At 52.3% G+C, this 57,671-nt stretch carries 52 protein-coding genes, 1 pseudogene and 1 riboswitch (1 of these 54 running past the window's edge); of the genes and pseudogenes, 25 read left to right on the top strand and 28 right to left on the bottom strand.

Going from position 1 to position 57,671, the window contains the following annotated elements; translation table 11 throughout:
• From V0288_RS04060 to modA, 5 genes are all read right to left on the bottom strand, one after another.
• Window positions 1-260: the 5' portion of a DUF6391 domain-containing protein gene (locus V0288_RS04060; RefSeq protein WP_332863745.1), read on the bottom strand. The gene continues 370 nt to the left of window position 1, outside the view; only the first 260 of its 630 coding nucleotides appear in the window; the start codon lies at window positions 258-260; its stop codon lies off the left edge, out of view.
• Complete coding sequence (locus V0288_RS04055) at window positions 257-1,378, bottom strand: hypothetical protein (RefSeq protein ID WP_332863744.1); 1,122 nt, start codon at window positions 1,376-1,378, stop codon at window positions 257-259. The genes V0288_RS04060 and V0288_RS04055 overlap by 4 nt, the downstream gene beginning before the upstream one ends.
• Window positions 1,379-1,387: 9 nt before the next feature.
• A complete protein-coding gene (locus V0288_RS04050) occupies window positions 1,388-2,104 on the bottom strand; it encodes a 16S rRNA (uracil(1498)-N(3))-methyltransferase (RefSeq protein ID WP_422661892.1) in 717 nt (238 codons plus the stop codon).
• Between the two features lie 656 nt (window positions 2,105-2,760).
• Entirely contained in the window at window positions 2,761-4,602 is a 1,842-nt protein-coding gene (modB, locus tag V0288_RS04045) for a molybdate ABC transporter permease subunit (RefSeq protein ID WP_332863742.1), read from the bottom strand.
• A gap of 148 nt (window positions 4,603-4,750) precedes the next feature.
• On the bottom strand, window positions 4,751-5,551 hold the full coding sequence (gene modA / locus V0288_RS04040) for a molybdate ABC transporter substrate-binding protein (protein ID WP_332863741.1): 801 nt from the start codon (window positions 5,549-5,551) through the stop codon (window positions 4,751-4,753).
• Between modA and V0288_RS04035 the strand changes: the two genes are divergently transcribed.
• The 6 genes from V0288_RS04035 (at window position 5,537) to V0288_RS04010 (ending at window position 11,573) form a co-directional block, all read left to right on the top strand.
• On the top strand, window positions 5,537-5,902 hold the full coding sequence (locus tag V0288_RS04035) for a hypothetical protein (RefSeq protein ID WP_332863740.1): 366 nt from the start codon (window positions 5,537-5,539) through the stop codon (window positions 5,900-5,902). The genes modA and V0288_RS04035 overlap by 15 nt on opposite strands.
• A 43-nt stretch (window positions 5,903-5,945) precedes the next feature.
• Entirely contained in the window at window positions 5,946-6,374 is a 429-nt protein-coding gene (locus V0288_RS04030) for a TOBE domain-containing protein (RefSeq protein ID WP_332863739.1), read from the top strand.
• A gap of 449 nt (window positions 6,375-6,823) precedes the next feature.
• Window positions 6,824-7,822: a LysR family transcriptional regulator gene (locus V0288_RS04025; protein ID WP_332863738.1), complete on the top strand. Its 999-nt coding sequence runs from the start codon at window positions 6,824-6,826 to the stop codon at window positions 7,820-7,822.
• Window positions 7,823-7,974: 152 nt separating this feature from the next.
• A complete protein-coding gene (locus tag V0288_RS04020) occupies window positions 7,975-8,121 on the top strand; it encodes a hypothetical protein (protein ID WP_332863737.1) in 147 nt (48 codons plus the stop codon).
• Window positions 8,122-8,273: 152 nt separating this feature from the next.
• The gene (sbcC, locus tag V0288_RS04015; RefSeq protein ID WP_332863736.1) at window positions 8,274-11,297 is read left to right on the top strand and encodes an exonuclease subunit SbcC; all 3,024 of its coding nucleotides are present in this window, start codon (window positions 8,274-8,276) and stop codon (window positions 11,295-11,297) included.
• A gap of 21 nt (window positions 11,298-11,318) precedes the next feature.
• Window positions 11,319-11,573: a MoaD/ThiS family protein gene (locus V0288_RS04010; RefSeq protein ID WP_332863735.1), complete on the top strand. Its 255-nt coding sequence runs from the start codon at window positions 11,319-11,321 to the stop codon at window positions 11,571-11,573.
• Window positions 11,574-11,625: 52 nt separating this feature from the next.
• Here V0288_RS04010 and V0288_RS04005 read toward each other — a convergent pair whose 3' ends face one another.
• The 3 genes from V0288_RS04005 to V0288_RS03995 all read right to left on the bottom strand — a co-directional run bounded on the left by V0288_RS04005 (window position 11,626) and on the right by V0288_RS03995 (window position 13,658).
• Window positions 11,626-11,859, bottom strand: a complete 234-nt coding sequence (locus tag V0288_RS04005) for a hypothetical protein (protein WP_332863734.1) — start codon at window positions 11,857-11,859, stop codon at window positions 11,626-11,628.
• Window positions 11,834-12,349 (bottom strand): CdiA C-terminal domain-containing protein, encoded by a 516-nt coding sequence (locus tag V0288_RS04000; RefSeq protein ID WP_332863733.1) that lies wholly within the window; start codon window positions 12,347-12,349, stop codon window positions 11,834-11,836. Before V0288_RS04000 ends, V0288_RS04005 begins: the two co-directional genes overlap by 26 nt.
• A gap of 121 nt (window positions 12,350-12,470) precedes the next feature.
• Window positions 12,471-13,658, bottom strand: coding sequence for an aspartate aminotransferase (locus V0288_RS03995; RefSeq protein ID WP_332863732.1), 1,188 nt, complete (start codon window positions 13,656-13,658; stop codon window positions 12,471-12,473).
• A 148-nt stretch (window positions 13,659-13,806) separates the two neighbouring features.
• On the opposite strand from V0288_RS03995, the gene V0288_RS03990 reads away from it, so the two are divergent.
• The 3 genes from V0288_RS03990 to V0288_RS03980 all read left to right on the top strand — a co-directional run bounded on the left by V0288_RS03990 (window position 13,807) and on the right by V0288_RS03980 (window position 17,794).
• The gene (locus V0288_RS03990; protein ID WP_332863731.1) at window positions 13,807-15,096 is read left to right on the top strand and encodes an FAD-binding oxidoreductase; all 1,290 of its coding nucleotides are present in this window, start codon (window positions 13,807-13,809) and stop codon (window positions 15,094-15,096) included.
• A gap of 9 nt (window positions 15,097-15,105) precedes the next feature.
• Window positions 15,106-16,464, top strand: coding sequence for a (Fe-S)-binding protein (locus V0288_RS03985; RefSeq protein WP_332863730.1), 1,359 nt, complete (start codon window positions 15,106-15,108; stop codon window positions 16,462-16,464).
• 109 nt (window positions 16,465-16,573) lie between these two features.
• Window positions 16,574-17,794, top strand: coding sequence for a DUF4377 domain-containing protein (locus V0288_RS03980; protein ID WP_332863729.1), 1,221 nt, complete (start codon window positions 16,574-16,576; stop codon window positions 17,792-17,794).
• A 119-nt stretch (window positions 17,795-17,913) separates the two neighbouring features.
• Here the strand turns inward: V0288_RS03980 and V0288_RS03975 are convergent, their stop codons facing one another.
• Genes V0288_RS03975 through V0288_RS03960 form a run of 4 tightly spaced genes read right to left on the bottom strand, consistent with a single transcriptional unit; the run spans window position 17,914 to window position 21,179 of the window.
• Entirely contained in the window at window positions 17,914-18,618 is a 705-nt protein-coding gene (locus tag V0288_RS03975) for a hypothetical protein (RefSeq protein ID WP_332863728.1), read from the bottom strand.
• Complete coding sequence (locus V0288_RS03970; protein ID WP_332863727.1) at window positions 18,606-19,037, bottom strand: RusA family crossover junction endodeoxyribonuclease; 432 nt, start codon at window positions 19,035-19,037, stop codon at window positions 18,606-18,608. Before V0288_RS03970 ends, V0288_RS03975 begins: the two co-directional genes overlap by 13 nt.
• A 3-nt stretch (window positions 19,038-19,040) precedes the next feature.
• The gene (hisA, locus tag V0288_RS03965) at window positions 19,041-19,802 is read right to left on the bottom strand and encodes a 1-(5-phosphoribosyl)-5-[(5-phosphoribosylamino)methylideneamino]imidazole-4-carboxamide isomerase (protein WP_332863726.1); all 762 of its coding nucleotides are present in this window, start codon (window positions 19,800-19,802) and stop codon (window positions 19,041-19,043) included.
• A gap of 36 nt (window positions 19,803-19,838) precedes the next feature.
• Window positions 19,839-21,179 carry an ArsB/NhaD family transporter gene (locus tag V0288_RS03960; protein WP_332863725.1) on the bottom strand — a complete coding sequence of 447 codons (1,341 nt, stop codon included), beginning with the start codon at window positions 21,177-21,179 and terminating at the stop codon, window positions 19,839-19,841.
• A gap of 215 nt (window positions 21,180-21,394) precedes the next feature.
• A riboswitch (cyclic di-AMP (ydaO/yuaA leader) is annotated at window positions 21,395-21,544 on the bottom strand.
• Window positions 21,545-21,799: 255 nt separating this feature from the next.
• Here V0288_RS03960 and V0288_RS03955 point away from each other — a divergent pair.
• Window positions 21,800-22,375 carry a DUF3172 domain-containing protein gene (locus V0288_RS03955; RefSeq protein WP_332863724.1) on the top strand — a complete coding sequence of 192 codons (576 nt, stop codon included), beginning with the start codon at window positions 21,800-21,802 and terminating at the stop codon, window positions 22,373-22,375.
• Window positions 22,376-22,620: 245 nt separating this feature from the next.
• On the opposite strand, the gene cobA is transcribed toward V0288_RS03955, so the two are convergent.
• On the bottom strand, window positions 22,621-24,150 hold the full coding sequence (gene cobA / locus V0288_RS03950; RefSeq protein WP_332863723.1) for a uroporphyrinogen-III C-methyltransferase: 1,530 nt from the start codon (window positions 24,148-24,150) through the stop codon (window positions 22,621-22,623).
• Between the two features lie 154 nt (window positions 24,151-24,304).
• Between cobA and V0288_RS03945 the strand changes: the two genes are divergently transcribed.
• Window positions 24,305-24,721, top strand: coding sequence for a ketosteroid isomerase family protein (locus V0288_RS03945; protein ID WP_332863722.1), 417 nt, complete (start codon window positions 24,305-24,307; stop codon window positions 24,719-24,721).
• Here the strand turns inward: V0288_RS03945 and V0288_RS03940 are convergent.
• Complete coding sequence (locus V0288_RS03940; RefSeq protein ID WP_332863721.1) at window positions 24,718-25,152, bottom strand: hypothetical protein; 435 nt, start codon at window positions 25,150-25,152, stop codon at window positions 24,718-24,720. The two genes, V0288_RS03945 and V0288_RS03940, sit on opposite strands and share 4 nt — an antisense overlap.
• 384 nt (window positions 25,153-25,536) lie before the next feature.
• Window positions 25,537-26,337, bottom strand: coding sequence for a beta-carboxysome assembly protein CcmO (locus V0288_RS03935; RefSeq protein ID WP_332863831.1), 801 nt, complete (start codon window positions 26,335-26,337; stop codon window positions 25,537-25,539).
• Between the two features lie 215 nt (window positions 26,338-26,552).
• Between V0288_RS03935 and V0288_RS03930 the strand changes: the two genes are divergently transcribed.
• The gene (locus V0288_RS03930; protein WP_332863720.1) at window positions 26,553-27,632 is read left to right on the top strand and encodes a RuBisCO accumulation factor 1; all 1,080 of its coding nucleotides are present in this window, start codon (window positions 26,553-26,555) and stop codon (window positions 27,630-27,632) included.
• The gene (gene csaB / locus V0288_RS03925) at window positions 27,625-28,674 is read left to right on the top strand and encodes a polysaccharide pyruvyl transferase CsaB (RefSeq protein ID WP_332863719.1); all 1,050 of its coding nucleotides are present in this window, start codon (window positions 27,625-27,627) and stop codon (window positions 28,672-28,674) included. The genes V0288_RS03930 and csaB overlap by 8 nt, the downstream gene beginning before the upstream one ends.
• Window positions 28,675-28,679: 5 nt before the next feature.
• Here csaB and V0288_RS03920 read toward each other — a convergent pair whose 3' ends face one another.
• The 5 genes from V0288_RS03920 to V0288_RS03900 all read right to left on the bottom strand — a co-directional run bounded on the left by V0288_RS03920 (window position 28,680) and on the right by V0288_RS03900 (window position 34,817).
• Window positions 28,680-29,243 carry a Uma2 family endonuclease gene (locus tag V0288_RS03920; RefSeq protein WP_332863718.1) on the bottom strand — a complete coding sequence of 188 codons (564 nt, stop codon included), beginning with the start codon at window positions 29,241-29,243 and terminating at the stop codon, window positions 28,680-28,682.
• A 46-nt stretch (window positions 29,244-29,289) separates the two neighbouring features.
• A complete protein-coding gene (locus V0288_RS03915) occupies window positions 29,290-29,496 on the bottom strand; it encodes a DUF6887 family protein (protein ID WP_422661889.1) in 207 nt (68 codons plus the stop codon).
• Between the two features lie 40 nt (window positions 29,497-29,536).
• Complete coding sequence (locus V0288_RS03910) at window positions 29,537-32,668, bottom strand: NACHT domain-containing protein (RefSeq protein WP_332863716.1); 3,132 nt, start codon at window positions 32,666-32,668, stop codon at window positions 29,537-29,539.
• 301 nt (window positions 32,669-32,969) lie between these two features.
• Window positions 32,970-33,605: an SAM-dependent methyltransferase gene (locus V0288_RS03905; protein ID WP_332863715.1), complete on the bottom strand. Its 636-nt coding sequence runs from the start codon at window positions 33,603-33,605 to the stop codon at window positions 32,970-32,972.
• A gap of 114 nt (window positions 33,606-33,719) precedes the next feature.
• Entirely contained in the window at window positions 33,720-34,817 is a 1,098-nt protein-coding gene (locus V0288_RS03900) for an iron-containing redox enzyme family protein (protein WP_332863714.1), read from the bottom strand.
• Between the two features lie 358 nt (window positions 34,818-35,175).
• On the opposite strand from V0288_RS03900, the gene V0288_RS03895 reads away from it, so the two are divergent.
• Complete coding sequence (locus V0288_RS03895; protein ID WP_332863713.1) at window positions 35,176-36,336, top strand: RuBisCO large subunit C-terminal-like domain-containing protein; 1,161 nt, start codon at window positions 35,176-35,178, stop codon at window positions 36,334-36,336.
• A gap of 140 nt (window positions 36,337-36,476) precedes the next feature.
• Here V0288_RS03895 and V0288_RS03890 read toward each other — a convergent pair whose 3' ends face one another.
• Together V0288_RS03890 and V0288_RS03885 are read right to left on the bottom strand one after the other, a co-directional pair.
• Window positions 36,477-37,364: an AEC family transporter gene (locus V0288_RS03890; protein ID WP_332863712.1), complete on the bottom strand. Its 888-nt coding sequence runs from the start codon at window positions 37,362-37,364 to the stop codon at window positions 36,477-36,479.
• A gap of 9 nt (window positions 37,365-37,373) precedes the next feature.
• Window positions 37,374-38,234 (bottom strand): formylglycine-generating enzyme family protein, encoded by an 861-nt coding sequence (locus tag V0288_RS03885; protein ID WP_422661891.1) that lies wholly within the window; start codon window positions 38,232-38,234, stop codon window positions 37,374-37,376.
• 214 nt (window positions 38,235-38,448) lie between these two features.
• Here V0288_RS03885 and crtR point away from each other — a divergent pair, with 214 nt between their 5' ends.
• Both crtR and V0288_RS03875 read left to right on the top strand, forming a co-directional pair.
• Window positions 38,449-39,342, top strand: coding sequence for a beta-carotene hydroxylase (gene crtR / locus V0288_RS03880; protein ID WP_332863710.1), 894 nt, complete (start codon window positions 38,449-38,451; stop codon window positions 39,340-39,342).
• A gap of 303 nt (window positions 39,343-39,645) precedes the next feature.
• Window positions 39,646-41,286 (top strand): alpha/beta hydrolase, encoded by a 1,641-nt coding sequence (locus tag V0288_RS03875; RefSeq protein WP_332863709.1) that lies wholly within the window; start codon window positions 39,646-39,648, stop codon window positions 41,284-41,286.
• Window positions 41,287-41,303: 17 nt separating this feature from the next.
• Here the strand turns inward: V0288_RS03875 and V0288_RS03870 are convergent, their stop codons facing one another.
• The 4 genes from V0288_RS03870 to groL form a co-directional block, all read right to left on the bottom strand.
• Complete coding sequence (locus V0288_RS03870) at window positions 41,304-42,395, bottom strand: glycoside hydrolase family 10-like protein (protein WP_332863708.1); 1,092 nt, start codon at window positions 42,393-42,395, stop codon at window positions 41,304-41,306.
• A 7-nt stretch (window positions 42,396-42,402) separates the two neighbouring features.
• Window positions 42,403-42,762 (bottom strand): hypothetical protein, encoded by a 360-nt coding sequence (locus tag V0288_RS03865; protein ID WP_332863707.1) that lies wholly within the window; start codon window positions 42,760-42,762, stop codon window positions 42,403-42,405.
• Window positions 42,763-43,020: 258 nt separating this feature from the next.
• Window positions 43,021-43,707 (bottom strand): C40 family peptidase, encoded by a 687-nt coding sequence (locus tag V0288_RS03860; RefSeq protein ID WP_332863706.1) that lies wholly within the window; start codon window positions 43,705-43,707, stop codon window positions 43,021-43,023.
• A 135-nt stretch (window positions 43,708-43,842) separates the two neighbouring features.
• Entirely contained in the window at window positions 43,843-45,516 is a 1,674-nt protein-coding gene (gene groL, locus V0288_RS03855) for a chaperonin GroEL (RefSeq protein WP_332863705.1), read from the bottom strand.
• Window positions 45,517-45,810: 294 nt separating this feature from the next.
• Here groL and V0288_RS03850 point away from each other — a divergent pair, with 294 nt between their 5' ends.
• The 4 genes from V0288_RS03850 to sigC all read left to right on the top strand — a co-directional run bounded on the left by V0288_RS03850 (window position 45,811) and on the right by sigC (window position 50,917).
• Window positions 45,811-46,785: a LysR family transcriptional regulator gene (locus V0288_RS03850; protein WP_332863704.1), complete on the top strand. Its 975-nt coding sequence runs from the start codon at window positions 45,811-45,813 to the stop codon at window positions 46,783-46,785.
• A gap of 57 nt (window positions 46,786-46,842) precedes the next feature.
• Entirely contained in the window at window positions 46,843-47,907 is a 1,065-nt protein-coding gene (locus V0288_RS03845; RefSeq protein WP_332863703.1) for an anthranilate phosphoribosyltransferase family protein, read from the top strand.
• Window positions 47,908-48,320: 413 nt separating this feature from the next.
• Complete coding sequence (locus tag V0288_RS03840; protein ID WP_332863702.1) at window positions 48,321-49,364, top strand: S1 family peptidase; 1,044 nt, start codon at window positions 48,321-48,323, stop codon at window positions 49,362-49,364.
• 320 nt (window positions 49,365-49,684) lie between these two features.
• On the top strand, window positions 49,685-50,917 hold the full coding sequence (sigC, locus tag V0288_RS03835; protein ID WP_332863701.1) for an RNA polymerase sigma factor SigC: 1,233 nt from the start codon (window positions 49,685-49,687) through the stop codon (window positions 50,915-50,917).
• A 118-nt stretch (window positions 50,918-51,035) separates the two neighbouring features.
• Here sigC and V0288_RS03830 read toward each other — a convergent pair whose 3' ends face one another.
• Window positions 51,036-51,494 carry an aminotransferase class III-fold pyridoxal phosphate-dependent enzyme gene (locus tag V0288_RS03830; RefSeq protein WP_332863700.1) on the bottom strand — a complete coding sequence of 153 codons (459 nt, stop codon included), beginning with the start codon at window positions 51,492-51,494 and terminating at the stop codon, window positions 51,036-51,038.
• A 121-nt stretch (window positions 51,495-51,615) separates the two neighbouring features.
• Between V0288_RS03830 and V0288_RS03825 the strand changes: the two genes are divergently transcribed.
• Complete coding sequence (locus V0288_RS03825) at window positions 51,616-52,914, top strand: homoserine dehydrogenase (RefSeq protein ID WP_332863699.1); 1,299 nt, start codon at window positions 51,616-51,618, stop codon at window positions 52,912-52,914.
• Window positions 52,915-53,006: 92 nt separating this feature from the next.
• The gene (locus tag V0288_RS03820) at window positions 53,007-53,849 is read left to right on the top strand and encodes a peptidoglycan DD-metalloendopeptidase family protein (protein WP_422661890.1); all 843 of its coding nucleotides are present in this window, start codon (window positions 53,007-53,009) and stop codon (window positions 53,847-53,849) included.
• 108 nt (window positions 53,850-53,957) lie between these two features.
• Here the strand turns inward: V0288_RS03820 and V0288_RS03815 are convergent, their stop codons facing one another.
• The gene (locus tag V0288_RS03815) at window positions 53,958-54,539 is read right to left on the bottom strand and encodes an NADPH-dependent FMN reductase (protein ID WP_332863697.1); all 582 of its coding nucleotides are present in this window, start codon (window positions 54,537-54,539) and stop codon (window positions 53,958-53,960) included.
• A gap of 101 nt (window positions 54,540-54,640) precedes the next feature.
• Between V0288_RS03815 and V0288_RS03810 the strand changes: the two genes are divergently transcribed.
• The 3 genes and pseudogenes from V0288_RS03810 to V0288_RS03800 all read left to right on the top strand — a co-directional run.
• On the top strand, window positions 54,641-55,456 hold the full coding sequence (locus V0288_RS03810; RefSeq protein ID WP_332863696.1) for a SirB1 family protein: 816 nt from the start codon (window positions 54,641-54,643) through the stop codon (window positions 55,454-55,456).
• Window positions 55,457-55,489: 33 nt separating this feature from the next.
• Window positions 55,490-56,428: a glycosyltransferase family 2 protein gene (locus tag V0288_RS03805; RefSeq protein ID WP_332863695.1), complete on the top strand. Its 939-nt coding sequence runs from the start codon at window positions 55,490-55,492 to the stop codon at window positions 56,426-56,428.
• Window positions 56,429-56,626: 198 nt separating this feature from the next.
• Window positions 56,627-57,671: pseudogene (locus V0288_RS03800) on the top strand (hypothetical protein); the annotation flags it as partial.

Here is a 57,671-nt window from a genome sequence, read left to right as displayed (position 1 = left end):
TACAGGTAGAATCCCCGATCGGTGGACAGTCCCCCGAGGGCCTCGTTATCCGGTTGGCTTTCCGGGCCGGACCCGCGGGCCGCGGCCATCTCGCTCAAGACCCAGACGGTCGCGTGTTCGAGCGCGTGAACCTGCCGGGCCGTCAACAATTCTTTCACCCCCGGCAGGAAACCGATCTGGCGCAGGAGATCGCTGTCTTGGTTCGGGGAAGGTTGGAACCAATCCTCAAAAAGCGAACGCGGGTAGGTAGTGGAGGTCATGGTAACGCGGGTGGGGGGGATTTTTCTAGAAAGATCAGACCGCTATACAGTTGAAAGGCCGTATCCCAGTAGGTCTCTTCTATTCGTAACAGATCCAGACGGGGATCGATCGCTTTCAGGAGCGGGTAAAAATCGACGGTGGTTTCCGCGAAGGGTTGGAAGTCCGACCGGACGGGAATCCCGGGAAGTTTCTGTTTCAGGTAGCGATCGAGTTGATTCCAGTTGTCGCGGTTGGTGGTCTGTGCCTCGCCGGCCGCGGGCCGGCCGGCAAACGCGTGGCCCCGTTGAAAATTGTAATGGCGATCGCAGATCCGGACGATGGCGTTTCGCGACGGGAGATGGAGATCGATGACCCGCGCGTAATCGAGAACGCCGATCTTGCGGATCTGTTTCCGTCGCGCGTCCACGTCCACGCACTCGCCGAAAATGGGCAGTAATCCCTCGACGATCGCGCTCGCGTCCGACCAATCGAAGGAGAAGAGTGCCTCGCTACCCGGCACGGGTTCGTAGACGATGCTGGCCCGCTCGTCCGCGTTCTCGAAATGAAGGGCGAGATACACCTCCGGCCGCCCGATCGCCGCCACGGGAGCGCAGAAACAGGGAATTCCGGCCGCCCGGAAGTCGTTCACGTAGACCTGGAGTTCCCCCAGCGGGCCGACACGATACAAACGCCACGCCCGACTCGGTAACTGTAAGCGCGCGGTGTAGGGATCGAGTCCCATGATCCTACCGAATTCTTTGGCGGCGGCCTGCTTCTGCTCGCTCGGGATCGGTTCGAGGATTAAAACGCCGAGCTCTTGGTTTTCGGGAGCGGCCTTCGCTTGTTCGAGGGCGCTCTGTCTCTGCTGTTTTTGTTCTCGGATCTCGGTTTGTTCGATGAGTTCGATCCGGCCGATTCCCTGTCGGATACTGGCGATTAATTTCGGGTTGGTGGTTAATCGGAGGAGTTCGCGGTACTCGCGGGCCGCGATCGCCAGTTCTCCCGATACTTCGTTCAAACGGGCCGCGTAAAATTTCAGCCAGGGATTATCGGTTTCGACGTTCTGGAGTTCTCGGATCAGTCGATCGGCGGTCTGGTAGTCCTGGCGATCGATCGCCTCGGCGACTTCTTTAATCATGATCGGGTGTTAGCCTTCTAGATAAGCGTTGATCAGGGAGAGAGCGACTAGGGGAGCGGTGATCGTTCGCAACACGCGTTTTCCCAAAGACACGGCCGTGAAATTAGCGGCGATCGCCCGATCGATTTCCCCGTCGGTCCAACCGCCTTCCGGGCCGATGGCGAGGGTGATTTCCGCCGGTTTTCGGTCGGGAAGTCGGGAGACAAGGGAATCGACTTTCTTACGGGTAACACAAATATAAGAACTTGTCTGTGGTTTCGATCGATTTTCAACAATTTCTAAAGTTTCTAAAAACGGGCGCGGTTCCTCGATCGTCGGAACGATCTGGCGCTCCGATTGTTCCACGGCTTCGGTAGCGATTTTCCGCCAGCGATCGAGTTTTCCCGCGCTCGGGGTGACTAGCCCGCGACGGGTGAGCAGGGGAACGATCCGGGTGACTCCTAACTCCGTGGAACCACGGACAATATCCTCGAATCCGTTTTTCGGGATCGCGACCATCAGGGTAACGGGAACCGGGAGTTCGTTCGAGCCGGCGATCGGTTCGAGGAGACGCGCGCGGTTGTCGAGGATTTCCGCTAACCAGGACTGTCCCCGGCCGTCGAGCGCGATAAATCGATCGTTCGTTTTCAACCGGAGAACTTTTTTTAAATAATGTTGTTGTTCGGCACCGAGGGCGATCGTGCCGTTTTCCAGTTGGCGGAAGTCGAGAGTGAGGCGGTAATACAAGGTTTTTGTTTTCAATTTTATCACGGTGATGAAAATCACGGATTGCCGATCGGGTCGGCCGTAAAATTATTTTACAATCCCGATTTTCTGTTTATGGTAATTGATTGATTAGGCATCGTTCTCCTCTCTCTACTCCTGCTATTTATCGCCGGAGCGGCTTACGGTTTCTGGTGGCTGATGGAAACCCGAGATCGGCAACAGGAACGAAAATCGTCCCCTCCTCGAAGGAGAACAACGTCCACCTCTCGAAAAAGCTCGGAACCCGATCGCCCGATCGTATCGATCGATAAAAAAACGATCGATCGAAATCCTTCCCGCTCTGGCGACAACTCCCCGGACGAAATCCCTCGTGCCTTGCAAAAACAATTATTAAAAATGGTCGGAAACGATACCCGAATCGAAAAAAGATTGATCGATAATCTACAAGAAAAATATCCTGACAAAAATTTAGCCTGGTGTTACGAGAAAGCGATTTTTGATTTAGAAAGAGATCGAAGAATTTAGCCAAAATCGAGAACCGGCGTTCGCTGACAGACTTTCGCCTGTAGATCGGGTACAAATTTGAGAGTTTTCAGCAAGAGGTAAAGGGGTATAGCGCGTGGCGCGTCAAATTCTTAACCCGAACCGAGGATTCGAGAAACCGGGGAATCGAACGCTCATTCCAATAACAGTAACCGGGGCGGATCTAGCGTGACGAACCACGGAAAAGGTTTATCCTTAATCTCTCGCCATCTCTCCTTATAAAGCTCCGCCTGTAGATGAAAATCTCTCTCGTCACCGGAAGGCTGATTCAGTTTGAGATAGAGGGTCACGCGATGGGGCGCTTCGAGAGTATTCGCCACCCAGCAGGGAAACGTATTCGGTTTCGTCGGATCGTTGCCGAACCGGATTTGATGGGCGCGGATTCCCGTGTAGGCGAAATTTCCGGGAAGTTCCCCGACACTTTGTAGGGTAACCTCCCAGTCGATCGCCTCGAACTCGCGGCCGGCGATCGCCCGAGCGCGGGAAAAATTCTTACAGCCGGTGATCCTCGCGAGCGCGACACTATCGGGTCTCTCGAAAATCCCCACTTTAGAACCGTTGGCGATCGCCCGTCCCTTTTCCATAACGATCAGGTTATCGCAGATCCGGTAGGCTTCGTCCAGGTTGTGGGTGACGAAAATCGTTATCCCGTCGTAGTTGGCGAGGGTTTTCACCATCTGCCGCTCTAACTGTCCCCGTAGATGCGTGTCGAGCGCGGAAAAAGGCTCGTCGAGTAACAGCGCTTCCGGACGACCGGCGAGGGCCCGCGCGATCGCTACCCGTTGTTGTTGCCCCCCCGATAATTGATGGGGGTAACGGTTTTCCATGCCGGGTAACTGCACCAGTTCCAACTGCGCCGCCACTCTCTGTCGGATGATTTTCGGGTCGAGTTTTTTCGACAGACCGAAGGCGATATTCTCCGCGACCGTGAGATGGGGGAAGAGCGCGTAATTCTGCACCACGAAACCGATCCGACGATCGCGCGCGGGGAGGTTGATGCCTTTTTCCGAGTCGAATAATACCCGCCCGTTGAGAGCGATCCGACCTTTCGAGGGCGTTTCCACCCCGGCGATCGATCGCAGGATCATACTTTTCCCCGACCCGGAAGCTCCCAACAGTCCGAGGGGTTGATTGTAAGAAGTGAACGCCACATTTAAAGAGAATCCGGGTAAATGCCGCTCGATATCGGCGAGTAAGCCCGCCGCGCCCTCGTGGAGAGTTTGAGACTGCAAAACGGCGAAATCGCGTCCCTCCCAGGGAGCGATCGGATCGTCGGTCTCGATCGGCTCGATCGTTCCCGCGCCCCTCTGCCCGAGTTGTTTCCGGCGTTGTCCCTGCCAGACATTCACGGCGATAATCCCGGACAGCGAGATCAGCATAATAATCAGCACCCAGAGCCAAGCCTCATTCATCGCGCCCCCCTCGACCGCGAAATAGATGGCCATCGGGATCGTCTGCGTCTGTCCGGGGATATTGCCCGCGAGCATTAACGTCGCGCCGAATTCCCCGAGAGCGCGGGCGAAGGCGAGGGTTAACCCGGCCAACACTCCGGGAAGCGATAACGGTAAAAGTATCCGCCAGAAGATCTTTCTTTCCGTCGCGCCGAGGGTGCGGGCCACCTGTAAGAGGTTGGGATCGACCTGCTCGAAAGCGCCGAGCGTGGTGCGGTACATCAGGGGAAAGGCGACTACCGTGGCGGTAATCACGGCCGCGTACCAGGTGAAAACGACGCGGACGCTCAGGAATTGTAACAACTGTCCGATCGGGCCGTTGCGTCCGAACAGTAGGAGTAAGAGAAATCCGACGACGGTGGGGGGAAGGATTAGGGGAGCGACGAAAATTCCCTCGATCGCCGATCGCCACCGACCGCGATAACCCAACATCCAGTAAGCGGCCGCGATTCCGAGGAAAAAGATGACGATGACCGCGATCAGGGCGGTTTTCAGCGAGATCCAGAGCGGGGAAAGGTCTTGCATCGATCGAGGAAGTGGGGAGATGGGGAGGTGGGGGATTTTTTCGGGAAAAGGGGAAGGGGAAAAGGGAAAAGGCTACTTTTGGGACTTTCACCTCGATCCTTTTCTTGTACCTCCCGCTCCTCGGTGGATTACGCTTCGCTAATCCACCCTACTTAGCGATTCCGAAGCCGAATTTCTCGAAAATGGCTCTCGCGGGAGCTTTGGTTAGATAGCTCAGATACGATCGGGCCGCGGCCTGGTTTTTACTCGTCGCGACCACGGCCATCGGGTAGACGATCGGCGAGTGGAGATTTTCGGGCGCGGTGGCGATCGCTTTTACCCGATCGGAGATCTTCGCGTCGGTGGTGTAAACGATGCCCGCGTCGGCGTTACCGGTTTCTACGGCGGCGAGAACGTTACGAACCGAGTTCGCGAAAACGAGTTTCGATCGAATCCGTTCCAGAATCCCGAGATTTTTGAAAACTTCCTCGCTATACTGGCCGGCGGGTACGCTCCGGGGTTCGCCCGCGGAAATTTTTTGAATATTCGGATTCGTCAGATCGCGAAAACTGTCGATTTTCAGGGTAGAATCTCTCGGAACGACGAGAACCAGTCGGTTCGTCAGCAAATTCCGGCGGGTGTTCGGGAGAATCAGGTTACTTCGCGCCAGATTGTCCATCTGTCGGGTGGCGGCGGAGAGGAAGATATCGGCGGGCGCACCCTGCTCGATCTGCTGTTGCAAGGCTCCCGACGCGCCGAAATTGTAGTTGACTTTGATATTCGGGTTCGCCCGCTCGAATCCCGGATTGATTTCTTGAAGCGCGTCCTTGAGGCTCGCGGCGGCGGAGACGAGTAGGGTGGTGTTCGTTCGCGCGATCGCCATCGGCGGGTTGAAGAGTTTCAGACCCGTGGAAAGAAGTAGGCTAACGGCGATCGCGACGAGGAAGGTGAGGAAATGTCGTCTTTTCATTCGATCGGGGTGAGGTTGGCTAGTTCGGCCCATACCCCCTATCAAAACGGATTTCCCCTTCCGAAATCTGTATCCGATGATGCAGGATACCAACTTAACTGGTATGGCGTGATTCCCCGAGCGATACCTCTCTTGAAAATACTGGCTTTTATGGATTTCGGGCGATCGAGAGCGCGAGAGTCCCGGGAACATAGTAGGTATAGCGATCGCCCCTCTCTCGCCATCGAAATTAAGTTGGTAAAGAACGGGGACGGGAAACGGATTCGTAAGCGATCGGGCGCGTTATCCCCGACGGAATACCGGGAATTTTGGTATTCTCCGACGGAAGACGAGAGCGTGAATAGGGACTAGAATAGTCTTGATCTAGGATTACCAATTTTATTGGTCAGGGACAATGCCCAGAAAAGAGCAGGGATGGATCACCTTTCAATCTACCGAGGAAGAGAGAAAACTTTTAGAGGAATACTGCCAGCAAGCCGGAAGGACGAAAACGGAAATCCTCCGGGAACTGGTGCGATCTTTGGGAAACGCGCCGTCCCCCGATAGTCCGATCGCGTTTCCCCCGAAACCCGCGCGGGTGCAACTTTTGAAAGGAGATGCCGATCTCAAAGCGATGCGACTCAGCGCCCGTAACGTCCTCAAGGGTCAGATCCGGCGCATCATCATGGGGCCGGTAGACACGGAGGTATCGATCGCCCTCGCGCCCGGCGTGGAGATCGCTTCCGTCATCACCACCGCTTCCGCCGAACAACTCGGTTTACGGGTCAAACAAACCGTGTACGCGGTGATCAAGTCCTCCAGTGTCACGTTAGTCGAGTCTTGAGCGGGGTTCGATCGCCTCTCGAACTCGAAGCGGTTCGGCATTGGATAAGGAACGAGTTAACGGGTTTCCGGCGATCGGTTCCTGTACTGCCTTTTCCTGAGAAATGTTATTAATAACCGGGCGCGGACGACGATCGCGTACCGAATCGTTTCTCTCTCTCGAAAAATTTATCGGATCGTCGCGGCGCGATTCTCGATTTTATCCACTTTATCCGCGACGATAACCGGCGATAGACGATCCCGTTGACGGACAGAGAACGCGAACAAATCGATCGGGCGAGATCGCTTAGACCCCCCGAAACCCCGGCCGCGAGTCGGTGAAAAATTGATCCCCGCGTTGTGCTACTGTCATGTCAGTATCTCTATACGCTAGATACGCTAGATACGTTCGCTCAAGATTTATCCTAAAATTGCCGTCCTCGTCGCGCGTTTCCTCATCTTGGGGCTTCTATGACCGATATTCCTTTCACCTTAGACCAATTGAGAATCCTCAAGGCGATCGCCGCCGAGGGAAGTTTTAAACGGGCGGCGGACACACTGTACGTCTCCCAGCCCGCCGTGAGTTTACAGGTACAGAATCTAGAGAAACAACTGAACGTTCCGCTATTCGATCGGGGGGGGAGAAAAGCCCAATTAACGGAAGCCGGCTATTTACTGTTGAGTTACGGCGAGAAAATTATCACTCTCTGTCAGGAAACCTGCCGGGCGATCGAGGATCTCCAGAACCTTCAGGGAGGAACCCTGATCGTCGGCGCGTCGCAAACCACCGGAACCTATCTCCTACCGAGGATGATCGGTCTCTTCCGTCAGAAATACCCGGAAGTCTCCGTACAGTTACAGGTACATTCTACCCGACGCACCTCCTGGGGAGTGGCCAACGGACAGGTAGATCTAGCCATAATCGGCGGCGAGGTTCCCGCGGAGTTACAGGAAACCTTACGGGTGATTCCCTACGCGGACGATGAATTAGCGCTCGTTCTGCCCGTTTTTCACCCGCTGGCGAAAGTGGAGACGATCCAGAAGGAAGATCTCTACCGTCTCAAATTTATTACCCTCGACTCCCAATCGACGATCCGCAAGGTGATCGATAAAGTCCTCAGCCGATGCGATATCGACACCAAACGTCTCAAGGTAGAAATGGAACTCAACTCGATCGAGGCGATTAAAAACGCCGTACAATCGGGATTGGGAGCGGCGTTCGTCTCGGTGACGGCGATCGAGAAGGAGTTACAGATGGGAGTCCTCCACGCGACGCGGATTAAAGACGTGGAAATTCGCCGCACCTTATCGGTGATCATCAATCCCAGCCGCTATCGATCGAAAGCCGCCGAAGCCTTCACCAATGAAATTCTCCCCGAATTTTCCTCCTATCCCGAACAACTCTCCGTCACCGTCGATCTCGAAGCGGTTCCCGTCCCCGCCGCGGCCGCCGAGATCGTCACGAAATAGGGGGCGGGAGTCAGGAGTCAGGAGTCAGGAGTCAGGAGGGAACTAATTAGATTAACAAGAGATAATCTGTCGATCGACTCCCGATCGATTTCCTGAAAATCCGAATTTTTCAGGATTATTAGCTTCTAAAACGAATTTTTACAGAGGTTGGTATGAATACCGGAAAAATTGTCGCGATTATCACCGGGGCGATCTCGATCGCCATCGCCGTCGCCTATTTAGTATTAGTACAGATCCTCGACTCCCGCGGCGCGATGCTTCCCGCCCCGATCGAGGTGATTTTCCCTTTTTCTCTTTAATAAATAATTCTGTACTATTATAGGAAAAAGGCAGGAGGCGGGAGGAAAGGGGAAAGGGGAAAGAATCAAAGGTAGCCTTTTCCCCTTCCCCTTTTCCCCAAAAACTCCCTCACCTCCCCTACCTTCCCCACCTCCCCCCTCCCTATCGCGCGATGATCCCGTTACAACTCACCCTGCAAAACTTCTTCAGCTATCGAGAGGCGACACTGGATTTTCGGGGATTGCATACCGCGTGTATCTGTGGGGCGAATGGCGCGGGGAAATCCTCTCTACTGGAGGCGATGTCTTGGGCGATCTGGGGCGAAAGTCGCGCCGCGAGCGAGGATGACGTGATCCACGCGGGAACCGATCACGTTCGCGTCGATTTTCAGTTCCACTACGGGGAACAGACTTACCGGGTGATCCGCGGGCGGCAACGGGGCGGGAAAGCGGTTTCTCTGGATTTTCAGGTTAAAAATGGCGATAAATTTCTCTCTCTCACGGGAAAACGGATCAAGGATACCCAAGAGCAGATCGATCGCTGTCTGAAACTCGATTACCGTACCTTCGTCAATTCCGCCTATCTCCGACAGGGACAGGCGGACGAGTTTATGAAGCAGAATCCGAGCGGACGGAAGCAGATTCTCGCCGAACTCTTGCAACTCGATCGCTACGAAACCCTCGCGATCAAGGCGAAAGATCTCTCGAAACAGTTCGAGGGACAGATGCAACAGTTAGAAAGAAGTCTCGAACCGATCGAGCGGGGTTTAGAGGAAAGAGGCGAGTTAGAGCGAAGATTACAGGAATTAGAGGCGGAAATCAACCGGATTAACTCGGAACAGGAACTCGATCGAGCGCGATTACAACGGCTAGAGGGGGAACAATACCAGCGGAAAACGTGGCAGGATCGACTCGATTGGCAGGAAAATCAGGTTCGATCGATTTCCGAAGATCTCGATCGACTCTCCCGAGAGCGATCGGGACTGGAGAGACAGTTAACCCAACTCGCCACCACGATCGCCCGCAAAGACGAGATCGTTACCTCCCACGATCGACTCCTCCAGCTACAGCATGAAAACGAACTGCTGTCAAGCAAGTTTCAGGAACTCCAGACGGCGCAGTTGAACAAACAGCAGATCGAGCGGCAGTTACAGCGTCAGGAAAACGAATTTACCCTAGAAATTCAGAAAACCTCGGCGAGATTAGAGTCTCTAGGGCAACAGGAAAAGGAAATCGGGCAAATTCTCGCGCAATCGGCGAATGTCAACGCGGGACTGGAACAGTTAAATATCCAGCGTCAACGGTTAGTGCGGTTGGAGGAGTTATACCTGCAAGTCACCCCCCTACTCGCGCGACGTACCACGCTCAATCTGGACATCGAGAGAGCGAGAGCGTCTTTAGTGGCGAAAATCGAGCAATTACAGCAAAGACGGGAGGGATTACAGGAAGAACTCGATCGAGTGCCGGCATTACGCGACCAAGCCCTACGGGTAGCGGCACAACTGCAAGAGTTGGAGAAAAAACAGGTTTATTACAAACGCGTCGAGGAGAAAGGCAACGCCAGCAAGGGAGCGAAACAGAGCTTAAGCGAGAAACAGCTATTACACGAGGAACAAATCACGGAATTGTCCGATAAATTGAGCCGTTTAAACGTTCCCGACTCGGTTTGTCCCCTCTGCGAACAGGATCTCGACAGTCATCACCGGCATCAGGTGATCGAGAAAACCAACCGACAACAGCAATTACTTCAGGAACAGATCTGGGAGATCCAGGAACAATTGGCGGCGATCGATCGCGATGTCGTACCGCTACGGCAAGAATACAAGCGATTGAAACAAGAATTGCAGGAACAGCCGCTCTTACAGCAGAAATACGGGCAGTTAGAGGCGAGATTAGAAGCCAGCGAGGATCGGGAAATCGAGTTAGAGGAGATCGAGCGCTCGATCTCGGAGTTACAATCGCGGTTAGACACCGGACATTACGCGCTCGATTTACAGGCGGAATCGCGACTGGTCGATCGGGAGATCGCGGGTTTACAATACGATGAACAGACTCACGCGCTCGTTCGCGGGGAAGAAAAACGGTGGCGCTGGGCGGAAATTAAACAGGCGGAGATTAAAAGCGCGAACACCCGTCTGGCGAACTTAAATCTAGAAAAACCGAAGTTAACGGAAAAATTAGAGCGATTAGAACGGGAAAAGCGGGAATTGTTGGAGCGATCGCCCTTACAACAGGAGATCCAACGGTTAGAGCGATCGATTCAAGAATTGGGGTACGATCGATCCCGTCATCAGGATATCCAGAACCTTCTCCGGGAGTTAGAGGGAGTGCGGGTACAGTATCAGGATTTACAGCAAGCCGAACGCTCCTATCCCGAAATTCAAGCCAGAATCGAGGAAGTTCAACGGAGAATCGAACTTCGGGAGGAAGACAGGGAGAAAACCCGCGGGGAAATCGAGGCATTACAGCGACAGTTAGCGAGTCTCACCGATTACCGGCAGGAAATCGCGATTGTCTCCGCGGGTATCGAGAATCGACAGCGACAACACGACGAGTTCGTATTCCAAAAAGGACGGATAGAAGAAGGGATCGCGAGATTAGAAGCGATGGAGAGCGATTATCGGGAGAATCAAGAGCAATTAGCCCGTGTTCGCCGACAGTACCGCGTTTACGTGGAACTCGCCAAGGCTTTTGGAAAAAACGGTTTACAAACGCTGATGATCGAGAATGTCCTACCGCAATTGGAAGCGCAAACCAATCAAATTCTCGCCCGTTTGACGGGAAATCAATTTCACGTTCAATTCGTCACCCAAAAAGCGGGAAAAGGCACGAAAAAACGCCAGCAGAAGTTAATCGACACGCTAGACATTATCATTTCCGACGCGCGGGGATCGCGTCCTTACGAAACCTATTCGGGAGGGGAAGCTTTCCGAATTAATTTCTCGATCCGGTTAGCTTTAGCGAGATTATTGGCACAGAGAGCGGGAACGGCCCTACAAATGCTCATTGTCGATGAAGGATTCGGAACCCAGGACGCGGAAGGATGCGATCGCCTGATCGCCGCGATCAACGCCATCGCGCCGGATTTCGCCTGTATTCTCACCGTAACCCATATACCGCAGTTTAAGGAGGCTTTTCAACACCGTATCGAGGTTCGGAAAAGCGATCGGGGTTCCCAGTTGGTGTTATTGTCCTAATAAAAACGCGATGTATTGTCTATGGAAACGATCGAGATTACCGTCAAACTATTCGCGATCTATCAAGAAACCTGTAAAACCTCGGAGTTAGTTTTATCCTTTCCCGCGGGGACTCCGGTAAGCGGGATTCTGGATCATCTGATCGATCGACATCCAGAATTAGCGCGATGGCGGGAGGTAACGCGTTTCGGGGTAAATCTCCAGTTTGTCGGGGGAGAGACCCGGTTAGAAAACGGCGACGAGGTGGTATTAATTCCCCCGGTAAGTGGTGGATAAATCGGGTGGGAACGCGACCGATGTTTCAGTCATCTGGAGGATGCAGTAAAGCTTATCGCGGGATTAATTCGCCGAAAATCGCTTGTTCTCTTAGGCTTTGATAATTTTGCAATAGCTCGCTTAAGTTCAAGAGATTTTCCAGTTCTCTCGCTTCTTTCGGCGTTAAATCTTGTCGTTCCGCCCCATAGATAATCTCTCCGAGAATAATCAATCTCGACTCCACGGGAATGTTATTTTTAATGCCGACTTCAATCCTTTCTTTAAAACTCTCGAAAACACTCTCCATTATCCAATTCCTCCCTACTTAGTAGCTGTAAACTACCATCATTAAAAACTAAAGCCAGTTTTTGTAAATATTCATCGGTATCCCAAACTAACGCTCTAGTGATACCTCGATTAATATCTCGAATATCGGCACGATTATGATTAATATAATAGGCGACATTCGGGGCACTTTTTTTTCCACTGGCAACTCCTCTTTGAATCGTATTTTTAATACTCACGGCATCGGGACTCAATTCTTTAAACTCCCAAATATCGCCATTTATGTCCGCATCAGGGGTTTTAACACCAGATTCGGCTCGTTCATCGAGTAATGTTACCCGATTCCCCAGTCTAGCGAATACTTCGGCAATAAAGCGTTCGGAATCGTTAATATTATGATTCTCATGAATGAGAACGAACCCACCTGTTTTTTCATCAAAATAGTACCTGTCATAGTCGGAAATCGCGTTGTTATAAATCGATCGACTTTCCTGTCTGTAGCGCGAATTCACCCCTGTAGCTCTTCTTGAACGACCTTTATTCTATATCAATTTATCTCGATCTCGTATTTTACCAGTTTTTACGAGATCGAGAGTTTTAACTCTATTCTGACTGTTTTTAGGGATGAATCATCTACTGATAGCGAATTCCCGCGTCTTTCAAGCGTCGTAGGGCTTCACCCAGGCGATCGAGATCGGCGATTAAACTCACTCTAACGTAACCCTCGCCCCCCTCGCCGAACGCGTTCCCCGGTGTCACCACCACCCCGGTTTTCTGCAATACGGAGAGCGCGAAATCCGTGGAAGTCATGCCCACGGAACAGGGAACCCAGAGATACATCGTCGCTTTCGACGGGGGAACATTCCATCCCAATTCCGCCAATCCCGCGATCAGAAAGTCCCGACGTTGCCGGTAACGATCTTGAACGGCTTTCACGTACTCGTCGGGCAATTGTAGGGCGGTTTCCGCCGCTTTTTGAATTACCGAGAAAATGCCGTAATCGAGATTCGTTTTCAGGGTTCGCAGTCCCTGAATAATATCCGAATTTCCCACCACGAAACCGACGCGCCACCCCGCCATATTGTAGGTTTTAGAAAGGGTGTGGAACTCGACACTAATATCTTTCGCGCCCTCGATCTCTAATAAACTGGTGGGTTGATAGCCGTCGAAACTTAATTCCGCGTAGCAGAGATCGTGAACCAACATGACATCGTAATGTCGCGCCCATTTCACCACGTCCTCGAAAAATTCTCTAGGAGCGACCGCGGCGGTAGGATTGCTCGGATAGTTGAAATAGAGGATTTTCGCCCGTCGCGCCACGTCTTCGGGAATACTGGAGAGATCGATGATCCAGTCCTGTTCGGCTTTGAGAAGAATCGGGTACAGCGTCGCGCCGGCAATTAACGGCCCGCGAAAATGGGCGGGATACGCGGGACTCGGGACTAAAACCACGTCACCGGGATCTATATACGCGAGGGCGAGGTGAGAGAGTCCTTCTTTCGAGCCTAGGAGCGGTAACGCCTCGTTATCGGGGTTGAGTGTCACCCCGTAGGAGCGATGATACCACTTGGCGATCGATTCGCGAAAACTGGCGGTTCCCTCGAAGGGCGGATAACCGTGAAATTGGGGCGTTTCAAAGGCTTCAATCGCCGCCTCGATCACCGGACGCGGCGCGAATCCGTCGGGGTTTCCCATCCCCAAATCGATTAAATCTAATCCTTCCGCGCGCGCGAGGGCTTTCAGTTCATCCAGTCGCGCGAAAACGTAGGGGGGTAACGCGCTTAATCGCCCGGCGCGACGGTTCGTCCAATTGACACTCATTATGATTAGCGTTAAGACCGATGCACGAGATTAATCATTATCGCACGAATTAGCGGTGATAAAGTCGGTTACGAAGAAAGGAATCCGCCGATCGATCGCCCGCCAAAGTACAGTACCCTGAGTAACAGACCCTCCATCACCGATTGCAATGACCAGTTCGATCGCCTCCCATCTCGCCTCTATTTTGCCCGCGGACACGAAGGTTATCCCGTGGGAACAAGTCGGGGAAAGCGATCGAGAGAATATCGAAAACGCCATCACCGGGAATCCCCCCGATTGTCTCGTTTTTCCCGACAATAGCGAAACTTTAGCCGAAATCGTCCGCATCGCGAACGAAAATCGCTGGCCGCTCCTGATTCGCGGCGCGGGGAGTAAACTAGATTGGGGAAATCCCGTGAATTCCCCGCGGATCGTCGTGTGTACGGGACAGCTAAACCGAGCGATCGAACACGCGGTAGGGGATTTAGTAATTACCGTGGAAGCGGGAATGACTCTCGCCGATTTACAGGCTTTTTTAGCTCCTAGTCGTCAATTTTTACCGGTAGATCCTAGTTACCTCGATCGAACCACGATCGGCGGACTCGTGGCTACCGCGGACGCGGGAGGGTGGCGACAGCGTTACGGGGGAGTCCGGGATCTGATTTTGGGATTTTCCTTCGTCCGTCACGATGGGGCGATCGCGAAAGCTGGCGGGCGCGTGGTGAAGAACGTGGCGGGATACGACATGATGAAGCTATTTACCGGCTCTTTCGGCACATTAGGGATTATTTCCGAAGTTACCCTGCGACTGTTCCCGATGATTTCGGACTCGGAAACGTTACTAATCACGGGAAGCGGGGAAAGTATCGCGAAATTGAGCTATATTATCCGTCAATCGGCGTTAACTCCTACCATCGCCGAAATTCTTACCGAGAAAATGGTGAAAGCGTTAACCTCGATCGAGAAAATCGGATTACTGCTACGCTTCGAGAGTATCCCCGAAAGTATCGCCGAACAGGGGAAACAGATCGCCGCTCTCGCCGGACAATTAGACTGTTCGATCGATTACTATCGAGACGGGGAAGAACGCGATCTATGGCAACGATACCGAAACACGATGGATCATCCCGGCGACAAGGACGCGAACTTCTGCAAAATAGGAATACTACCGAGCGCGTTCGGCGCGATCGTCCCCGGAATCGATGGTATCGGTTCGATTAATATCGGTAGCGGTGTCGGTAAACTGATCCTTCCCGCGGGCGCGGATATCGCGAGAATTCGGGGTATGACGGGCGAAAATCAGGGCTATCTCTCCCTTTTAAGCGCGCCGAAGTCGGTGAAGGAATCGATCGAACCCTGGGGCTATACGGGGAACTCGATCGATCTGATGAAAACCCTCAAAAACAAGTTCGATCCGAATCGGATTTTTAATCCGGAACGCTTTATTAATAAAATCTAATTAATCCCTATGCAACTCTCCGAACATTCCGTGAATTTTCAAGAACTATTAGACCGGAAAAATAAAGGATTCGACGCGGAAAATCCGCCCGCGCAAGCGTTGATCGATAGCTGTGTCCATTGTGGTTTCTGTCTTTCCACCTGTCCCAGTTATCGCGTGATCGGCAAAGAAATGGATTCCCCTAGAGGCAGAATCTATCTGATGAACGCGATTAATAAAGGAGAAGCAAGTCTCGACGAAACCACGACACAACATTTCGATACCTGTCTCGGTTGTCTCGCTTGCGTGAGTACCTGTCCGTCGGGAGTCCAGTACGATAAATTAATCGCCGCCACCCGTCCCCAAGTCGAACGGAATCAACCCCGAAATTTAGCCGATCGAATCCTTAGAGCGTTAATTTTTAACTTCTTTCCCTATCCCGTCCGTTTAAAGTTATTCTTACCTCTTCTCTGGCTCTATCAGACGTTAGGCTTACAAACCATTATTAGAAAGTCGGGAATTTTAAAAGCACTCTTTCCCCGTCTCGCCGCGATGGAGTCTATCTTGCCGAAAATCACGTTATCCTCTCTCTTTAAAAACTATCCCGATGTGATTCCCTCCCGAACAGAAAAACGGTATCGAGTCGGGGTAATTCTCGGCTGTGTGCAGAGACTCTTTTTCTCCCCGGTGAACGAGGCGACGGTGAGAGTTCTAACCGCCAACGGTTGCGAGGTGGTTATTCCGAAAAGTCAGGGCTGTTGTGCGGCGTTACCCGCGCACCAGGGACAGGAAGAACAAGCGAAAACCCTCGCACGACAGATGATCGATAGTTTCGCGGGAACGGATGTCGATTATATTATTATCAACGCGGCGGGATGCGGTCACACGTTGAAAGAGTACCATCATATTCTCGCCGACGATCCCGAATATAAAGAGAAGGCGAAAGCGTTTGTTTCTAAAGTTCGGGACGTGCAGGAATTTCTCGCCGAAGTCGGGTTAACCAGCGAACTTTCTCCCGTTACCGACGGCGAATTTCCGCTCGTTTATCAGGATGCCTGTCATTTATTGCACGGACAGAAAATCAGCGTTCAACCTCGTCAACTATTACAGCAGATTCCCAACGTGAAATTAAAGGAACCTGTGGACGCGGCGTTATGTTGCGGGAGCGCGGGGGTTTATAATATGTTACAGCCGGAAGTCGCCGATGAATTGGGACGGCAAAAGGTAGAGAATTTATCGAATACCGGGGCGAAAGCGATCGCTTCCCCGAATCCCGGTTGTTCTCTACAGATTAAAAAACATCTACAACTACAGGGAAAAGATATCCTTTTAATTCACCCGATCGAACTCCTAGATCTCGCCATCCGCGGGGAAAAAATCGACCTTTAGGAAACCTCGATCGCTCTTTTCCCGTCTCTAAATCCTGATAAACCTCATGCGAACGGGGAGATCGATCGGGTCATAATGTAATCATTGACGCGACCGCGGGAACGAGATCATGAAACGAAGAGCGACAGCAATTTTCTTGACAATCGGCTTAAGTTGTGCGTTGGCGGGAGGGAGATCGATCGCTCAAAACACTCCGACAACCCTAGACGGAACCAACTGGAAATTAACCGCGTGGACGGGAAAAACCCCGCTAAAAGAGACGGAAATCACCCTTTCCTTCAGTAAATCGACGCTTGCCGGTTCCGCGGGATGTAATCGCTACAACACCGGTTATCAGGTGGCAGACAACAACCTCAGCGTCAACGAAGCGATCGTCACGTCGCGAAAAGCCTGTCCCGAACCCTGGATGAAACAGGAAGCCCAATTTTTGACCGCGTTGAAGGGAGTTCAACAATACGCCATCACCGGGAAAGGAGACTTACAACTGGTTTATCGCGGTGACGACACGCTCGGCATTTTAACCTTTACCCCCGCGCCGAAAATCACGCGATCGGAGAAGACAATCTGGGTAAACTCGCGAAAAAAGCCCTGTACGGGGGTCGCACCTCAAGAATGCCTACAAATTAAGGAAAAACCCGAGGAAGAGTGGAAATTATTTTATAACTCGATCGAGGGATTCGATTTTAAGCCCGGATTCCAATATCAGTTAAAAGTGGCGATCGAGAGAGTCGAGAACCCACCCGCGGATAAAAGTGCCGAGGAGTGGAAATTACTGGAAATCATCAGCCAAACCCCCGAAAAAGCCGAAACTTCGCCGAAAGACGCGCCGCGGGGATGGCTCGATCGACCCCTGACCAATTGGAATAAAACGGGCGCGAGTATTCCGAAACCGCCGGTAAAAACCGTCATCGACAATCAATGTAGCGCGCAGGTTCGCGAGGGAACCACCCCGTCCGATAAAGCGATCGAGAAATTGGGCTGGCTACTCTACGGCGCGGTGCAATCCTACGGCAAAACCTCGGTAATTTTGGCGATGAGCGGGGTAGATGGAATGTGCCGACCGATGGGTTATCAAGAGTTCGTTTTTGTCGATGGCAAATTCGTCGGGACACTCTCCCCCCGGCCGATGGATTCCCGAACCGACGGTTCCTCGCAGAGAACGATCCTCCAGAATGGCGATCGCCTACTCACCGTCTTCAACCGTTACCGAGACACCGATCCCCTCTGTTGCCCCTCGCAGTTAAGCCGGGTTTTCTACCAGATCGAGACGAAAAACGGCGTTTCTCTCGTGGTTCCCAAGGAAGTCGTCACGGAAGCGACCAGAAGCTAGATCGATCGACGACGGAGAAAGAAAAGACCTCGCGCGCGATTCATCTTTCGCGATCTAAAAGCTCGAAAATCGGGCGAATAATAAAGATGGATCGCTTTTTCACGCGAATTTTACCCGGTTTACGCGTTAGGATTACTCCCGCTTTCGTCAGCGCTCGATCGCCGGTCTTGGAAATACAATAGCAACTGTTCTGTTAATTTAATGAATTCCTCAACAGAATTCGAGGGTAAATTTAGGGGAGTAAATCCGTGAGCGAGCGCGTTTCGTAGGGAAAAGGCGTTTGTAAGCATTTGATATTCGTTCCTGTCAATTACCCCCTCCACGGTTAATTTCTTAATTAAATAACTCGGATTCACTTCCCGAATACTGACTTCCTCTTTTTCGGCGAGAAGTCTTAATAAAGCCTCGATGAGCGACCAAAGATACAAGATCGCCGCTTCTGGATACTGAATCAATTGTCTCGCGTTCGCAAATTTTTTTTCTATCTCCGCTAATTTCCAAGAATAGACAGCCTCGGAATTATTATCTATTTTCTCTGGGTTGATCATGACTAATTGAAATGTCCACCCCGGATGTTTTTTAATCTCTCGACTCAACGAACTTAAATATTGCGCGGTAGCAGAATCTAGAGAGGAACGGGACTTAACTTCAACGATTACCGATTCTTCTCCCCGACGGGCGAGCAGATCTGGACGATAATTTTTCATAAAGTCGGGTAAGTCTTCGGTTTGTGGTTGGAAGATAACCTCGAAACCTTTCGCTTTATAATCATTCGCGACTTTCAAAAGTTGCTCTCCGTGTTGTTTCTCGGTTACGATCGCCATTCTGTGAGTACCTCCCGATCGGATACAGTGCTGACAATAATGTGCAGGAACTCTTTCCCGCGAGCGAAACCTTCTACTAGAGGTTCGGTGATATTTTCTATAGTAAAGTTATTCGATAAATTCCTCCTTCTAACTAAGAGATCGGTTACTTGAGCGTCATCGACGTAGGCTAGACCTTTGATCGCGTCTTGAATCGGTTTGACGATATTATCTACGTCCAATATTCTATCCGGACGTTCGGCATCATAGAAATAAATAATCTGAAGCATAACGGGTTCGGTGGTGGTTTCTTGTTCGTCCGACCAATATTTTTCGGCCTCTTGTCGCACGAAGGCTTTCCACTTTCGGAGTCGATCGCCCTTACCACCTTTACTTTGTTGGGAAACCGGCGGGCCTTCCACGATAAACTCGAATCTCATGGTTCACGCGATGAAATTCGGCGGCACATCCTGCCAGCGACCGGGGCCGATCGCGCGGATCGCCTCACCGAGATCCACCTCTCCCGTGTATAGCGCGCGGCCGACGATTACCCCCGTCACGCCGATCGATTCCAAACCGAGTAAACTGAGTAAATCCGTCAGCGAACTCACCCCCCCGGACGCGATCACCGGAATCTCGATCGCCTCGGCTAATTCCCGTAACGCGGGCAGATTCGGCCCCGTTAACGTCCCGTCGCGGTGGATATCGGTGTAGATAATCCCCGCGACTCCCCGCGATGCCATCCGTCGCGCGAGATCGATCGCCTCTACCTCCGAGGTTTCCAACCATCCCCGCGTCGCCACCTTACCCCCGCGCGCGTCGATGCCGACGAGAATCCGTTTCGGGAAACGTTGGCTTAGTTCGCTAACGAGATCGGGATTTTCTACGGCGATCGTCCCCAAAATCGCGTATTCTACGCCGATATTGAATAAATTACTCGCGCCCGCTACATCTCGCAAGCCGCCGCCCACCTGTACGGGAATATCCACGGCGCGGACGATCGCCTCGATCGTCGGTAAATTGACCGATTTTCCCTCTTTCGCCCCGTCGAGATCGACTAGATGCAAGCGCGTCGCCCCCTGTTCCACCCACTGCAACGCCACGGTGACGGGATTCTCGTTAAACACCCGCGACTGTTGATAATCGCCCTGATACAAGCGGACACATTTTCCTTCGAGAATATCGATCGCCGGGAGAACTTCCATAACCTCTCAACCTTCACGCGGGGGCAAACCTCGATCCTACCGCAAAAAGAAAACCGCGAGATACAGCGCCAGGATTAGCAACTGCGCGATCATCACGGGAATCCCGTAGCGTAAAAAAGTTTTGAACGTGATTTTACTATCGTGTTGTTCGGCGATCCCGGCGGCGACAATATTCGAGGACGCGCCCACCAGTGTGCCGTTTCCTCCTAGCGTCGCGCCGTACATCATCGCGTAGAAAAGGGGCAGGACGGCAACGGGAAAAACCCCCGCGTAATCGGGAGAGAGAATTTCCGGCCCGGCTAAATTCACGTTGACAATATATTGTTTCAGCAGGGGAACCATCGCCACCACGAGGGGAATATTAGGAACGACACTGGAGAGTAAACCGACAAAAAATAAGAGAACGAGGGAACCTAACGCGATATTCGTCCCCAATAATACTGCGAGGATTCCGGATAAACTATTGACCACGCCCGTTTTTTCTAAACCCCCGATGAGGACGAAAATGGACATAAAAAAGATTAGGGTACTCCAGTCCACATCTTTGAGAATATTATGAACGGTATCGATTTTCGATTGATGGGCGAGTAATAAAGCTAGGGTAGCTCCCATGAGGGCGACCGCGGCGGGAGAGAGGGGAACCGGGAAAGTTTCGCCGATCACGAAGAAAAGAAGCACGAAGAAAACAATAATTCCCCCCGCGGCTAGAACTCTCGGATGATTGATACGCGGATGGGGTAAATCTTCGAGATGCTCGAATTTCGCGCGCCAGATATCGGGAAATAACCAGGGGAGTGCGACGAGGATGACAAGAACGGCGATCGCTCCCCCAAAACTCAATCGCTGTAAGTATTCGGTGAACGTGATATTGATAGAATCCCCCACGATATAGGTGGCGGGATCGCCGACGAGGGTTAACAATCCCGAACTATTGGCGACAAAAACCATGAGGATTAATAAGGGGACGAAATCGATGCCGATATCCTGAGCGATCGGGGGAATTAACGGGGCGAGTAACATGACAGTCGTGGCGTTCGGTAATACCGCGCAGATCGGCGTGGTAATGGCGACAATTCCGATTAATAATAATTTTCCTTGTCCTCGCGCCAGCCGTACCATCTGCACAGCCAGATAATCGAAAATTTTCGTCGGCTCGAAGGCTCTGACTAAAACCATTACTCCGAAAAATAGGGCGAGAGTCGCGTAACTCCTACTAATATAACCGACCGCTTCCTGTAAGGTCATGATGTGAGTGAAAACGAGAATTAAGGCTCCGAGTAGCGCGGCGACGGTGAGATGGAGCCATTCAAAAGTAATGACTAGAATAACTCCTATAAATGTAGCGGCGGCGATAAACGTCGGCAGGGATTCTATCATTTTTTTCTCGATTACGCTTAATTATCTGTCAAAAACTCGCTTACAAAAAAAGCCTGCAAACTTCAAAAAACACGATATTTCGTGGCGATTTCTTCGATTTACTTTTTTTTTAACGATCGATCCGGCCGATATCTCCTTTCAAGTTACGGTTCACGAGTAGCACCAGCGACCGAACTGAATCTATCAAGACATTCTCGAAAATGCTGTGATATCTTCAGTCTTCTCCCCACGCCGACGAAGTTAGCTGACGGGCTAGGATAGAGAGATATCCTTCTCCACAGAGATACGCCCCGAAAAATGGTTCCTCCGCTCCGGATCGTCTCGGTGAAAGTACCGGGGAACGATCGGATTAGGCCGACTTACTCTATTTAGTCACCAACGATAGCACAGAAAAATTGAAAAAACGATTAAGTTAGATACCGGGCGGAAACGGTCAGAGAAGGCAGGAGGCAGAAGGCAGGAGGCGGGTTTTGTCCGGGATCTGGTACTCCGAAAACTTTTCCCCGGACAAAGAAAGGCTTGTAACCCGTCGGTTTCCGTTCAAGGTTTCACGCCCCTGCTAGGATAGTAACGAGAAGTTTACCCGCGAGATAGGCGGCGAAAAGACCCCTTAGCCTTTTATGAATAGAAGACCTCGATCGACCCCTCCCCGATCGCGCGATCGCGATTACGCGCCACCGTATACCGATAGTCCCCGTCGGGGTGGGGATAGCTTTCTCGGGAAACTGAACTACGCCATGATCGCGCTCATCGGCGGTATTTTCGTGTTGGGGGTCGGTTTGGGGCTGGTATTCAGTTCGACCGCCAGTTTTAGCCCGGAAAACGTGGCCTCGCGGGAGGTGATCGATCGAAGCGCTCCCAACGCGGAATTATGTGTTCAGTTCGGTTCGAGTGCGATCGTCTCTGACGTGCGGATTTTCGTCACCCTCAACCCCTTTCACGTTTTCGTCACCCAACCGGTGATGCAACCCGGATGCGTCCTCCGGCGGAATAACTGGTCGATTCTCGAACAGCAGAAATTAGTAGACGCGCAACAGGTTAATGATTGTAAGAATCGGATGAATACCTTCGGTTTTACCGGCCCCCTGGAAGGGAAACCGCGTATCGATTGTATCTATCAAAACGAGGCGGCCGGTAATCTTTTCGTCAATCCGGAAGGCGCGGTCGGCCCGCGGCCGACGACGGATAAATTCTAAGGAAAACCGCGACGGGAATCGATCGATCGACCGGTGAAAAATTCTAGTAAGCCGGTAACGGGACGGGTAGAGAGGAGACTGAAAATCTTTTCTACTCGCTTTTTTCTGTAATGATAATTTTGTCAAGAGAGTTTTCACGGAAAAATTCCGTTTTTAGCGAGGATAAATGTCACGAATCGGGCGATCGCGCGCCTCGATCGGGTTCCCGCGCCTCGATCGTTTCCCGAAAACAGGGGAAAAACGGCTTATTTTCCCTCCCGAACCCACTCGATCAGGGCCGAGGTCAAACCTTCTAACGTGTATTCCCGCGCTTCCACATCGACGCGTCCGAGCGATTCCCGACAGGTTTTCGAGGTTTGCGGCCCGATCGAGGCGATACAGACTTTTTCTAGCGTCAATTCCGGCGATATTCCCTCTTTTTCGATTAAAGCGGCAAAATTCCCCACCGTTTTAGAACTCGCGAAGGTGATAATATCCACCTCTCCCGATTGTAAAGCCGACCGCGCTTCCTCGTTCATCCGATCGGGACAGGCGGACTCGTAAGCGGACACTTCGACCACTTCTCCCCCTCTCCCGCTCAATTCCTTCACGATAATCTCTCTTCCTCCCGTTTCCACCCGCGGGAAAAGAAAACGTTTTCCCTCGACGACATCCGGAAACTCCCGCGCCAACGCGTCGGCCACGAAATCCGTCGGCGTAAAATCGGCGTTTAATCCCCGCTCTTTCAAGAATTTCGCCGTTTTTTTACCCACCACGGCGATTTTAATTCCCGCCAATGCCCTAGCATCTTTTTCGAGATCTGTCAAGCGATCGAAGAAATATTCCACCGCGTTCGCGGAAGTCAGGATCAACCAGTCGAAAGTGCTTAGATCCTCGATCGCGCGATCCAATCCCTCCCAACTCGACGGGGGACGGATCTCCAAAGCGGGCAATTCGATAACATTCGCGCCCTGTTGGTGCAGGAGAGTGGTGAATTCGCTCGATTGCTCGGCCGCGCGGGTTACGATGACCGTTTTTCCGGATAGGGGGAGAGAGGGGGGCATAATCGCTCGATCGACAACTTGACCAATAATCAGGATAGAGGGAGACAGGGACACCCGATCGGTTTTGGCGAGAATATTCTCCAATGTCCCGCGCCAGATCTGTTGAGAGCGGCGACCGGCATCGCGGATAACGGCGATCGATTCCCCCGGATCTCTGCCGTTTCGGGTCAAATTCTCGATAATGATCGGTAAAGATCGCCCTCCCATGAGGATAATCAGGGTATCGATCCGCGCCAGAGCCTGCCAGTCGAGATCGTCCGGCTCGTGGCCGCTGAGGACGGCGAAACAGCGGCCGATATCTTTTTCGGTGAGGGGAATTCCCGCGAGTAACGGGGCGGCTAGAGCGGAGGAAATACCGGGGATTAACACGAAATCACAGCCCGCCTCCTGTAATGCCAGCATCTCGGGATAAACCCGACCGAAAACCATCGGATCGCCACTTTTTAAACGAACGACCCGTTTTCCCCGTTGGCAGTGGTGGACCAATAATCGGTTAATTTCTTCCTGTGATGCGCTCGGGATTCCCCCCCGTTTCCCCACCTCGATCTTCTCGCGGCTGTCGGGGACGAGCGCCAGTAACGATCGATCGACCAGAGCATCGTACACCAAAACCTCGGCGATCGAGAGAATTTCGCGGGCCTGTACCGTCAGATATTCAATACCACCGATTCCCGCGCCGGTGAGATAAACTTTCCCTCGATCGGGTCTTTTTCCGTCAATATTCCCGCTCATAGCTCGTTCTCATGTAAAGCGAACTGTCGGCTTGGTTACGCTTCGCTAACCCACCGACAAGCTTTCCCTTTTCCCCTTCCCCTTCCCCCGTGCCATTTGTCCGGGTAAAGCTTTACCATGAACTTAATACTTCTTTAAGAATCGGGACTTAACAATGACGATCGCCAATACGGAGCATTCGCGAATCACGATCGAGGGAATTGACGAACCGACGATCTCCCGGTATTTTGAAACCCTGAACGCGGGGGAATTCGGACAGACCGCGGGATTATTCGCCGAATCCGGGACTTTAATCGCGCCTTTCGAGGAAGGGGTCACGGGAAGAGAAGCGATCGAGGCTTATCTGAGCGAGGAAGCGAAGGGATTGATCGCCTTTCCCCGACAGGGTACGCGGGAAGTTTTCGAGGACGGATCGCTACAGATCGTTGTCGTCGGCAAGGTACAGACCCCTCTATTCACGGTTAACGTGGAATGGACGTTCCGGTTAACCCCCGCGGGACAGATCGAGTCGGTAACGGTGAAATTACTGGCGAACCCGCGAGAATTGCTGAATTTGCGCCAGTTCGCCTAGTGTTGATAGGCGGGACGAGCGAGGGAACGCAGTAACATCTGTCTACCGAGTTCGATGTCTTTCTCGGAGGGAATCCAATCGGGATGGGCGCTCATCAGGAGGCTTTCCACGGTTTCTCGATCGAGCAGATGCCAGGTGAGAGCGCCCTCGACTCTTCCCTCGATCGCGTAGCAATTACCGCTCACACAATGGATCGTGCAGGATTCGGCGATTCTTTCGATTTTTAGGCTTTCCGCGGGCTGTAGAGAGCGGAACTGTCCGATAACGTCTCTCAATTCCTCTAGACTAAAAACCACTAATCCGGGGATCTGTACCGTTTGACGCGTATCTCCGTTGACGTGTAACCAGTAACGACGGGAGGGATCGATCCCTTCTAACCAATCGCTATCGTCGAGCGTGTAACGGGGGGAGAGGACAAAGGCTTCTAGCATGGGAATCGTGGAGATCGGGGGGACAAAATTTTTTCTAATGAGATCGATTAACGATTTCTATCAAAACTATCCACAGATTGTTCCCGATGTCCTTTTTGAAAAGCAAGGCAAGTTAACAAAAGTTTAAAAATCTCCGACCAGATCGCCGTCGAATGTTACGGATCTGTTACCGGGCGATCGCTCCGGCCGACCCGCGAAACGAAAACGGGAACGAGTTTCGATCGGCGGTTTCCTCGCTTTTTACGGGACTTTAGAGCGTTACGGCTTTAGATTCGCGCCGAGAAAAAGATAGTTACCCCCGATCGACCGATCGCGGGTAGTTGAAAGCCGGTAAGAATTTTAACGTGAATTTTTCGGCTCGATCGACGCGATAGCGACCGAATTCTAGCTGTCTTCCGGGATCACTTCCACGGGGACGGGTTCGGCGATTTCCTCCGGTTCGGGGATTTCCTGACGACGACGGACGGGAACCGCGGTTTTTTCCAACTCCGGCAGGGCGACTAACTCCCGTTGTTTCTCGCGGACGGTATTGGGGAGAAGCATCGGTAACGGTTCGGGAGTATCCAACCAGTAACTCGCCACCGGTAACGTGTGTTCGAGATCTTCCAACAGACGGGGGATAATCATCACCGCGTGGAGTTCGCCGATTTTTTCCGCCTCGTGCATTCCCGCCTCGATCGCGACCGCCACATTCGCCACGGAACCCCGGATAATCGCGGTACATAACCCGTCGCCGATAGTTTCGTAGGAGGCTAACTGCACGTCCGCGGACTTCATCATCGCGTCGGCCGCGCCCACCATCGCCGGGAAACCGCGGGTTTCCAGCAGACCGATCGACATATTGCTTAACTTGCTATAACCCCGTTGCGCTTGGGCGATCTCGGCCAGACGGCTACCGATCGGGAAAATCGCCTCTAAATTAGGCATGGGACGGGGAATTACCGACTTAGAAACCAACTGTCCGAACTGCGCCGCGGTTTTCGCCCCCTCTTCCACCGCCAGGCGCACATCGGCGATATTGCCGCGCACGATCGCCGTACAGTGACCGCCACCGATTTTCTCGTAACCCACGAGGGTTACTTCCGCCGATTTCAGCATCATATCCGCGGTTCCGACGATCGCCGGGAAACTGAGGGTAGAAACGAGACCGAGAGCGCTATCTTTGGCGTGGCGTTTGGTTCTCATCGTCCGCTCGCGCGGGGCGGCTTTCGGCGACGGGGGAACGCTTCTGTTAACTTGTAATTTAGACATTCTCTAAAGATCCACTAACCCGATCGGTACGAGGGGGGCGATTGTTAGCTATTCTGGTACTATCTAGTCTATCGTGTTACCCTTAAATACTTCTTACATTTTTTTAGAGATTAGATAAGTTCGATTTATCTCATCGCGATTCTTGAATTATGACAGAACAGCCCGCGGATACAGCTTTTCAAATATCGGAAGAGGAAGCGACGGAAATCCTGCGATCGCTCCTACACAAAGAGGGAAACTGGACCGATTGGGGCGCGAAATGCCAGAAACTACAGAAAGCGGGCTACGATTCCGGGGTCATTTTCGATCGGACGGGTTTTCAGGCCGCCCAACAGAATTTAATTATTGTCGCGTCGCAGGTGTTCGATAGTCTGGTACAGGAGGGCGCGGACGCGGAACTATTGCGTTATTACGAGGGGCCGCGCAGTGATGTCCTCTACGAGTTCCGTATCCTGACGCGGGAACAACGTCTCGCCGCGGCCGTGTTGGGCATGGAGAAAAAAATCGACGTGGACGAGGCCCGAGATATCGCCAAGGCGGTTCAGGATTTCGCCCGTTTATCGCAGGTTCCCGCGGAATTTACCCGCGATCCGGGGGACGCGATCGCCTATCAGTGTTGGAAACGGGGCAAACAGAAGCGGGATCTGGCCGAGAGAGCGAAATTAATCGCTAAGGGATTGAAATTCGCGAGTTCCGCGGGCGCGAGAACGGCGATCGAGTCGTTATTACAGGATTTCTCTACCGCGCCGGCTCGTAGTTCGCCCCTTATGCCGATCCACCGTTTACAGGGAGAGGATGAACTGGCGAGAATGGTTCCCCTCGCGGGACGTTTTCCCCTAACCGCGGGGGAAATCGCGGGGGTGGAAGCGCTATCGATCGAGGAACCTTTCCGGACGGTGACGGTCGGGGGTGAACGAACCCTCGTTCCCCTTCCGGGATGGCAGGCGATTTTAAAATCGATCGATCCGGTGGCGATTCTCTGGCCGAGTGAACGGTTGCCGCGATCGCTGTCGGGGAAACCGGAAGAGGTATTGGTGGTGATCGATCGAACCGTCGGCGAATGGGACGAGAATCGCTATTATCTGGTCGATTCCGGGGATTCTGTCGCGCTGAAGTGGTTCGAGAACGCGCCCGATGTTCCCCCCCTCGGGGAGTTGGTGTTAATTCTCCGGGCGAAAAACATTCTCGACGAGAACAATATTACCGAACCGTGGCAAATGGATGACTAAGACGAAGCGCGCCGTAATTTGTGGGTACTATGGACGGGGAAACGGGGGAGACGAGGCGTTATTGGTGTCTCTCCTGCAAGTTTTGCCGAAATCGATTACCCCGATCGTTCTCTCGAATAATCCCGCCGAAACCCGCGAACGGTACGGGGTGGAAACCTGTCCGACGCGCGACGCGTGGCAGGTGATTCAAACCCTGAAAAAGTCGGATATTTTTATCTGGGGCGGCGGGAGTTTGATGCAGGATGTGAGTAGCGCGATCTCCCCGCTGTATTACGGGGGGGTGATGCTGTTGGCGCGACTGCTGGGGCTGAAAACGGTCGCGTGGGCGCAGGGAATCGGCCCGTTAAACCGTCCTTTCACGCGATGGTTCACGAAAAAGGTAGTGCGGGGATGTGACGCGGTGAGTGTGCGGGATCACGCGTCGGCGCGCTTGGTGGCCGGCTGGGGGATCGATCCTCTGGTCGCGCCCGATCCGGTGTGGGCGTTGGAAGGTACGTCGGTTAAGGGGTTGTGGGATCTGCCCGCGCCGAGGGTGGCGGTGAATTTACGTCCCCATCGGGAGTTGACGGGCGATCGAATTTCTAAACTGGCGATCGCTTTGGCGGATTTCCAGAAAGCGACCGGAGCGTTTATCCTGTTGGTTCCCTTTCAAATCGCCCGCGATCGTCCGATTTTAGAGGAAATCGCCCGTCAATTGCCGTTACACCACAAAATTGTCGATTTAGTCGATCCGAGGGAGTTAAAGGGCTTATTTCGGGGCGTGGAGATGACGATCGGGATGCGGTTCCATAGTTTAATTATGGCGGCGGCGGAGGATTGTCGCTGTTTCGCGCTCAGTTACGATCCGAAGGTGGCGCGGTTGATGGAAGAAGTGGGACTTCAAGGCTGGGATGTCGCGGAGTTACCGGAAGATCCCAACGAGATCAGTAGGACTTGGATCGATTTCTACGCTAACGGGGAAAGGTTAAGCGGCGATCGAGTTCGGTTTTTGATCGATCGAGCTTTATTACACGGGGAAATTCTAGCGCGGGTAGCGAGATAGTCGAATTATTCGGTTAACCACGCGAATAAGTCGCCGAGGGGTAATCGGAATTCACCCGCGAATTCGGGGACGGGTAAAAGCGTTTCAGGATTGTCGAACACTTCGATCGAGGTTCCTTGAAAATAGACGAAAACAGTTCTTTCCGCGGGATCGATTAGCCAACCCGTTCGCGTACCGTGTTTCAGACAATGAAGGATATTTTTCGTTACTTTGGTCTGATTTTGGTCGGGGGAAAGGATCTCGATCGACCAATCGGGAGCGCGGAGAAAAGTATTCGCCACTTCTCCTCTCTCGTCGCGGGGAATATTTTCCCACTGGAAAACGGAAATATCGGGGACGAGCGATCGATCCCCGAAAGTACAGCGAAGTTCATTGAAAGCGCGGGCGATTTTTTTCGGTTTCAGCGTTGCGTTAATCGCTGGTGCTAATTCGGTTTGTATCGTGCTATGTTTTCCCTGCGGCATGGGTTTTTGAATAATTACACCGTCGATATATTCGGATGCGGGTTCGGTTTCCGGTAGTTGTAGAAACTCTTCAAGGGTGAGCTTTTTGGGTGCGGTAGCTACCATTTCAGTGTTTTATCCTCCGTCAATAATTAGAAAGTTTTCTCAGTTTTTACTTATTACTAGAAGAATTTTCTTTTTGTGGATGTTCTCGGAAAATTTCGGGAAAGCGATCGATTTCTTCCGGTGTGTGCCATTGCAGATTCGGATTATCGAGAATTCTATCCGCTAGGGCGTGAAATGCCTCTGTATCTTCTCTATGTTCCAGAAGATAGGCTCTTAATTGCGCTTTAGTCATCGTCGCGAAATCCGGCTTCATCTTTCAAACCCCCAACTTCCATCTTGAGCGATAACGATCTCTACCTCTTCATCCCGATTCTCCGTAAAGCATCGATCGCGCCCTTCTTACCCTGTCGAGCCTGTTGTTGGATAATGGGAAAGGTTTGGGGGTCATCGCGCCAGTGTTCGGCTAAAGCCTCGATCGCGCTCCTTTCACCCTGTCGAGCCTGTTGTTGGATAATGGGAAAGGTTTGGGGGTCATCGCGCCAGTGTTCGGCTAAAGCCTCGATCGCGCTCCTTTCCCCCTGTCGAGCCTGTTGTTGGATAATAGGTAAGGTTTGGGGGTCATCGCGCCAGTGTTTGGCTAAAGCCGCGATCGCGCTCCCTCCTCCCTGTCGAGCTTGTTGTTGGATAATGGGTAAGATTTCGGGGTCATCGCGCCAGTGTTCGGATAAAACGAAGATCGCGCTCTCTTCGCCCTGTCGAGCCTGTTGTTGGATAATGGGAAAGGTTTGGGGGTCATCGCGCCAGTGTTCGGCTAAAGCCTCGATCGCGCTCCTTTCGCCCTGTCGAGCCTGTTGTTGGATAATGGGAAAGGTTTGGGGGTCATCGCGCTGTCGAGCCTGTTGTTGGATAATGGGAAAGGTTTGGGGGTCATCGCGCCAGTGTTGGGCTAAAAATAAGATCGCGCTCCAGTCGCCCTGTCGAGCCTGTTGTTGGATAATGGGAAAGGTTTGGGGGTCATCGCGCCAGTGTTGGGCTAAAGCAATGATCGCTCTCCATGCTCCGTGTTTGGCGAATTCTTGCAGGATTGATAAAGTTTCGGGATGGGTTTTGGCGAGCGCTGTTAATTGATCGATCGCTTCTTCTCCATCTCCGTACCAATAGCCGGGACGTTTTGCAATCAATTGAAGTACCTTCCATCCCACCGGATCATCTTGCCAAGTCCTAGCGATGCTAGAGACGGCTTTTGGATAAATCTCGAACCCAGTTATTGACGAGCTTATTTTATTTTCATCCCAAAGAGCTTTTAGATGCTCCAATAGACTCTGACTGATTTCAGCAAAAACTTGACGGTTCCTCACTTCAGAAAAACAGTCCACGGCTAGAAATAAATTGGCAAACTTGGCAGACTCGCCATCTCGATCGATTAGATAATGAATCAACTCCTCTGTAATTTCCTTGGGAAACTCCGCGCTCAACATCCCGATGAGTAGCCGTAAGACCTCGTGCCATGAGCTATCCTGCCAGTGTTGACCGAATACCTCATTTTTTAGCTCTTCTAGAGTCATGCCACCTTCCAGACCCCGACTCTTAAAGCGCTCGTAAAACTCACAGGCACAGAAATACTCTAAAAAAGTTCGATGCACGAAAGCGAAAGAATTCCCTCCCAAAGAACAAAGGATGAAATTTCGATAGCGCAACTGCTCGATAATTAAAACGGTCAGATCCGTTGACTCTCGTTTCCCGATTCCTGTCGATTCGAGATATTGACCGATGATTTTTTCTAAATCTTCTCCATAGATCAGATTTGCCGCTAATCCCTTCTCTCCCGCTTGCATTCCATTGGCAACGGCGCGTAATATCTCTTTTTTGTCCCGAAGTTCGATATTGTATAGATACTTTTTCAATTCGGGATCTTTTAACTCATCCTTGGTTTCAAAATCCCATTGATGCAGGAGAATTTCCGATGCTTTCTCGTACAAGTTCGGTCGATCTCTCGGTAGTTCCTGTGTGCGGTTGAGGATCGCCATCATGGTTAACAGGAGAGGATTTCCCGACAATTCTCGAATCGCTTTCGATTCCGTGATCGCCCTTTCTAACCGTTCTCGCTTTCTCGTTTTATCTTCCCGCTCTTCAAAAGCGAGATCGTGCCAACGCTGGACAAAATCCTGCACCTGATCCTTATCGAGATCCTGTAACATGAAATGATCGAATTCCGCATCTTCTAATTCTTGTGCGGAATACCCTAACCAGCGAGAGGTGACAACGATCCGCACTTGCGGATAATCATAACTAAAACGTTTGATATCGGTAATAATTTCGTTCCGTAATTGCGGATCGAAGACCTCATCTAAACCGTCAAAAAGAGCGATAGCTTGACCGTTTTTTAGTTGTTGGTGCAAAGAGTGCTGGTTGAGATGACAGAAAAGATTCCCCCGATGGAAAAACTCTAGAAAGTCTTGACATTTTTTCTCTTCCTTGTCTCTTGCGTAAATACGAAGTTCCACCAAAAGCGGTAAGGGAGATAAGGTTCGATCGCTCCCTATTTTCTCCGTCCACCCCAAGGCGATATATTGCAAGAAACTCGATTTTCCCGCTCCCGGATCGCCTAAAAATACCGTCTTTAGATAGTCGGGAGAATCGATAATCTCTAAAATTGACCGTGGTTGTTGATTAAAATACTTTCTCCTTTCCCGTTCTAACTCCGCTTCGATCCTTGCCAATTCCGATCGACTGATTTCACCCCTATCCACGAGATCTTGGAGAATATCTTTCGGAATCTCGTGAAGTTGCGGGATAAACTGTCGGCAGGGTCTGACATTTTGCGGAACGAAAATATTCCAGAGTTTTATTTCCTCGCGGGTGATGGTATCCAAAAATTCTAATTTTAGTTTCCCGTATTCCTTCTGTATCCCTCGCGCGTAGCGTTCCAAGTCATAATCCGTGGGGATTCCCGCGATTTCTCGAAGGTTCTGATTATCCTCGATCTCTAGTTGAAGGGTAAAAATCGGCCGTAATTTCTCGGAACCCTCCACGATCTCTCGAACTTTGCGAAGATAAAACTTCCCTAACTTTTCCCAATTAAATCCATGCGGTAGGGAACATAACTGGAGAACTTGCCAGCTTCTCGCGAGAGTGACCGTATCGATCGCCGGACAGTTAACCACGAAAGCACTTCCTAACACCGGTTCCACGGCTGGATCGTGAAGAAAAATAGTCAAGGATTTTTCATAATTCTTAACTTGATCTTCCGCTACATCCGCCATTTCTAATTGTTGCTGGAAAAGTTCCAAAAAAGCTTTAATCGCTTTTCCGTAGGCTTCTTTCCGCACATCCTTTTCGGGAAGACGGAGAACTTTACCGAGCGCGTTCTTAAAAAACTCTTTTCCGTAGTCCTTCGCGCCTTCTTTCGCCAACTCCTGCATGAGTGAACCGAAAGCGAATCCCGCGGCCTGGGTGACTCCCCAAATTAGTAACCAGTCTACCATCGCCTATTTCCAGCTATAGGTTATTTCCATTATATTCACTCATCGGCTCGATGAAGCGATCGAGGTTCGGGCGATACGATAGTAACCATTGCCCGTTATCCTCCTCGCTCTTCCGCCACAAAAATGGAAAAGTTCGCTTAAAAACAACTCCCTTGTTCGGTCTGTTAGTAACCCCGATCGAGCCGCTATAACAGGTGACGAGGTATCGAACGAGGAGCGGTATTAAAGAGCGAGCTTTCCCACACGGAAAACTGTTCGAGAAACATTTTCGAGAGGTTCCCCGATTTCTTTGCGTCTTCGCTTACAACGCTGTCATCACCTGTAAGAACTCCGCAGAAATATTGATATTCTCGGGATATTTTTTCCGAAATAAGGTTCCCGCTAGAAAATAAATATTCGACGAGTAGAAAGCCTTGCCTTCCTCGCGGAGTTTGGCGATCGATCGCTTCACTTTCGGTTCATTGCTGTAGTAACCGAAGGGAAGGGGAGACACGGTAAAATCGACAATTTGATAGCCTTCCGCAATAGCGTGTTCCACCGTCTCGATCGGGTTAGAATAGGCCGATAGCATCAGCAAAACATTCTCGCTATTCATCGATAATAACTGTTTACTCACCGTCGCGCCGTCGATTCCCCCGTGTAAAGCCGGGAGATACAGATCGTTATCGGGAGCGGGAAGATAGGGAGGATTGGCGATTAGGTAGCGGGTTCGATCGGGAAAGTTTTGATAAAAACATCGATCGTGAATAATATATCGATGTTTTAGCCCGTATTTATCGATCCGCGAGCGCGCCACCCGCACCGCGGAGGGATTTAATTCATAGCCGTGAATCGTGCCGTGAAAATGGCTTTTTAATAGCGCGTCGATCACCGGGCTACCGTCTCCCGCTCCGAATTCCACGATCGTATCGAAAGGGGTCGATCGAGTAAACACCATTTTTTCGATACACTGAGAATAAAACCTTGACTCTTCGGGACAGAAAAATACTTCATCCGGGGAATAACTATCAAGATCGAGGCGGGAAGTTACAATCGTTTCTTGCATGGTGATTTAAAAATTAGATTCTAGTTGTTTGATAGCTTTAATCACGGCAGATCCCGCTCGATCGCCCATCGATTTCTCTTGGTCGTAACCGAGAACGATCTGCCAGGAATCTTCGGGATACATATCCACTAAAGGGAGAGCGACATCCCGTAACATCCAGCGTCCATGACGTTCATCCTCTTGAATATGTAATTTCCAATAGCCCATCGCCGTCTCCGATAATCCCAATCTTTCCGCCGCGATCCGGTAATCCTCGTAAATGGAAGGGCCGGCGATCTCGAAGTAAGTTAATCCCCCGTTATAACGCAGGAAATAACGCTTACATTCGGTGAGTAAAAAATTATGGTTGATGCTGGCGAGAACTTCCCACGGAACGATCTCGAAATAAGCTTCGGGTTCGGTTTTTAATCCCAACTCCGCCATCATACTGGCGAAGAAAGTAGAGTGTTTTCGTTTTAAGTTGCCGTTTCCGTATTCCTCTAAAAGAACGCGGATGAGAGTCGCTTGAACCTGATTACTCGCGCCGCCGAGAATTCTCGACATTCTACTGGCTTCTACCAATCCATCGAGAGAGGCGATCGCTAGTAAACATCGATAGCCCGCGAAGGACATTTCCTCGCGCAAAAAACGTTTATTTTCCGCGATCTCTGGATTCAGATCCCGCTCGTTCCGTTCCTGTAATGCCTGTTTCACGTCGAGTTTTCGGATCGCCTCGATATCGATCTGCTTACTCTCCCATTCCTGCCATGCGGACTCGATCCGATCTCTCAGTAATTGTAAATAGATCGATCGCTCGTTTTTATACGCTTGTAAGTTATCGTACCAGAAAAGATGTAGACGGTTGATTTTATAGAGAATTCTTTGTAGGAAAAGACGCGATCGATCGCTCTCTTCCGTCTCTTCTCGATAGGCTCGATCGAGCGCATGGGCGATCGTGTTTTCCAGTCGGTCGATCGAACTCGATCGATCCGCGAGAAAGCGATCGAGATTTTCCGTCACCAATAATCGATCGAACTCCCGCTCTACCTCGGTATAGGTAGCGTCAGTAATCTTGTCGAGAGAAGATAATCCGATCGCTCGATCGGGCTTTAAAACTCCTAGCATATTTTGTTCCTAAAATCTCTTTTTTTCGAGGCAGATACAATAAGAATTGTTTAGTTAGTCTTTTCACGATAATCAATTTCGCGAGCGATCCCCTTCCCCCTTTAGGCAGAAACCGTTATACAACCGAAGAGGAGAGACGGAAGACGCGTCACCCGATCGCCTTTTCCGTCGGGCGATCGATAATAGAGTTATTCTCGATCGAAAGAGTTTACCGATCTGAACCGCCGAGAAAAGTAAAGTTATGACGACCACTCATTATTGAACGGTAGAAAAACTCGTAACGTTGGAATTCGGGCGATCGATTCTGAAATATGTTATTTTTTATCCTGCCTCCGAACTCCGAACTCCGAACTCGCTTATGAGTATTTTCGTCGATTATCGCTTTCCCCCCTCCGTAGACGCGGAACGTCAGGCAAAAACGATCGCCATCGGACAAACCGCCGGAACTTGGAGCGATCGCTACAGCCACCGCGAGAGCCAATTGAGCGAACATCTTGCCGAAGTCGTCAGTATTGAAACCGAAGCCGACGGCTACAAGGTGGCTAGAGTGCGTTTTCCTGAAATAAATGTCGAAAATGACATCGCCAGCCTTTTAACCATGATATTCGGCAAATATTCGATGGCTGGCGTGGGAAAAGTGGTGGGGGTGCATCTCCCGGAAGACTACGGGACGCGGGCGAAAGTGGGCATCACCGGCATTCGGGAACGTTTGGGCGCGTTCGATCGACCGCTCGTGATGGCGATTTTTAAGCCCGCGTTAGGACTATCGGCGGAAGATCACGGAAAGATCTTACAAGAGGTCGCGGACGCGGGTTTGGACGTGATTAAAGATGACGAGATCATGGGCGATCTTCCCGTCGCGCCCACCTTAGAACGGTTGCGCGCCGGCCGTCGGGTTCTCGACGAGTTACGGGAAAAGAACGGGCGCGAGATGTTGTACGCGGTGAACGTGACGGGGAAAGCGGGAGATTTAATCGAGAAGGCGAGATTATTGGTTAAAAACGGGGCGAACGCGTTATTATTGAACGTTCTGACCTACGGATTCTCGGTTCTCGAAGCGTTGGCGAGCGATCGAGCGATCGATGTCCCGATTTTCGCGCATCCCGCGTTCGCCGGGGCGATGTGCGCGGGTTCCGATACCGGGTTAGCCTACTCAGTGGTGTTGGGTACGCTGATGGCACACGGGGGCGCGGACGCGGTACTGTATCCGGCTTCCTACGGAAGTTTACCCTTCGATCCGCTAGAAGAAGCCAGAATTCGCGATATTTTACGGGATCGAAACGTTTTTCCCGTTCCCTCCGCGGGCATTCATCCCGGCATTATTCCCCGTGTCCTACAGGACTACGGACGGAACGTGATTTTAAACGCGGGTACGGGAATCATGGATCATCCCGATAGTCCCGCGAGCGGTGTTCGCGCCTTTTTTGAAGCGTTAGAAAGACTGGAATCCGGCGCTTCCTTCGATGTGGAAAGCTTACCGGAAGGCCCGTTAAAACAGGCGATCCGCAAATGGGGGTGATGGGGAGATGGGGAGATTGGGAAGATGAGGGAGATGGGGAGTAGAAAACGATTACTTTCTGTCTCCTGCCTCCTGCCTCCTGACTCCTGACTCCTGACTCCTGACTCCTGTCCCGATGAGAGATTTGTGATTTTTGCACGCTACCGTAACACCCAGAGGAAAACCGGTACGCTGAGAAAACTAGCGAGAGTCGTCACTACCACTAACCTCGCCATCAGCGACGCGTCCCCCCCGAATTCGGTGACTAAAACCACCGTGTTTACCGCGGTAGGCATGGCACTCTGGAGGATGAGAATTTTTAAATCTAGCCCCGATAACCCCAACCGCGCGCCGACGAAATAGGCGATAATCGGCGCGATCACTAACCGGAGAAACGCGCCCAAAATCTCGATCGAACCGATGCCGAATTTCGTCGCCGATAACTGCACCCCCAAAATAATTAACGCCAGCGGGATCGCGGCCTGTCCTAAAGACTCGATCGCTTTATCCAATTGCAGGGGTAATTCGATCGAGAAAACCTGAAAACTCACCCCGATAACGATCGACCAGAGTAGGGGTAATTTGAAAATCAAGCGAATCCCCGAAAGAAAGCTTTTTCCCCGTAAATACGCCGGCGCGACCCCGAATAGCAGGATACTCGACCCGATCATATAAATCATCGCCCGTTCCAATCCCGTCGCCCCGAACGCGAAACTGGCGATCGAGAGTCCCATATTCCCGTTATTGGGCAATACACTCGCGGCCATCAGGCTTTTCCGTTTTTCGGCGGGAATTCGGAAAAAATAGGCGGCAATCGTGACGATAATCGCCATAAAAAGCGATATTATCCCGAATCCAGCGATAATAAGGGTAATATTTTTCGCCGTCAGGGTACTGCGATAGAAACCATCGATTACCAACGCGGGGGCCAACAGGTAGACCGAAACTTGCGAGAGAGAATTGACCTCTAGCTGTAATAACCGTCCCGCCACCACGCCGACGAGGACAATGAAACCGACGGGGACAATGGCGGAAAAAATCGCGAGCATGGAGAGAAATTAGGGAGAATCGTCACGAACGACGCGAAAACCGATATCGTACAGAGAGGCGGACGCGGCGAATTTAGCCCGATAGGCCGATCGACACGAACGGGGGCCGGTATTCCAAGATCCCCCGCGCAGGACACGTCGATCGCTATCCTCTATCGTCCCTTCATCATAGTTCGCCCGCCAGGAATCGAGACACCATTCCCTGACATTCCCGTGCATATCGTACAGCCCGAAAGCGTTAGCCACCTCGAACATCCCCGCGGGAGTGGTTTCGCGTCGATCGATCCCCGGTTTTCCCCGGCCGTAACTGCCCCGACTGCAAATCTTCCCCCCGTATTCCCAATCCACCCCCGAATAATTGGCCAGATCGGTGGTTAACGTTTCCCCGAAGTGAAAGGGGGTACTCGTCCCGGCGCGACACGCGTACTCCCACTCCGCCTCGGTGGGTAAACGATACTTCTGTCCGGTTAAACGGGATAGGCGATCGCAAAATTCCACGGCCTCGAACCAGTTAATCTGTTCTACGGGTAATTCTTTCCCTTCAAAGTGCGCGAGATAGGGGGTAAGCTCGATCGAGACCGGTTCTAGTTTCGCCACCTCGCGCCATTGGACTTGAGTGACGGGATAGCGACCGAGAAAAAACGGCTCGATCGTCACCGAATGTTGAGGACTCTGGGAAGAATGCCATCCCTCCTCCTCTCGCGGAGATCCGACGAGACACTGCCCGCCCGGAATCGCCATCATGTCTAAAGAAATCTTTTTCGATAAAAACTGCCGATAACCTTCATTTGTTACCTTTTCCCGCCTAATTTCCGCTCCCGTCCCGTCGATCGTCACCACCTCATCGGTAAACGACAATTCTTCTCGCATCATTCTCCCCCCTCCCTGTGACGGCATCCGATCCTTAACTATACAGCAGGAATCGGGGGGAACGGGGAACGGGGAACGGGGAAAGACCAATAACAAATCCTTACCGTCTAACCCGTTTAGATTAATTAAGGTGATGTTACAAAACTTTATTAAGCGTCCATAGTATTATAAATTACGCCAGCAAAGCGACAGAGTTGAAGGAGCGACCCGTACAATGCAGTCAGCCGAGACACTGCTGACAGTTCCCAAAGAGTATTTAAAAGCTCCAGGGGGCTTCAATCCGAACGTTTTCATGTTTTCGATCGCTGTCAGCCTGATTATCCTCTCCACTTGTGGCTATTGGCTATGGTCTTGGCCGGACCCGATCTGCTTCGGTTCTAACGTTCTCGCCCTTCATCTATCGGGGACGGTGATTCACGATGCCTCTCATAATTCGGCCCACCGCAATCGGATACTCAACGCCATCCTCGGCCACGGTAGCGCGTTAATGTTGGGTTTCGCGTTTCCCGTCTTCACGCGGGTTCACCTACAACATCACGCCCACGTTAACGACCCCGACAACGATCCAGATCATTTCGTCTCCACCGGCGGCCCCTTATGGATGATCGCGGCGCGCTTTTTCTATCACGAGATTTTCTTTTTCAAGCGTCGTTTGTGGCGGAAATACGAGCTTTTAGAATGGTTTCTCAGTCGTTTAGTCGTCATCACGATCGTGTATTTCGCGATTCAATACGATTTCATCGGCTACGTGATGAATTTTTGGTTCGTTCCCGCGTTAGTCGTGGGAATCGCCCTCGGACTATTTTTTGACTATTTACCCCATCGTCCCTTTCAAGAGCGCGATCGTTGGAAAAACGCCCGTGTCTACCCCGGACGGATTTTAAATCTCCTGATTCTCGGACAGAACTATCATCTCGTCCACCATCTCTGGCCGTCGATTCCCTGGTATAAATATCAGAGCGCCTATTACGCGACGAAGCCTTTACTCGACGCGAAAGGATGCGATCAATCGTTAGGATTATTGCAAAAGAAAAACTTCTGGAGTTTTCTCTACGATGTTTTTCTCGGGATTCGTTTTCACTCCCACTCGTCGAAATCTTCCGGATAGTCTCGTAGCGAAACCCAACATTTCGAGAGTTTTGTCGGGTTTCGTTACCTCGATCGAACCCAGAAATTCACAAGGGTTTCGGGGGTTTTATCCCTCGATTCCCGCTCATCGGCAATACACACTCCTCCTTCCTCCCACCCGAAGCCCTGTATCCCATCTTTTAGAAGAAAGGCTGTAGGTTTTAAGCTTTTAGAATAAAAAATTTATCGCGTTTCTCATTGAATCGAGATGCGGAAAGCTTGGTTCAGGAAGAAAGCGGCCGATTATCGAGAGATGGTGTAATCATTTTCTGTAGGTAAAAGTATGAAGGTTGGAGCGATTAAAAAATTCGGGATCAATTTATTTTTCGGATCTCTTTTCAGTCTAGCGATCGCTCCCGTTCACGCGGCCGATAAAATCACCTTCTTTGTCGAACCTCCCGTCGGGCAATTTACGATTTTAGTCAAAGATTTAGAACTTTTCGCGAAGGAAGGGAAAATTACCCCCGCTTTCGCCTTTTACGCCGATCGCCTCGACAAAGTGGAACGGGATAAATTACGGCAATTTCTGCAAATATCCTTACCGTTCGACGAGGTGCAAATCTTTCATTTTCTCAATTCCTATATCGGGAAAATCACGATCGAGCAACTGAGTAAGATTATCGATACTCCCCCGGAACAGAGCGGGCCGTTTCTGGAGGGGGCGTTAATTCAAGCGGCGGCCGCTCCAGGCGGGTTAACGCTCCTAAATATTCTCCAGAAGTACGGGGGCGAGGGAACTCCCGTGACGATTCCCCTGAATGTAAAGGTGGCGGCGAACACGATCGCCCACGTCGATGAAATTCTGACCGCGACCGATCGATTCGCGAGTTGGTTGGAAAAACAGGAGAATCCCGCGAAAGCGATCGCTTCCCCCCTCACCGAACTCGCCGAACCCGGTACGGCGAAATGGACGAAACAGGTTTTCTCGATCGCCCGTCCGGGGGGTAAATCACCGATTCTGGCGGTCGTTTATCTTCCCGCGAACGTCACGCGGCCCGCGCCCGTGGTGGTCGTCGCCCCCGGTTTGAATTCCAACATTCAGAGTTTAAACTACATCGCCGAACACCTCGCGGGACGGGGTTTCGCCGTGGCGGCCCTCGATTTTCCCGACACGGACGCGCGACGGATCGGTGAGTATCTGGAGGGGACGGCCGGGCTTCCCGCCGCGAACGCGTGGATCGAGCAACCGAAAGACATTACCCTACTCTTGGATACGCTAACCGCGAAAGCGTCCGCCGATCCCGATTGGCGGGGGAAATTGGATCTCGATAACGTGGGAGTTCTCGGACAATCGCTAGGAGCCTATACCGCGCTGGCGATCGGGGGAAGTCAACCTCGTTGGAACGAACTCCGGCGAACTTGCGGGGAATTAAAAGACCCGGAAAGGGTTTTCTTGAATCCCGCCCTACTCTGGCAATGTCGGGGGGCGAATCGTCCCGCTCCCGACCCGAATTTACAGGATAAACGCGTTAAGGCGGTCATCGCGCTCAACCCGGTTTCTAATCCGATTTTCGGCGATCGGGGTTTCGGCGAGATGAAGGTTCCGACAATGATTTTCTCGGGTGGGGATGACAAATTCGCCCCGGCCCTGCCCGAACAACTCCAGCCTTTCACCGGATTACAACGGCCGGACGGTTATCTAGTCTTTTTACCGCGGGGAACCCATCTATCTTTTCTGACGATCGAGAGCGATGGTGTTCCGGGGGAAATGCTCTCGGCCGGCCCGTCTCCCGCGCTGGCCCGATCGTATCTGAAATCTCTCTCGATCGCTTTTTTCGAGACCTATCTAAACGGGAAGAAAGATTATTCCGAATATTTAAACGATTCGTCCGTCCGGGCGATGAGTCAGCCGCCTCTCTCGGTCTATCTCCTACGAACTCTAACCAAAGAACGATTACAAGAAGCGATCGGAACGGGAAATTAAGCGAGGAAACCGATGGATTATCCGAAGAAGTTTCGGAAAGCGATCGCCAGTCGATCGCTATTTTTTCGGAGTCCCTCGTAGTGGAAAAACACTTGACCGTCAAATCCCAAACGTCGATTACAATCGAGGATTTTTTCAATATCTCCCGTGTCGAGATCGATTCCGTTCGCGGTAAAGGCAACTCCCGGCGCGATTTTCACCGAATCGTTCGGGAATAAAAAATTCTTTTGTTTTCTCGCTTCCGCTCGATAACTGGAAAAACTATCGCGATAGATCTGCGGGTGAAGGTAATCGACAATTTTTCGATCGATCCAAGCTTTCGGATCTTGCAGGAGATGGTTCAAACAGAAGGGATACACCGCGGGAGAGAGGGAAACGATTAATTTCGGATCGATCGCTTTAATCTCCCGGTATACTCTCTCTAAAAAATCGGTTAATCGATCGGCCCGCCAGCGTACCCAGCGGGGATCATTACTCGCGGGAATCGTTCGCGGGTTCGTTTCCCGTTGATAGCGCGCGATCACCTCGGGATTATACCCCCCCTCTACCGGTAGCGCGGGAAATCGATCGCACCCTTGCACCCCCTTAATATCGTAATTTCTCGCCACTTCTAGGACTAATTCGAGCAGGAAATCCTGTACCTCTCGATCGAACGCGTTCATCCAAACCAATCCCCCGTGTTTTACCCGGTTCCCGCGCGAATCGATCGCCGCCCAAGCGGGGTAAGCCGTGAGGATATGCCCTCCCGTCTCCAGATGGGAAGCGGCAAAACCGTATTCAAACCAGGGAATTACTTCGAGCGCGAACTCTCTAGCACATTCTGTAAGGATTGTCAAGGGATCGAAATTCTTCTCGGTAAAGTAAGGATCGATTTTCGGGAAACCCCGATCGATCATTACGTCGCTAGGAAACAAAGTATAGCCGCGATTCCAAACAACGGGAAAAATCGTGTTAAAGCCGATCTCTTGTAAAAAAGCGAGAGTTTGACGGATATTTTCGGGAGATGCTAGAGCCTGACTATGGGGAAGATTGGCGATCCAAACCCCACGAATCGGTGACGCGGGTGGGGCTACAGAGCGATCGAGATATTCCCGAAGCCTTTTTAACACGGGAGAATTATCGAGAGAAATAGAGTTCGCCGAAGGAAGCGGTGGGGATCTCGTCTTCCCCCTCTACCTCCGTTCGCGGCACGTAATACAATTTTAGCTCCTGTAATTGCTCGGCGAGCGCTTTTTCCACCGCGATTTTCACGCGTAAGCGCCTGGTTTCGCTATCGTGATATTTTTCCCCTAATGTCCGGAAACTGCGGGGTAAACGATCGATCGCGCTGTTGATTAGCCGTTGAAAGTCGATTCCCGATAGATATTTCCGATAAGAAGAGGGAATATGATTTAGCTGTTCTCTCACCTCGATCTCGACTAAACGCCGAACAACCGGGAGGGCATTCGTGTCCATAAGGCTATCAGTTTTCGCCATAAGCAAGATGATCTCGATCTTAACCGGTTGTCAGAGGGGAGGGAGTGATAGATCCCCCTATAGGCGAGTGATCTATATCACTCGCCCGCGCGTTCCCGGCCGACAAAATTAAGGTCGATCGCGCGATACGTTTTCTCCATCGATAGTGATCTCCCGCGTTCTCCGTGTGTCCGTAGTTTCTCTTTACTTTTCCAACAGATAGCGAGGGATAATCTGTATCGTTCGGTACATTTTCCCGATCGGGTCGAGAGAGACCGTTTATTCGGTATAACCGCCCATTACCCGACCGAATCCGCGCAGTTTGTGAAAATAATTCCGACTTACCTCGTCGCCGGTTTCCGAGAGGATATCGATGCCGATACCGTTTCTGCCCATCTCTTTACCGGAACTGTGAATATAAGAGTTATTTCCTAAATACAAGGCGACGTGATTTATTCTTTCATTCCCGAAAAAAATCAGATCGCCCGGTTGCAGTTCCTCGCGGTGTATTGTCTGACAAAAAGCTTCCTGCTGGTACGAGTCCCGAGGTATCCAGATGCCCGACGCGGAAAAAGCGGCCTGCATCAATCCCGAACAATCGTAATTCGGCGCGAGGGTTCCGCCCCAGAGATAATGATTGGGGGTGTTTCGCGCCGATTCGGTGAACGCGATAATATCGGGAATCCGTTCTTCAATTTCGGCGCGGGATACGGGAATCGCTTGATAGGGAACGGGAGAAGGTTCGATCGCTTCTATGTCCTCTACGGACAACCAAGCGAGATACCCGTCCTCGCGTAATTGAACCCGTACCCCATCGTCCACGACTTCGGGGGAAACAATCTGTAAGTGCCTTCCCGCCGCCGCTTGGGTGGCTAATTCCCGACAGGCGGGAGAATTGTAAAGATTCAAATCACGAAGACAGCGATATTCACCGGTAGGAGAATCGGGAATGAATAGGGGATTCATAGAAAGAAACGACAAATTCCTAATAACAAAGGGAGGGATAATCCCCCCCTTTACGGGTTATTTGGATTGTATCAGGTCGGGTCAAGCTCTATCCGCTTCCTATCCGGGAATTTTAGCGGATAGCTGACGGCGAGATTACATCATGCCCATGCCGCCCATGCCACCCATGCCGCCCATGCCACCCATGCCGCCCATGCCGCCCATATCGGGCGCGGGGGATTCTTTGACGGGTTTCTCGACCACTAACGCCTCGGTGGTTAATACCATACCGGCGATCGATGCGGCGTTCTGTAGGGCGGAACGAACCACTTTCGCGGGGTCGATAATGCCGGCCGCGATCAGATCCTCGTAGGCGCCGGTGAGGGCATTGTAACCGATGGCGAAGTCGGTCGATCGAACGCCTTCCACGATAACATCGCCTTCCGCGCCCGCGTTATTGGCTAACTGACGCAGGGGCGCTTCGAGGGCTTTGGCGACGATATCGGCGGCCACTTTTTCCTCGTCGTTGGCGAGGGAAGATTTAAAATCGGCCACTTTCGAGGCGAGGTGAATCAGCGTCGTACCGCCACCGGGGACGATTCCTTCCTCTACCGCCGCTTTGGTCGCGTTCAGCGCGTCCTCGATGCGGAGTTTGCGATCCTTGAGTTCGGTTTCGGTCGCCGCGCCGACTTTAATCACGGCCACACCGCCGGCGAGTTTGGCGATACGTTCCTGTAATTTTTCCTTATCGAACTCGGAATCGGTTTCTTCTAGCTGTTTTTTCAGTTGGCCGAGACGTTTCTGCACGTCGGCTTTATTTTTGCTGTCGCTGGTGGCGACGATGATCGTGTTGTCTTTCTCCAGGGTGATTTTTGTGGCCTGCCCTAGCATATCCACCGTCACCGTGTCAAGACTTAAGCCGACTTCTTCGGAAACGAGACGGCCGCCGGTGAGAATGGCGATATCCTGTAGTACGGCTTTGCGACGTTCGCCGAAACTGGGGGCTTTGATGGCGACCACGTTTAACACGCCGCGGGCTTTGTTGACGACTAGGGTGGCGAGGGCTTCCCCTTCCACGTCCTCGGCGATGATTAACAGCGCGCGACCGAGACGGGCGACGGTTTCGAGGACGGGAACGAGATCGGCGATCGAGCTAATCTTTTTGTCGGTGATCAGGATTAACGGATTCTCGTACTCGGCGATCTGTCTTTCTTGATCGGTGATGAAGTAGGGGGAGATATAGCCCCGATCGATCTGCATCCCCTCGACCACTTCCAGTTCGGTGGTGAGGGATTTCGATTCCTCGACGGTGATCACCCCGTCGGTGGTGACGCGATCCATCGCCTCGGCGATCATCTGTCCGACTTCCTCGTCGTTGCCGGAGGAAACGGTCGCGACTTGGGCGATCGCTTCTCCCTCGATCGGTTTCGCGACTTTGGCGATCTCTTCCACTAGATAGGCGATCGTTTTATCCAATCCCCGCTTTAAAGCGACGGGATTCGCGCCCGCGGTGACGTTTTTCAAGCCTTCTTTCACTAAAGCCTGGGCGATCACGGTCGCGGTGGTCGTACCGTCTCCCGCGAGATCTTTGGTTTTCGAGGCCACTTCCTGGATCAGTCTCGCCCCGGTATTTTCGAGAGGATCGCTTAATTCGATTTCTTTGGCGACGGTGATCCCGTCATTGACGATCTGCGGCGCGCCGTATTTCTTCTCTAACAGCACGTTCCGACCTTTCGGCCCGAGGGTGATCTTCACCGCGTCCGCTAGGGCGTTCACGCCTCTCTCTAGCGCCCGTCGGGAATCGTCTCTGAATGCAATAATTTTCGCCATAGTTCGATTTTTGATTGGGGACTCCATTAGTCAATTTAGCACTCTTACGCGAGGAGTGCTAATTTTCCCCGATAGGGGGTCGGGTGTCGGGAGATGGGGAGATCGCTATCCTGTCGATCTGTATCAAACCGAAAACTCTGTTTCTCACACAACAGGGAAAGAAAACCCTACTCCCTACTCCCTACCCTCCCGCCTCCAAAAAAATCCCCGTCGGTATCAATTTCTACATTAACGCGGCGATAATATCCGTTATCTTCATGAAATCATGACACGAAGGAATTACAGCGAGCGAGAATGCGGATCGAGCAGTTGCAGGCGTTTTTAGCGGTAGCCGATACGGGCAATTTCGGTCAGGCCGCCCAACAGTGCGGGGTCACTCAATCGACGATCAGCCGACAGATCCAATCGTTGGAAACCGATCTCGGTTTACCCCTGTTCCATCGCACCGCGCGGGCGAAGTTGACGATCGCCGGGGAGAAATTACTGCCCCGCGCCAAGCGTATCTGTTCGGAATGGACGAATATCCATCAGGAACTCGCGGACTTGCGGGCGGGAAAACAGCCGGAATTGTGCGTGGCGGCGATTCATTCGGTCTGCGCCCACTATTTACCGCCGATTTTGCAGAAATTCTGTACCGATTATCCGGAGGTACAATTACGGGTAACGGCGCTGGGAAGCGATCGAGCCTTGAAAGTTCTCCGGGACGGGCTGGTGGATATCGCGCTGGTCATGAATAATCGATTCTTAACCTCTAGTCCGGAGATGGTGGTCGAGGTACTATACGAGGAGGAGATCGAGGTGCTTCTCGCCGTCGATCATCCCCTGGCCCGCTACGAGGAAATCCCCTGGCCCGAATTGATCCGTTACCCGCAGGTGGTGTTTAAAGATGGCTACGGGATGCAGAGATTGGTACAGGAATGGTTTTCCCGGCAGGACGCGACCCTGAAAACGGCGATGGAACTGAATACCCTCGACGCGTTCCGCGGGGTGGTCCGTCAGGGAAATCTGATCGCCCTCCTGCCCCGATCGGCCCTGCACGATGCCCGCGGGGATTCTAGTCTGGCGATCCGCCCGATCTCCCGACCCGATAACGGTTTCGGATCTCTCCTATCGAATGGTAAACTGAACGAGCGTCCCACCCGTCAGGTCGTGCTGGTAACGACTAACGATCGCCTGCAAATTCCGCCGATCGAACATTTCTGCCGATTGGTGCGTCAGATGACCTGTTCTACCGCCACGGCCCTGGAAACCGCCTCGTTAAAGGGCTAGAATTGACCGTAATTCAAAAACGCTAACCCCGTTGTAATCCAGAAATTCCTAATCCAGATGAGCGATACTTTTAGAGAATTACTGAAATCGATCGGTAGCGGGGTTCATACCGGAAAAAATCTCACCCGATCGCAAGCGGAACTCGCCACCCGATTGATGCTGACCGGAGAGGCGACCCCGGCGCAGATCGGCGCTTTTCTGATCGCCCACCGGATCAAGCGTCCCACTTCGGAGGAACTCGCGGGCATCCTCGACGCTTACGACGCGTTCGGGCCGAAACTGTCGATCGAGCCCTCGGCTTTCGCCTATCCCGTCACCGTTTTCGGCAATCCCTACGACGGGCGCTCGCGGACGGCCCCGGTTATGCCCGTCACGGCGTTACTTCTCGCGGCCCAAGGGGTTCCCGTCGTCCTCCACGGGGGCGATCGGATGCCCACGAAATACGGCATTTCCCTCGCGGAAATCTGGCGCGGTCTGGGATTGGATTTCACAAAACTTTCCCTCGACGGGGTACGGGATTGTTTATTGGAAACCGGTTTGACTTTCCTCTACATCCCGAAACATTTTCCCGCGGTACAATCTCTCGTTCCCTATCGCGAGCAGATCGGCAAACGACCCCCGTTAGCGACCGTAGAATTGATCTGGTCGCCCTTCGCGGGAAATATCCATCAGATCGCCGGGTTCGTGCATCCCCCCACCGAGGAGCGTTTTCGAGAAACGTTAGCCTCGCGCGGTATCCATCATTTCACCACCGTCAAGGGATTGGAGGGAAGTTGCGATCTCGCCGGTAGTCGAACCGCGATTATCGGTCTCGGAAATCCGATCGAACCCGGTTCTTTCGATCGATTTCTGTTACACCCTCGCGACTATAACTTTCGATCGGGCGACCCGGAACTCGACTCCCCGGAAACGCTTTTCCGACAATTAAAAGCAGTGATCGAATCCGGGGAAAACGAATTAACCGACGCGGTAATTTTAAACGGGGGATTTTATCTCTGGCGTTGCGGGGTGAGCGCGGATTTACCGAGCGCGTTCGAGCGGGCGCGAACTCTTTTACGAGAAGGAAAAGTTCGGGATAAACTGGGATCGATCGAACGATATCTCGATCGGGTTCGCCCCTAGAACGATCGGGGGTTCCGCCCTGACAAGAGCGGCATTTTTACGCTATACTCTTGCCCGCGAGAGCGAAAAGTCACGCCATCTATTGGGAAAAGTTCTAAATTATCTCGACATTTTTAGCGTAGTAATCCGCGCCCCCATGCCGCGCCGAATAGTCCTAAAAACGTTTCTTTCCGTGTTTTCACGGAAGGAATTCGATCGGCCGTAATTTTACAATTCCCTAGATCGGTTTCCGGTTTAGCGAGTACAGAGCTTCTGAAACTTCTTTCTACTGGAAACCGCGAGAAAAGTCTAGCGAGCGTCTCTTGACGTTTTCACGACGATCGCTCGTTCGACCCGCCACCTCGGTGTTTTTCCGGTTCCGTTTCCCGGCCATCGAGGGATTCGCTTGCCGTTTAATAACTGGCCTATTAACAATGAAACCATCTCGAATCTCGAAACTATCCGCTTATCCCCTAATGATCGCGGGGGTATTAGCCGCTTTAGCGAACCCGTCTACCGCCTCGGTTATCCGAGACGGCATGACTTACACGCAATACGATAACTATTTTCTGTCTTCTACCGGCGGCGGCTATCAGAATGTTTTTAACAATGTCGGTAAATTAACCTGGTCCGGTTATCTTTGTTCGGGAACGGCGATTAACGCGAGTTGGGTGCTAACCGCCGCTCACTGTCTGGATAATACCAGCGTGTCGCCTGGAGGGTACACGTTCACCCTGGGGAGCGCCAGTTTCACCGGCGCGGCCAAGTTCGTGCATCCGAATTGGAATTCTAGCAATCTCGGCGCGGGAAACGATATCGCCCTCCTCAAGCTCGGTAGCCCGATCTCCACGACGATCCTGTCCGCTTTTCCCACCCTATGGACCGCGGCCTACGGGTCGGAAATCGGCCGAACCTCGACTCTAGTGGGTTTCGGCAGAACCGGCAACGGACTAACCGGGGCGACCGGCTCTGCCGGCTTCAAACACGCGATCCAAAACTCGATCGATGCCTACGGTAACGGCAGGGATAACTACAATAGTTTTTTTAACCTATCGGGCGCTATCCTTCTGACAGATTTTGATAATCCGCTCAACACGAACAATCAAAACAATCGAATCGGGGGGACAGCCCTCGCTTACGAGGGGGATGCGGCGCCTGGAGATAGTGGTGGCGGCTTATTTATCGGCAATATCCTGACGGGGATTACTTCTTTCGGCTGGGGTCGCTATGATGGTACGGCCAACAGCAGTTACGGGGATTTATCCGGCTACACCAGGGTAGCTTCTTTCACGGACTGGATCAACACGACGATCGGCGCGAATCTCGCTACCAACTCGATTGCCTCGGGTTCGACCGCTCTAGGAACTTCCAGCCCCTCCACGCTCGATACCTCCGTTCCCGAACCGGGGGCGAGTTTCGGTCTCCTCGCACTCGGGACTCTCGGTTTCCTATCGCTCCGTTCGCGCGCTCGCGGGTGAACCTAGAGCGTTTTCCGGGCCTCGATCTAGCGTTTTTTCCCCGTTGTTTTTTTCTGTATGTAACGAAAATTGTCGGAAATCTCTCGCTCGATCGAGTGGGGGATTTCCCGTAAAAGATGGAAATTCCCCGGAAGATAGTAAATTCCTCTCAGTATTCCTCGTAATTTTCAGGCTATCTCGACGATCCATTCGGTAATTTTCCCTAGTAAAAAAAATATCTATCCACGATGATTTCTCTCGGGAAAGTGGGAACAATAGCAGTAAAGAATCGGCTCGTAGAAGCTTTAAATTCCGATCCCGTTGTCCGCCCAGAAATCGCTATGCCAGTAGAATCCCACCGAGTCGCTCCCGAATCCACCGCCTCCGTTCCTCGCTCTCCCGCTCCCGTCGAGAGCGACGGGGAACCGAATACCCTCGATCCCGATCTCGACCTTCTCTTGTCCGAGTCCGAGACGGTACAGCCTCCAGCAATGACCACCGATCTAGTTCGTTTGTACCTACAGGATATCGGTCGGGTTCCCCTGCTCAAAAAAGATGAAGAGGTACAAAAGGCGCGGCAAGTACAGCGCCATGTTTCTCTGATCGAGACGCGGGATATGGCGGTTCACGACGGTGACGGGCGCTTACGGGAATTCGTCCGATTGATCGAACTGTGCGATCGGTTAACCGCCCGACTCTCCCACCGTCCCACCCTGGAAAACTGGGCCCGCGAGGCCGGGAAAAGCGTCGGCGAGCTAAAAACGGCGTTAGCCTCCGGAAAACAGCGCTGGGCCGAGATCGCGGCGATAGAAGTCGCCGAACTGGAACAGGCGATCGCCCTCGGTACTCGCGCCAAAGAACACATGATCAAGGCGAACCTGCGTCTGGTGGTATCGGTCGCCAAAAAGTATCAAAATCGCGGGTTAGAACTACTCGATCTCATTCAAGAGGGAACCCTCGGACTGGAGCGGGCCGTCGAGAAATTCGACCCGACCAAGGGCTATCGCTTCAGCACCTACGCCTATTGGTGGATTCGTCAGGGAATCACCCGCTCGATCGCCACCCAGAGCCGAATTATCCGTCTTCCCGTCCACATCACGGAAAAACTCAATAAAATCAAGAAAATTCAGCGCGAGATCTCCCAGAGTCGCGGACGGACCGCCTCGATCGAGGAAATCGCGCGAGAACTAGAAATGACCCCCGAGGGAGTCCGCGAGATTCTTCTCCGGATTCCCCGGTCGGTATCCCTAGAAATTAAAGTCGGCAAAGAAAAAGATACCGAATTACTCGATCTGCTAGAAACGGAAGAAGTCTCTCCCGAACATCATCTAGCTTACGAAGCCCTCCAGAAAGACGTGCAACAGCTACTCGAAGCGCTCACCACCCGCGAACGGGAAGTGATCGAACTGCGCTACGGTTTCCTCGACGGGAAATCCTATTCTTTGGCCGATATCGGCCGCACCCTAGAACTCTCCCGCGAGCGCGTCCGCCAGATCGAGGCCAAAGCCCTGCAAAAACTACGCCAACCGCGCCGACGGGAACAGATCCGCGATTATTTTGAAGCCTTACGGTAGAGAAGAGTCAGGAGTTAGGAGGCAGGAGGGAAGAGAGTAGGGAGTAGGGGGTAGGCAGTAGGGAGTAGAGGAGTAAATTGCTCGAAACTCTCCATTTTTTCCCGAAACTAGCTCCTCTCTATCGGGGATCTCCATCTCCCCACTCCCTATCTCCCGATCGATCGGGCACCAGTTTAATCGCTCCCTCGTTCGATTCCGCTCCAGAATTAGTGAAAAATACTCTCGCTTCACCCTCGATCGGGGCGTGACCCGCCAATCTTTCCGCTAACTCCACCATCGGCGCGTCATAGAAATCCGTCCCCGACATATGGATAAGTTGACCCGCTTGCTCTTGGATCGCCCGGACGACCGCGGGGTGACAGTGACCGGTAGCGGTAACGGCGATCCCGGCGGTCATATCGAGAAAGATATTACCGTCCACGTCCTCGATCGAACAGCCTTCCCCCCTCGCGACCACTAGCGGGTAATCGCGGGTATAGGACGGGGAGGTGACGGCGCGATCTCGATCGATCGGCGCCTTGGCTTTCGGCCCGGGTAGGGGGGTTTGAATGCTGGGGAAGGGAGATAAGGAGGACATAGCACAAAAGGGAAATATTTTGTCCTTTTGTAACACGGTTTTTTAGAAAAGATTGGATATCTTGTCTCGGGGGACGGGTTTCGACTAGATTGGGAAAGGGAATAGCGAGGGAATAACTATCGTGGCGTTCAAGATTGGCTTACTCGGTTTAGGGGTCGTGGGGACGGGAGCGGCGAAGATACTGCTCGATCCGGTCGGTCGGCATCCCGTGGTCGGGGAAATCGAGATCCATCGGGTGGGGGTGCGATCGATCGACAGACCCCGAGACGTAGACCTCCCCCCGCACCTACTCACCACCGACCTCGAATCGATCGTCCGCGACCCGGAGATCGATATCGTCGTCGAGTTACTGGGGGGATTGGAACCGGCTCGATCGCTGATTCTGGAAGCGATCGAGCACGGAAAACACGTCGTTACCGCCAATAAAGCTGTTATCGCCCGTTTCGGCGACGAAATCTACGCCAGAGCTAACGAGAAAGGCGTGTACGTCCTCCTAGAAGCCTCCGTCGGCGGCGGAATCCCGGTGATCAAACCCCTGAAACAATCCCTCGGCGCGAACCGCATCACCAGCATTCTCGGCATCGTCAACGGCACGACCAACTATATCCTTACCGAAATGACCCAGAAAGGCGCGGATTTCGCGGAAGTCCTCGCGGTCGCGCAGAAATTGGGCTACGCGGAAGCCGATCCGACCGCGGACGTGGACGGACTCGACGCGGCCGATAAGATCGCCATTCTCGCCTCGTTGGGATTCGGGGGACGGGTGAAACGGGAAGATGTCTACTGCGAGGGCATCCGAAAGATCAGCGCGGTCGATATCACCTACGCCGATCGACTGGGATTCGTCATCAAATTATTAGCGATCGCCAAAGATAGTGTAGAAGACGATTCCGATACCCTAGAATTGCGCGTTCACCCGACCTTACTGCCGAAAACCCATCCCCTCGCCAACATTAACGGGGTTTATAACGCCATTCTCGTCGAGGGGGAACCGTTGGGACAGGTGATGTTTTACGGGCCCGGCGCGGGATCGGGACCGACGGCCAGCGCGGTGGTGTCGGACGTGATGAATATCGTCGGAATTTTGCAAAGTAGCGGTAAAACGGCGACGCTCGACCCGTTGTTAAGCTGTACCCACCAACATTACTGTCAGATCGCCCCGATCGAGGAATTATATAGCCGTTTTTACGCCCGTTTTCTCTGCGAGGATGTGCCGGGGGTGATCGGTCACTTGGGAACCGCTTTCGGCGATCATTCGGTCAGTTTAGAATCGGTGGTACAGATCGGTTTTCAGGGTGGTCTGGCCGAGATCGTTGTCGTCACCCATAACGTGCGCGAGGGCAATTTCCGGGAAGCGTTACGGGCGATCGATTCCCTGGACGCGATCCACAGTATCCCCAGCATTCTGCGGGTATTATAGAGGACGATCGACAGGAAACAGAAGAAACCAAACCGCTCAGTCACGAGCTTGTCAACGTGAGGATACCGAGAAACCCTTTTTCGAGACTATTCATCGCCGCGCTCGTCCTGTCCGTCTGTAGCGAGCCTCTTCTCGCTCAATCCGGGAACGTGTGCGCCGCGCCGGTTCTCTCGCGCCTAGAGCGTCATAAAATTCAAAAAGGGGAGACGATCGCCTCGATCGCCGGAAAATACGCCTTAAATCCCAATACCCTGATTAAACTCAATCCCACTATTCTCAAAAACGGTCAGGCTCCCGTCGGACAGGAAATTCTGATTCCCCCGATGGACGGGATACGGGTGGAGGCGCCCAAGGGTTCCACCTGGCGGGATCTAGAGGGAGCTTACGGGATTCGCGCCGATATCCTCTTCGAGTTGAACGGTTGTACCCGTTCTCCTAGCGTGGTTTTCATCCCCGGTACGAGTTGGCCGGCCACGAGCCGGCGATCGGATTATATCGGGTTGGCCGGCTATCCCCTATCTTTCCCCGCTAAAATCGGACTCGGCTACGGCTGGCAGAAAAACCAAACCGAACAGAAAGGATTATTTCATAGCGGTATCGATTTTCTCGCCGATATCGGGACCCCCGTTCTCGCGGCCGATGACGGTTTGGTGATTTTCGCGGGACAGGAGGGAACCTACGGGAATCTGGTGATTATCAGCCATTCGGGAAATCGTCAAACCCGTTACGCGCACTTGCAGACGGTACGGGTGCGGGTCGATGAGCGCGTGCGGATGGGAGAGGAAATCGGTACGGTCGGCACGACGGGACAACCGGATATTCCCGAACCGCACCTGCATTTCGAGGTTCGTCTGAAAACTCCCGTCGGTTGGGTCGCGCAAGATCCCGCCATTCATTTACGTCCGCCGACGGATGGCAAGAAAAGAATTAAGTAAAGATATCTCGATCGAGAAGTGGCCGTCGATAACGTCGAGCGGGATAACTTCGCGGGCGATTTTTCCCGATTCTACAGGCTAATGGAGTCGCCAATCACTATTCCCCCCTTAAGCGTGTAATTTCTTGACCGTGCGGGCTAATTTCGCGCCGATCGCTAGAATCGCTTCCTGCTGTTTCCAGTCTTTTAAATCTCCCTTTTCATCGAAAGCCTCGTGAGCGCCGGGGATCGCTTTCTGGTCGGGAATCACGAAAACGCCGATATTTTCCAGGATGGCGCGGACGTGAACCAGTCCCCGCAAACCGCCCAATCCCCCGGGAGACGCGGCCGTCAACGCGGCCACCTTATCGCGGAAACAGGCGAGACCGGGTTCATCGGGAGCGGGACGGGAGGCCCAATCGATGGCGTTTTTGAGTAACGGCGTGATCGAACTGTTGTATTCGGGACAGGAAATTAAAAATCCCTGATGTTCTTTGAGTAGAGATTTTAATTTCAAGACATTTTCCGGTAGGCCCTCGCGCGATTCTAGATCTTCATCGAACAGGGGTAACGGTAACTCGCGAAAATCGAGATAGGTGACTTCCAAACCCTCGGAAGAGGCTCCCCTAGCGGCGAGTTTCACCAGTTTTTTATTAAACGATCCCTCCCGCGCGCTCCCGGCGAAAGCGATAATTTTCAGTGTTCCCGACATACAGAACCCCCGTTATGGATTTTTTCCGATTCTATCAAAGACACGTCGGGGGAGGCGATCGACTAGAATAGGTAAATGTGCCGGTTTCCTAGGTTGCCCGAATGACCCCCGATCTGTTGTATCAAGCCTTCGCGCGGGAGATCCAGTATCCCGATCCCGATATCGATCTAGCCCGGGCCGCTTTACAGATCGCCCGATTCGAGTATCCGCGACTGGCGATCGAACCCTACCTGCACCGGCTCGATCGCATGGCGGAAGAGGTGCGCGAACGTCTTCCGGCAACCCGATACCCGCTCAAAGTCATTCAAACGATCAATGAATATCTCTTCGAGGAATTGCAATTTTCCGGCAACACGCAAGACTATTACGATCCGGGTAATAGCTATCTCAATGACGTGATCGATCGCCGGACGGGAATCCCCCTCACCCTCTCGATCGTCTATCTGGAAATCGCCAAACGTCTCGACTTCCCGATGGTGGGAGTCGGTTTACCGGGGCATTTTATTATCCGTCCCAACTTCGACGAGGTGGCTATTTTCGTCGATCCGTTCCATCGCGGGGAAATTTTATTCGAGGAGGATTGTCAGGAAAGATTAAGCCAGATCTATCAGCAACCGGTGAAATTAGAGGCGCATTTTCTCGCGACCGTCACCAATCATCAAATTCTCGTGCGAATGCTGACGAATTTGAAGTATATTTTTCTCAACCGTCAGCGCTGGGAGAAAACGATCCAGACGATCGATCTCCTGTTGTTGTTGATTCCCAACCACCCGATCGAACTGCGCGATCGCGGGTTACTCTTTTATCGATCGGGACAACTCGATCGGGCAAAACAAGACCTCGGCTTCTACCTCGCCTTACTACCCGACGCGCGCGATGCCGACACGATCCGTCAATTACTGCAAGAAATCGGCTAAGCTAAAAACCGTAATCTCGACCCCCGAACCCTCGTGTTTATCAGCGTTGTCATTCCCACCTACAACCGCGAACCGATCCTGAAAAAATGCCTGCTCGCCCTAGAAAACCAGCGTTTCACGGATAATAAGGTGGAAAAATACGAGATCGTCGTCGTCGATGACGGTTCCACCGACGGAACGCTGGAATGGTTGTACGATCGCAAGGAATCCCTGCCACACGTTCGCGTTCTCGAACAGGATCACGGCGGCCCGGCGATCGCGCGCAATCTAGGAGTCGAGAAAGCGCTGGGAGAGACGATTATTTTTATCGATAGCGATCTCGTCGTCACGGAGAATTTTTTGCAAGCGCACGCGGACGCGCTCGTTGAGGGGGAACGGAAACTCGGGAGCGATCGACTGTTCACCTACGGCGCGGTGATCAATACGTGTAATTTCGAGAGTCCCACCTCCGAACCCTACAAAATTACCGATTTTTCCGCCGCGTATTTCGCGACGGGGAACGTGGCGATCGCGCGAAAATGGCTGATCGAGGCGGGATTATTCGACACCGGTTTTCAACTTTACGGCTGGGAAGATCTGGAGTTAGGGGTACGCTTGAAAAAATTGGGGCTGAAGTTGATCAAATGCCCGGAGGCCGTCGGCTACCATTGGCATCCCCCTTTCGCGCTGTCACAGATTCCTAACCTGATCGATAAGGAAATCCAACGGGGACGGATGGGGGTGTTGTTCTATCGAAAACATCCCACCTGGGAAGTGCGGATGATGATCCAGATGACCTGGATACACCGACTATTGTGGGGATTGCTGTCGATCGGCGGAACGCTCAACGAGAGGACGATGGCCCCTCTCCTACAATGGTTGATCGATCGGGGGAAGCCGCAACTCGCGCTAGAGATCGCCCGCGTTTTTCTCAACTGGTATAACGTGCGCGGCGTTTATGAAGCTTACGGTGAGTGGAAAAGTAACCCGTAAAAATCGTCAACATTTCTTGATAATAACGTTACTAATTTTCGCGCGCGGCGGCGATCGATCGGGAGAAATAGCGGGATTATCGATAGGATAAGGGTTCCGGACGACTCTCGGAAAACGGGAACCTCGATAGCCCCTTGATAGTTACCAGCCGGTTCCGGGCATATTAAAAGTAAATTTCCTTATAGGAGGAATCCCATAATGAATATCGGGGATATTTTGATCGGCTTCGTCGGTGGCGGGGCGATCGGTGGGGGAGTGTTATACGCTCTAAAACAAGGAAAAATCACCGAGTTAACAAAACAATTCGACAAAGCCCGTTCAGCCCTAGATGAAACCGAATCCGAGCTACAAGACACGAAAGGACGACTGGAACAGTCGCGCCGCGAGTCGGAAGCTCGTATCCGCGGCATCGAGGGAACCTATCGAGAGGAAGTCGCCAAACTCCAGCGAGAGCTAGACGAAACGCGATTCAATTTGCAGGAAATGACGGATTCCGCACCGTCCGAAGATCTGGAAGCGAGTTATGAAGCCAGAATCGAGGAATTGCGGCGAGAATACGAACGTCAGCTAGAAGAAGCGCATCAGGCTCAACAATTCCAGCCGCTGGAGACCGCGGGGGGTTATCCCCCGGAAGTCGAAACTTTCCAACAGGACTATTCGAGTCCGGAAGGAGAATGGCAGGATACCGCGTCCGCTTTCGTCGATGAAGATGAATCACCTTTTCTAGAAGAGGAGGGAAGAGCGCCCCAATTCGCGGAACCGTGGGACGATCTTCCCGATACTCCTAGAGATGAATTCGGTGAAATTCCCGTCGATACCAGCCGTTGGGAAGAGTTTTCCCCCCCGGTGCCGGAATTATCGGACGAGGAAGAATCGTTACCGGAACTCGATTTTCTAGAAAGCCTACACCCGGAAACCCCGGACGCGTCGATCGAGAATTTTCAACCCGAAACGGAAGCGTTCGCGACTTTCGGAAGATTCGAGGAAACAAGCGACGAAACGGAAGCGTTCGGAAATTTTTCGGAGTATGAAGAAAGCGCGGCCGACATGAGCGGCTTCGGGGAAATGACAGTAATTCAGCCCCCCGCGGCTGAATTTAGCCCGGAAACGAGCGCTTATGAAGGTTTCGGAGGATTCGAGGAAACGAGCGACGAAACGGAAGCGTTCGGGACTTTCGACGGATTCCAAGACAGCGAGACCCTAGAACCTCAAGCGGAATTTAGCCCGGAAACGAGCGCTTATG

Source organism: Pannus brasiliensis CCIBt3594, assembly GCF_036688125.1.
Classification (GTDB): domain Bacteria; phylum Cyanobacteriota; class Cyanobacteriia; order Cyanobacteriales; family Microcystaceae; genus Pannus; species Pannus brasiliensis.
Note: the sequence above shows the minus strand (reverse complement) of the source record. Positions and strands in the feature narration are given on the sequence as shown.

What these genes read in the sequence shown, in the direction of transcription:
- modB (WP_332863742.1), bottom strand. Translation starts at nt 4,602, where the DNA reads ATGCAAGACCTTTCCCCGCTCTGGATCTCGCTGAAAACCGCCCTGATC.
- V0288_RS03960 (WP_332863725.1), bottom strand. Translation starts at nt 21,179, where the DNA reads ATGATAGAATCCCTGCCGACGTTTATCGCCGCCGCTACATTTATAGGA.
- V0288_RS04055 (WP_332863744.1), bottom strand. Translation starts at nt 1,378, where the DNA reads ATGATTAAAGAAGTCGCCGAGGCGATCGATCGCCAGGACTACCAGACC.
- V0288_RS03930 (WP_332863720.1), top strand. Translation starts at nt 26,553, where the DNA reads ATGACAGAACAGCCCGCGGATACAGCTTTTCAAATATCGGAAGAGGAA.
- V0288_RS03980 (WP_332863729.1), top strand. Translation starts at nt 16,574, where the DNA reads ATGAAACGAAGAGCGACAGCAATTTTCTTGACAATCGGCTTAAGTTGT.
- V0288_RS04010 (WP_332863735.1), top strand. Translation starts at nt 11,319, where the DNA reads ATGGAAACGATCGAGATTACCGTCAAACTATTCGCGATCTATCAAGAA.
- V0288_RS03900 (WP_332863714.1), bottom strand. Translation starts at nt 34,817, where the DNA reads ATGCTAGGAGTTTTAAAGCCCGATCGAGCGATCGGATTATCTTCTCTC.
- V0288_RS04030 (WP_332863739.1), top strand. Translation starts at nt 5,946, where the DNA reads ATGCCCAGAAAAGAGCAGGGATGGATCACCTTTCAATCTACCGAGGAA.
- V0288_RS03810 (WP_332863696.1), top strand. Translation starts at nt 54,641, where the DNA reads ATGACCCCCGATCTGTTGTATCAAGCCTTCGCGCGGGAGATCCAGTAT.
- V0288_RS04005 (WP_332863734.1), bottom strand. Translation starts at nt 11,859, where the DNA reads ATGGAGAGTGTTTTCGAGAGTTTTAAAGAAAGGATTGAAGTCGGCATT.
- csaB (WP_332863719.1), top strand. Translation starts at nt 27,625, where the DNA reads ATGACTAAGACGAAGCGCGCCGTAATTTGTGGGTACTATGGACGGGGA.
- V0288_RS03865 (WP_332863707.1), bottom strand. Translation starts at nt 42,762, where the DNA reads ATGGCGAAAACTGATAGCCTTATGGACACGAATGCCCTCCCGGTTGTT.
- V0288_RS03970 (WP_332863727.1), bottom strand. Translation starts at nt 19,037, where the DNA reads ATGAGATTCGAGTTTATCGTGGAAGGCCCGCCGGTTTCCCAACAAAGT.
- crtR (WP_332863710.1), top strand. Translation starts at nt 38,449, where the DNA reads ATGCAGTCAGCCGAGACACTGCTGACAGTTCCCAAAGAGTATTTAAAA.
- V0288_RS03815 (WP_332863697.1), bottom strand. Translation starts at nt 54,539, where the DNA reads ATGTCGGGAACACTGAAAATTATCGCTTTCGCCGGGAGCGCGCGGGAG.
- V0288_RS03915 (WP_422661889.1), bottom strand. Translation starts at nt 29,496, where the DNA reads ATGAAGCCGGATTTCGCGACGATGACTAAAGCGCAATTAAGAGCCTAT.
- V0288_RS04035 (WP_332863740.1), top strand. Translation starts at nt 5,537, where the DNA reads ATGTCGTCTTTTCATTCGATCGGGGTGAGGTTGGCTAGTTCGGCCCAT.
- V0288_RS03850 (WP_332863704.1), top strand. Translation starts at nt 45,811, where the DNA reads ATGCGGATCGAGCAGTTGCAGGCGTTTTTAGCGGTAGCCGATACGGGC.
- sbcC (WP_332863736.1), top strand. Translation starts at nt 8,274, where the DNA reads ATGATCCCGTTACAACTCACCCTGCAAAACTTCTTCAGCTATCGAGAG.
- V0288_RS03935 (WP_332863831.1), bottom strand. Translation starts at nt 26,337, where the DNA reads ATGAGAACCAAACGCCACGCCAAAGATAGCGCTCTCGGTCTCGTTTCT.
- V0288_RS03910 (WP_332863716.1), bottom strand. Translation starts at nt 32,668, where the DNA reads ATGGTAGACTGGTTACTAATTTGGGGAGTCACCCAGGCCGCGGGATTC.
- V0288_RS03860 (WP_332863706.1), bottom strand. Translation starts at nt 43,707, where the DNA reads ATGAATCCCCTATTCATTCCCGATTCTCCTACCGGTGAATATCGCTGT.
- V0288_RS04020 (WP_332863737.1), top strand. Translation starts at nt 7,975, where the DNA reads ATGAATACCGGAAAAATTGTCGCGATTATCACCGGGGCGATCTCGATC.
- V0288_RS03845 (WP_332863703.1), top strand. Translation starts at nt 46,843, where the DNA reads ATGAGCGATACTTTTAGAGAATTACTGAAATCGATCGGTAGCGGGGTT.
- V0288_RS03940 (WP_332863721.1), bottom strand. Translation starts at nt 25,152, where the DNA reads ATGCTAGAAGCCTTTGTCCTCTCCCCCCGTTACACGCTCGACGATAGC.
- V0288_RS03905 (WP_332863715.1), bottom strand. Translation starts at nt 33,605, where the DNA reads ATGGTGTTTACTCGATCGACCCCTTTCGATACGATCGTGGAATTCGGA.
- cobA (WP_332863723.1), bottom strand. Translation starts at nt 24,150, where the DNA reads ATGAGCGGGAATATTGACGGAAAAAGACCCGATCGAGGGAAAGTTTAT.
- modA (WP_332863741.1), bottom strand. Translation starts at nt 5,551, where the DNA reads ATGAAAAGACGACATTTCCTCACCTTCCTCGTCGCGATCGCCGTTAGC.
- V0288_RS03840 (WP_332863702.1), top strand. Translation starts at nt 48,321, where the DNA reads ATGAAACCATCTCGAATCTCGAAACTATCCGCTTATCCCCTAATGATC.
- V0288_RS03920 (WP_332863718.1), bottom strand. Translation starts at nt 29,243, where the DNA reads ATGGTAGCTACCGCACCCAAAAAGCTCACCCTTGAAGAGTTTCTACAA.
- hisA (WP_332863726.1), bottom strand. Translation starts at nt 19,802, where the DNA reads ATGGAAGTTCTCCCGGCGATCGATATTCTCGAAGGAAAATGTGTCCGC.
- V0288_RS03975 (WP_332863728.1), bottom strand. Translation starts at nt 18,618, where the DNA reads ATGGCGATCGTAACCGAGAAACAACACGGAGAGCAACTTTTGAAAGTC.
- V0288_RS03830 (WP_332863700.1), bottom strand. Translation starts at nt 51,494, where the DNA reads ATGTCCTCCTTATCTCCCTTCCCCAGCATTCAAACCCCCCTACCCGGG.
- V0288_RS03885 (WP_422661891.1), bottom strand. Translation starts at nt 38,234, where the DNA reads ATGCGAGAAGAATTGTCGTTTACCGATGAGGTGGTGACGATCGACGGG.
- V0288_RS03995 (WP_332863732.1), bottom strand. Translation starts at nt 13,658, where the DNA reads ATGAGTGTCAATTGGACGAACCGTCGCGCCGGGCGATTAAGCGCGTTA.
- V0288_RS04025 (WP_332863738.1), top strand. Translation starts at nt 6,824, where the DNA reads ATGACCGATATTCCTTTCACCTTAGACCAATTGAGAATCCTCAAGGCG.
- V0288_RS03890 (WP_332863712.1), bottom strand. Translation starts at nt 37,364, where the DNA reads ATGCTCGCGATTTTTTCCGCCATTGTCCCCGTCGGTTTCATTGTCCTC.
- V0288_RS03875 (WP_332863709.1), top strand. Translation starts at nt 39,646, where the DNA reads ATGAAGGTTGGAGCGATTAAAAAATTCGGGATCAATTTATTTTTCGGA.
- V0288_RS03895 (WP_332863713.1), top strand. Translation starts at nt 35,176, where the DNA reads ATGAGTATTTTCGTCGATTATCGCTTTCCCCCCTCCGTAGACGCGGAA.
- V0288_RS03955 (WP_332863724.1), top strand. Translation starts at nt 21,800, where the DNA reads ATGAATAGAAGACCTCGATCGACCCCTCCCCGATCGCGCGATCGCGAT.
- groL (WP_332863705.1), bottom strand. Translation starts at nt 45,516, where the DNA reads ATGGCGAAAATTATTGCATTCAGAGACGATTCCCGACGGGCGCTAGAG.
- V0288_RS03985 (WP_332863730.1), top strand. Translation starts at nt 15,106, where the DNA reads ATGCAACTCTCCGAACATTCCGTGAATTTTCAAGAACTATTAGACCGG.
- V0288_RS03945 (WP_332863722.1), top strand. Translation starts at nt 24,305, where the DNA reads ATGACGATCGCCAATACGGAGCATTCGCGAATCACGATCGAGGGAATT.
- V0288_RS03990 (WP_332863731.1), top strand. Translation starts at nt 13,807, where the DNA reads ATGACCAGTTCGATCGCCTCCCATCTCGCCTCTATTTTGCCCGCGGAC.
- sigC (WP_332863701.1), top strand. Translation starts at nt 49,685, where the DNA reads ATGCCAGTAGAATCCCACCGAGTCGCTCCCGAATCCACCGCCTCCGTT.